Annotated in this window: 56 protein-coding genes (1 of these 56 only partly in view); 23 read left to right on the top strand and 33 right to left on the bottom strand. The window is 59.8% G+C overall.

From position 1 onward, the window contains the following. The 9 genes in view from ABJH13_RS03275 to ABJH13_RS03235 are tightly spaced (at most 27 nt apart) and all read right to left on the bottom strand, a layout consistent with a single transcriptional unit that may run on beyond the window. A protein-coding gene (locus tag ABJH13_RS03275; protein WP_348404787.1) for a ring-opening amidohydrolase crosses the window boundary here: on the bottom strand, positions 1 to 708 show its 5' portion. Its footprint begins 369 nt before the window's first position; the window shows 708 of its 1,077 coding nt (coding positions 1-708); the start codon lies at positions 706 to 708; the stop codon falls past the left edge of the window. After that, complete coding sequence (locus ABJH13_RS03270; RefSeq protein ID WP_348404786.1) at positions 708 to 2,147, bottom strand: amidohydrolase family protein; 1,440 nt, start codon at positions 2,145 to 2,147, stop codon at positions 708 to 710. The genes ABJH13_RS03275 and ABJH13_RS03270 overlap by 1 nt, the downstream gene beginning before the upstream one ends. Before the next feature lie 27 nt (positions 2,148 to 2,174). After that, the gene (locus ABJH13_RS03265) at positions 2,175 to 3,182 is read right to left on the bottom strand and encodes an ABC transporter substrate-binding protein (protein ID WP_348404785.1); all 1,008 of its coding nucleotides are present in this window, start codon (positions 3,180 to 3,182) and stop codon (positions 2,175 to 2,177) included. A gap of 27 nt (positions 3,183 to 3,209) precedes the next feature. Continuing rightward, the gene (locus tag ABJH13_RS03260) at positions 3,210 to 3,971 is read right to left on the bottom strand and encodes an ABC transporter permease (RefSeq protein WP_348404784.1); all 762 of its coding nucleotides are present in this window, start codon (positions 3,969 to 3,971) and stop codon (positions 3,210 to 3,212) included. Beyond that, entirely contained in the window at positions 3,968 to 4,783 is an 816-nt protein-coding gene (locus ABJH13_RS03255) for an ABC transporter ATP-binding protein (RefSeq protein WP_348404783.1), read from the bottom strand. Before ABJH13_RS03255 ends, ABJH13_RS03260 begins: the two co-directional genes overlap by 4 nt. After that, the gene (gene allB / locus ABJH13_RS03250; protein WP_348404782.1) at positions 4,780 to 6,198 is read right to left on the bottom strand and encodes an allantoinase AllB; all 1,419 of its coding nucleotides are present in this window, start codon (positions 6,196 to 6,198) and stop codon (positions 4,780 to 4,782) included. Before allB ends, ABJH13_RS03255 begins: the two co-directional genes overlap by 4 nt. Next, a complete protein-coding gene (locus tag ABJH13_RS03245; protein ID WP_348404781.1) occupies positions 6,195 to 6,983 on the bottom strand; it encodes an SDR family oxidoreductase in 789 nt (262 codons plus the stop codon). The genes allB and ABJH13_RS03245 overlap by 4 nt, the downstream gene beginning before the upstream one ends. A gap of 11 nt (positions 6,984 to 6,994) precedes the next feature. After that, entirely contained in the window at positions 6,995 to 8,032 is a 1,038-nt protein-coding gene (locus ABJH13_RS03240) for an ABC transporter substrate-binding protein (protein ID WP_348404780.1), read from the bottom strand. Next, positions 8,029 to 8,820: an isochorismatase family cysteine hydrolase gene (locus ABJH13_RS03235; RefSeq protein ID WP_348404779.1), complete on the bottom strand. Its 792-nt coding sequence runs from the start codon at positions 8,818 to 8,820 to the stop codon at positions 8,029 to 8,031. Before ABJH13_RS03235 ends, ABJH13_RS03240 begins: the two co-directional genes overlap by 4 nt. 108 nt (positions 8,821 to 8,928) lie before the next feature. Between ABJH13_RS03235 and ABJH13_RS03230 the strand changes: the two genes are divergently transcribed. Continuing rightward, positions 8,929 to 9,840 (top strand): LysR family transcriptional regulator, encoded by a 912-nt coding sequence (locus tag ABJH13_RS03230; RefSeq protein WP_348404778.1) that lies wholly within the window; start codon positions 8,929 to 8,931, stop codon positions 9,838 to 9,840. Between the two features lie 44 nt (positions 9,841 to 9,884). On the opposite strand, the gene ABJH13_RS03225 is transcribed toward ABJH13_RS03230, so the two are convergent. From ABJH13_RS03225 to ABJH13_RS03215, 3 genes are read right to left on the bottom strand one after another with little or no spacing between them, the layout of a single operon-like run. Then, complete coding sequence (locus tag ABJH13_RS03225; protein ID WP_348404777.1) at positions 9,885 to 10,229, bottom strand: hypothetical protein; 345 nt, start codon at positions 10,227 to 10,229, stop codon at positions 9,885 to 9,887. Then, positions 10,192 to 10,341, bottom strand: coding sequence for a hypothetical protein (locus tag ABJH13_RS03220; protein WP_348404776.1), 150 nt, complete (start codon positions 10,339 to 10,341; stop codon positions 10,192 to 10,194). Before ABJH13_RS03220 ends, ABJH13_RS03225 begins: the two co-directional genes overlap by 38 nt. Before the next feature lie 55 nt (positions 10,342 to 10,396). Continuing rightward, positions 10,397 to 11,092, bottom strand: a complete 696-nt coding sequence (locus tag ABJH13_RS03215; protein WP_348404775.1) for a hydantoinase/oxoprolinase N-terminal domain-containing protein — start codon at positions 11,090 to 11,092, stop codon at positions 10,397 to 10,399. 255 nt (positions 11,093 to 11,347) lie between these two features. Between ABJH13_RS03215 and ABJH13_RS03210 the strand changes: the two genes are divergently transcribed. Beyond that, positions 11,348 to 11,719: an ABC transporter substrate-binding protein gene (locus ABJH13_RS03210; RefSeq protein WP_348404799.1), complete on the top strand. Its 372-nt coding sequence runs from the start codon at positions 11,348 to 11,350 to the stop codon at positions 11,717 to 11,719. Between the two features lie 118 nt (positions 11,720 to 11,837). Here ABJH13_RS03210 and ABJH13_RS03205 read toward each other — a convergent pair whose 3' ends face one another. The 9 genes from ABJH13_RS03205 to ABJH13_RS03165 form a co-directional block, all read right to left on the bottom strand. Next, entirely contained in the window at positions 11,838 to 12,170 is a 333-nt protein-coding gene (locus ABJH13_RS03205) for a cupin domain-containing protein (protein WP_348404774.1), read from the bottom strand. Beyond that, positions 12,163 to 12,834 (bottom strand): isochorismatase family cysteine hydrolase, encoded by a 672-nt coding sequence (locus tag ABJH13_RS03200; RefSeq protein ID WP_348404773.1) that lies wholly within the window; start codon positions 12,832 to 12,834, stop codon positions 12,163 to 12,165. The genes ABJH13_RS03205 and ABJH13_RS03200 overlap by 8 nt, the downstream gene beginning before the upstream one ends. Beyond that, entirely contained in the window at positions 12,831 to 14,327 is a 1,497-nt protein-coding gene (locus ABJH13_RS03195; protein ID WP_348404772.1) for an ABC transporter ATP-binding protein, read from the bottom strand. Before ABJH13_RS03195 ends, ABJH13_RS03200 begins: the two co-directional genes overlap by 4 nt. Continuing rightward, entirely contained in the window at positions 14,324 to 14,998 is a 675-nt protein-coding gene (locus ABJH13_RS03190; RefSeq protein ID WP_348404771.1) for an isochorismatase family cysteine hydrolase, read from the bottom strand. Before ABJH13_RS03190 ends, ABJH13_RS03195 begins: the two co-directional genes overlap by 4 nt. Further along, complete coding sequence (locus tag ABJH13_RS03185) at positions 14,995 to 16,008, bottom strand: formamidase (RefSeq protein WP_348404770.1); 1,014 nt, start codon at positions 16,006 to 16,008, stop codon at positions 14,995 to 14,997. The genes ABJH13_RS03190 and ABJH13_RS03185 overlap by 4 nt, the downstream gene beginning before the upstream one ends. A gap of 12 nt (positions 16,009 to 16,020) precedes the next feature. Further along, a complete protein-coding gene (locus tag ABJH13_RS03180; protein WP_348404769.1) occupies positions 16,021 to 16,944 on the bottom strand; it encodes an ABC transporter permease in 924 nt (307 codons plus the stop codon). Next, complete coding sequence (locus tag ABJH13_RS03175; protein WP_348404768.1) at positions 16,944 to 18,080, bottom strand: ABC transporter permease; 1,137 nt, start codon at positions 18,078 to 18,080, stop codon at positions 16,944 to 16,946. The genes ABJH13_RS03180 and ABJH13_RS03175 overlap by 1 nt, the downstream gene beginning before the upstream one ends. After that, positions 18,064 to 19,179 (bottom strand): BMP family ABC transporter substrate-binding protein, encoded by a 1,116-nt coding sequence (locus tag ABJH13_RS03170; protein ID WP_348404767.1) that lies wholly within the window; start codon positions 19,177 to 19,179, stop codon positions 18,064 to 18,066. The genes ABJH13_RS03175 and ABJH13_RS03170 overlap by 17 nt, the downstream gene beginning before the upstream one ends. Before the next feature lie 158 nt (positions 19,180 to 19,337). Continuing rightward, positions 19,338 to 20,240, bottom strand: a complete 903-nt coding sequence (locus tag ABJH13_RS03165) for a LysR family transcriptional regulator (protein WP_348404766.1) — start codon at positions 20,238 to 20,240, stop codon at positions 19,338 to 19,340. Positions 20,241 to 20,376: 136 nt separating this feature from the next. On the opposite strand from ABJH13_RS03165, the gene ABJH13_RS03160 reads away from it, so the two are divergent. Genes ABJH13_RS03160 through ABJH13_RS03135 form a run of 6 tightly spaced genes read left to right on the top strand, consistent with a single transcriptional unit; the run spans position 20,377 to position 27,824 of the window. Further along, a complete protein-coding gene (locus ABJH13_RS03160; RefSeq protein WP_348404765.1) occupies positions 20,377 to 21,984 on the top strand; it encodes an ABC transporter substrate-binding protein in 1,608 nt (535 codons plus the stop codon). 3 nt (positions 21,985 to 21,987) lie between these two features. Then, positions 21,988 to 23,022 (top strand): ABC transporter permease, encoded by a 1,035-nt coding sequence (locus ABJH13_RS03155; RefSeq protein ID WP_348404764.1) that lies wholly within the window; start codon positions 21,988 to 21,990, stop codon positions 23,020 to 23,022. Beyond that, a complete protein-coding gene (locus tag ABJH13_RS03150) occupies positions 23,019 to 23,897 on the top strand; it encodes an ABC transporter permease (RefSeq protein ID WP_348404763.1) in 879 nt (292 codons plus the stop codon). The genes ABJH13_RS03155 and ABJH13_RS03150 overlap by 4 nt, the downstream gene beginning before the upstream one ends. 3 nt (positions 23,898 to 23,900) lie before the next feature. Beyond that, positions 23,901 to 25,589, top strand: a complete 1,689-nt coding sequence (locus ABJH13_RS03145; protein WP_348404762.1) for an ABC transporter ATP-binding protein — start codon at positions 23,901 to 23,903, stop codon at positions 25,587 to 25,589. Beyond that, positions 25,549 to 27,354 carry an allophanate hydrolase gene (gene atzF, locus ABJH13_RS03140; protein ID WP_348404761.1) on the top strand — a complete coding sequence of 602 codons (1,806 nt, stop codon included), beginning with the start codon at positions 25,549 to 25,551 and terminating at the stop codon, positions 27,352 to 27,354. The genes ABJH13_RS03145 and atzF overlap by 41 nt, the downstream gene beginning before the upstream one ends. Continuing rightward, a complete protein-coding gene (locus tag ABJH13_RS03135; protein WP_348404760.1) occupies positions 27,351 to 27,824 on the top strand; it encodes a RidA family protein in 474 nt (157 codons plus the stop codon). Before atzF ends, ABJH13_RS03135 begins: the two co-directional genes overlap by 4 nt. On the opposite strand, the gene ABJH13_RS03130 is transcribed toward ABJH13_RS03135, so the two are convergent. From ABJH13_RS03130 to ABJH13_RS03120, 3 genes are all read right to left on the bottom strand, one after another. Beyond that, positions 27,821 to 28,999 (bottom strand): amidase, encoded by a 1,179-nt coding sequence (locus ABJH13_RS03130; protein ID WP_348404759.1) that lies wholly within the window; start codon positions 28,997 to 28,999, stop codon positions 27,821 to 27,823. The two genes, ABJH13_RS03135 and ABJH13_RS03130, sit on opposite strands and share 4 nt — an antisense overlap. After that, positions 28,992 to 29,189 (bottom strand): hypothetical protein, encoded by a 198-nt coding sequence (locus ABJH13_RS03125; RefSeq protein WP_348404758.1) that lies wholly within the window; start codon positions 29,187 to 29,189, stop codon positions 28,992 to 28,994. Before ABJH13_RS03125 ends, ABJH13_RS03130 begins: the two co-directional genes overlap by 8 nt. Positions 29,190 to 29,302: 113 nt before the next feature. Then, on the bottom strand, positions 29,303 to 30,931 hold the full coding sequence (locus ABJH13_RS03120) for a PLP-dependent aminotransferase family protein (protein ID WP_348404757.1): 1,629 nt from the start codon (positions 30,929 to 30,931) through the stop codon (positions 29,303 to 29,305). Between the two features lie 176 nt (positions 30,932 to 31,107). Here ABJH13_RS03120 and ABJH13_RS03115 point away from each other — a divergent pair, with 176 nt between their 5' ends. The 5 genes from ABJH13_RS03115 (at position 31,108) to ABJH13_RS03095 (ending at position 36,767) form a co-directional block, all read left to right on the top strand. Continuing rightward, entirely contained in the window at positions 31,108 to 33,312 is a 2,205-nt protein-coding gene (locus ABJH13_RS03115; protein ID WP_348404756.1) for a molybdopterin-dependent oxidoreductase, read from the top strand. A gap of 48 nt (positions 33,313 to 33,360) precedes the next feature. Further along, positions 33,361 to 33,696, top strand: a complete 336-nt coding sequence (locus tag ABJH13_RS03110; RefSeq protein ID WP_348404755.1) for a cupin domain-containing protein — start codon at positions 33,361 to 33,363, stop codon at positions 33,694 to 33,696. 14 nt (positions 33,697 to 33,710) lie between these two features. Beyond that, the gene (locus ABJH13_RS03105) at positions 33,711 to 34,022 is read left to right on the top strand and encodes a 4Fe-4S binding protein (protein WP_348404754.1); all 312 of its coding nucleotides are present in this window, start codon (positions 33,711 to 33,713) and stop codon (positions 34,020 to 34,022) included. After that, entirely contained in the window at positions 34,019 to 35,368 is a 1,350-nt protein-coding gene (locus ABJH13_RS03100) for an FAD-dependent oxidoreductase (protein ID WP_348404753.1), read from the top strand. Before ABJH13_RS03105 ends, ABJH13_RS03100 begins: the two co-directional genes overlap by 4 nt. A gap of 145 nt (positions 35,369 to 35,513) precedes the next feature. After that, positions 35,514 to 36,767 carry a molybdopterin molybdotransferase MoeA gene (locus ABJH13_RS03095; protein WP_348404752.1) on the top strand — a complete coding sequence of 418 codons (1,254 nt, stop codon included), beginning with the start codon at positions 35,514 to 35,516 and terminating at the stop codon, positions 36,765 to 36,767. 80 nt (positions 36,768 to 36,847) lie between these two features. Here ABJH13_RS03095 and ABJH13_RS03090 read toward each other — a convergent pair whose 3' ends face one another. Continuing rightward, positions 36,848 to 37,246: a DM13 domain-containing protein gene (locus ABJH13_RS03090; RefSeq protein ID WP_348404751.1), complete on the bottom strand. Its 399-nt coding sequence runs from the start codon at positions 37,244 to 37,246 to the stop codon at positions 36,848 to 36,850. A 151-nt stretch (positions 37,247 to 37,397) separates the two neighbouring features. Here ABJH13_RS03090 and ABJH13_RS03085 point away from each other — a divergent pair, with 151 nt between their 5' ends. The 8 genes from ABJH13_RS03085 (at position 37,398) to ABJH13_RS03050 (ending at position 44,386) form a co-directional block, all read left to right on the top strand. Next, a complete protein-coding gene (locus ABJH13_RS03085; protein WP_348404750.1) occupies positions 37,398 to 37,979 on the top strand; it encodes a TetR/AcrR family transcriptional regulator in 582 nt (193 codons plus the stop codon). Positions 37,980 to 38,113: 134 nt separating this feature from the next. Continuing rightward, entirely contained in the window at positions 38,114 to 38,941 is an 828-nt protein-coding gene (locus tag ABJH13_RS03080; protein ID WP_348404749.1) for a helix-turn-helix domain-containing protein, read from the top strand. Beyond that, the gene (locus ABJH13_RS03075) at positions 38,938 to 39,936 is read left to right on the top strand and encodes an ArsJ-associated glyceraldehyde-3-phosphate dehydrogenase (RefSeq protein WP_348404748.1); all 999 of its coding nucleotides are present in this window, start codon (positions 38,938 to 38,940) and stop codon (positions 39,934 to 39,936) included. The genes ABJH13_RS03080 and ABJH13_RS03075 overlap by 4 nt, the downstream gene beginning before the upstream one ends. Next, positions 39,933 to 41,174, top strand: a complete 1,242-nt coding sequence (gene arsJ / locus ABJH13_RS03070; RefSeq protein WP_348404747.1) for an organoarsenical effux MFS transporter ArsJ — start codon at positions 39,933 to 39,935, stop codon at positions 41,172 to 41,174. Before ABJH13_RS03075 ends, arsJ begins: the two co-directional genes overlap by 4 nt. A 50-nt stretch (positions 41,175 to 41,224) precedes the next feature. After that, on the top strand, positions 41,225 to 42,019 hold the full coding sequence (modA, locus tag ABJH13_RS03065) for a molybdate ABC transporter substrate-binding protein (RefSeq protein WP_348404746.1): 795 nt from the start codon (positions 41,225 to 41,227) through the stop codon (positions 42,017 to 42,019). Then, positions 42,016 to 42,711: a molybdate ABC transporter permease subunit gene (gene modB / locus ABJH13_RS03060; RefSeq protein ID WP_348404745.1), complete on the top strand. Its 696-nt coding sequence runs from the start codon at positions 42,016 to 42,018 to the stop codon at positions 42,709 to 42,711. The genes modA and modB overlap by 4 nt, the downstream gene beginning before the upstream one ends. After that, positions 42,711 to 43,799 carry a molybdenum ABC transporter ATP-binding protein gene (gene modC / locus ABJH13_RS03055; RefSeq protein WP_348404744.1) on the top strand — a complete coding sequence of 363 codons (1,089 nt, stop codon included), beginning with the start codon at positions 42,711 to 42,713 and terminating at the stop codon, positions 43,797 to 43,799. The genes modB and modC overlap by 1 nt, the downstream gene beginning before the upstream one ends. A 200-nt stretch (positions 43,800 to 43,999) precedes the next feature. Further along, on the top strand, positions 44,000 to 44,386 hold the full coding sequence (locus ABJH13_RS03050; RefSeq protein WP_348404743.1) for a hypothetical protein: 387 nt from the start codon (positions 44,000 to 44,002) through the stop codon (positions 44,384 to 44,386). A gap of 64 nt (positions 44,387 to 44,450) precedes the next feature. Here ABJH13_RS03050 and ABJH13_RS03045 read toward each other — a convergent pair whose 3' ends face one another. The 8 genes from ABJH13_RS03045 to ABJH13_RS03010 form a co-directional block, all read right to left on the bottom strand. Then, positions 44,451 to 45,617, bottom strand: a complete 1,167-nt coding sequence (locus ABJH13_RS03045) for a M20 aminoacylase family protein (RefSeq protein ID WP_348404742.1) — start codon at positions 45,615 to 45,617, stop codon at positions 44,451 to 44,453. Beyond that, positions 45,618 to 46,130, bottom strand: coding sequence for an L-2-amino-thiazoline-4-carboxylic acid hydrolase (locus ABJH13_RS03040; RefSeq protein WP_348404741.1), 513 nt, complete (start codon positions 46,128 to 46,130; stop codon positions 45,618 to 45,620). Then, on the bottom strand, positions 46,127 to 47,425 hold the full coding sequence (locus ABJH13_RS03035; protein WP_348404740.1) for an FAD-binding oxidoreductase: 1,299 nt from the start codon (positions 47,423 to 47,425) through the stop codon (positions 46,127 to 46,129). The genes ABJH13_RS03040 and ABJH13_RS03035 overlap by 4 nt, the downstream gene beginning before the upstream one ends. Next, positions 47,422 to 49,050 carry an aminotransferase class V-fold PLP-dependent enzyme gene (locus tag ABJH13_RS03030; protein WP_348404739.1) on the bottom strand — a complete coding sequence of 543 codons (1,629 nt, stop codon included), beginning with the start codon at positions 49,048 to 49,050 and terminating at the stop codon, positions 47,422 to 47,424. The genes ABJH13_RS03035 and ABJH13_RS03030 overlap by 4 nt, the downstream gene beginning before the upstream one ends. A 9-nt stretch (positions 49,051 to 49,059) precedes the next feature. Next, positions 49,060 to 50,703, bottom strand: coding sequence for an ABC transporter ATP-binding protein (locus ABJH13_RS03025; RefSeq protein WP_348404738.1), 1,644 nt, complete (start codon positions 50,701 to 50,703; stop codon positions 49,060 to 49,062). Continuing rightward, positions 50,700 to 51,578: an ABC transporter permease gene (locus ABJH13_RS03020; RefSeq protein ID WP_348404737.1), complete on the bottom strand. Its 879-nt coding sequence runs from the start codon at positions 51,576 to 51,578 to the stop codon at positions 50,700 to 50,702. The genes ABJH13_RS03025 and ABJH13_RS03020 overlap by 4 nt, the downstream gene beginning before the upstream one ends. Next, a complete protein-coding gene (locus ABJH13_RS03015; protein ID WP_348404736.1) occupies positions 51,575 to 52,564 on the bottom strand; it encodes an ABC transporter permease in 990 nt (329 codons plus the stop codon). The genes ABJH13_RS03020 and ABJH13_RS03015 overlap by 4 nt, the downstream gene beginning before the upstream one ends. Before the next feature lie 68 nt (positions 52,565 to 52,632). Continuing rightward, positions 52,633 to 54,228, bottom strand: coding sequence for an ABC transporter substrate-binding protein (locus ABJH13_RS03010; protein WP_348404735.1), 1,596 nt, complete (start codon positions 54,226 to 54,228; stop codon positions 52,633 to 52,635). A 382-nt stretch (positions 54,229 to 54,610) separates the two neighbouring features. Between ABJH13_RS03010 and ABJH13_RS03005 the strand changes: the two genes are divergently transcribed. Beyond that, positions 54,611 to 55,471, top strand: coding sequence for a VOC family protein (locus ABJH13_RS03005; protein WP_348404734.1), 861 nt, complete (start codon positions 54,611 to 54,613; stop codon positions 55,469 to 55,471). Beyond that, a complete protein-coding gene (locus ABJH13_RS03000) occupies positions 55,468 to 55,980 on the top strand; it encodes an Lrp/AsnC family transcriptional regulator (RefSeq protein WP_348404733.1) in 513 nt (170 codons plus the stop codon). Before ABJH13_RS03005 ends, ABJH13_RS03000 begins: the two co-directional genes overlap by 4 nt. Positions 55,981 to 56,709 lie beyond the last annotated feature (729 nt).

The raw sequence follows: 56,709 nt of genomic DNA, 5'->3' as shown, positions 1-56,709 counted from the left end.
CATCCCAAGCACCACAACTTCGCAGCTCATCAGCTCAATGCCGGCCGAAGCAGATGCCCGCGAGGACCATTGCCCCCCATCCGTGCCGATCATCGCATCGGTGACAGTCTGGACCTCGCCCAAGGCCAAGGCCACGCCCAGTGCGGACGCGCCCCGAGACAGGCCCATGGATTTCAGCGTGTCCTGCACTGCAACATCGCCGCTCACTGCCGCGATTCGCTCGCTGGTCAAAAGTGGACATTTGATCTGCACGTAGTGCACATCCTCTGGGGACGCGATGCCTGCCTGCGCCATGGCTCGATGCACCGCATCCCGCACATACCCGGCCTGCGCTTCGCGTCCGATCTCGGTCGGGCTGAGGCCTGGCGTCGCAACCGAGGCCACCGCCAGAGCAGGATCAGGCGTTGCGGGCGCGTCGGTCTCGCTGAACACAATCCAATGGGGCGACAGGCCGCCCTCAGTGCCGCCGGACATCACCATGGACACTCTGTCCAGTTGCGCGGCGTCTAGATACCCGGCCAACAGCGCACGCAGCGATTGCACCGCGTACCCCCGCGTGAAGTCATTGACACAGCCATTGCCCTCGGTCTTGCCAAGTATGGCAACCACGCTGTCCGCCGGAACGTCGCCCGAGCGTAGCAACGCCGCGATCGCCGACACATCCGCCGGGCCGCTCATCGGCAGGCGATCCACCCGCGCGGCCCGCATTAGCAGCAGCCCCGGTAATGCGGGCCAATGGCGCTTTCGATCTGGCCCCACACGGCGCGCAGTGGTTCTGTCGCAGGCAGGCCCGCGCGATAGTCCGCGCGCAGTGATGTCTCGGCGGCGTCAAGGTCGATGCCCAACACCTGGCCCTCGCGCACGATCTGCCGACCGGACGCCCAAACCTCGACCACATGGGCGGCGGTGGCGCGGGCGAACAGCAGGTCTTGGGCGGGCACTGGCATCAGGGCATCGCGGTCAAGACTGTCAAGATCAAGGATTAACAGGTCAGCGGGCATTCCGACCTCAAGCACCCCGCCATCTGGCAGGCCAAGGGCCGTTCGCCCCGTACGACACGCCGCCCGCAGGGCGGCTGCGTGCGTCACACCCCGATCCGACGGAAACCCGGGACGCCGCCCAAGCAGGTGAAACAGGCGCAGCTCTCGCAGCCCGTCATCGTCTTCATCTAGCGCACAGCCATCAAGTCCCATCGCCACTGCGACACCAGCGGCTTGCATATCGGCCAGCGGCGCACGACCGGAATAAAGGTGTAGGTTAGAAGAGTTGTTCACTGCGATCCGTGCGCCAGAGGCGGCGATCTGATCAAGCTCTTGCCCGCGGGCCCAAACGCAATGCGCCAATGTCAGCCGGGGTGAAAGAAAGCCGATGCCGTCCAGAAACGCGACACCTCCCTGCGGGTAGGTCTGGTCAAGCCACTGGCGCTGCGGTTGGGTCTCAAGCAAGTGCATATGAATGCGGCGTCCTGTTCGGGCCGACGCCTCGGCAATCGCGCGCAACATCTCATCACTGCACCATTGCACGCCGGTGGGGCCGTATTGCACATCAACATGCAGTTGGTCCGCCAAGGCAGAGGCGACCTGATCCACAAGCGCAAGTTGCTCGGCCACTGTCGGAAGCGGTTTCAACCATGTTTTTCTCGCCAGTTGCGCGACCTCGGGTGCCAGCCCGTTGAGCAACGCGTCATGGTCGCCGTAAATCAACGGATTACGGTCTCGCATTGAGATGGCAAACCCGATGGAGACGCCAACATCCGCCGCAGCGCGGGCAATCTCGCGCGCCTCCTCGGGCAAAGACTTTTGCCCCATCGCGCGGGTGAGATGGACCATGACGCTCGTTGCGCCACCCCGGACGGACCGCGCCAAGGACGCCGCCGCAGCGGTATATGGATCAACTGGTGGCATCACGGCCAGCTGCGGGAGCCATTGCTCAAGCGGCTTGCCGCCACAGCCAAAAGAGGTCGAGGACAAGGGCCGTGCGTGGTTATGGGCGTCAGCCAAAGCAGGTATCGCCAAACGGGCCGGCCCGTCCGGCTTTGCGGCGGGCGAAATCGCAGCGATCCGCCCATCCTCGATGGAAATCTTGACGGGGCCGGAGGTTTCATATTCCGACCCCAAAAGGGCGGCACTGACGTGAAGTTGGGTCATCGTTGTCCTTTCGCGCCACTGCGCAGCTTAGAATGACCGCATATCCATCGGCGGCAAGAAGGACGCGTCAAAGACGTCCTCAGCCGCAGGCGTTTCGGGCAGGTCATAGAGCTCTTTGATCGTGGTGATCGAGCGGGTCAAACGTTCGGCGTCAATCGCACCGATGCCGTTCGCCTTGCTCTCATCCGAGAAGATCAGATTATCAAGGGCAAATTGCAGCCGCTTCATCTCCAGGTCGCCATTCGACAGTGGTTCGGTTGCTGTGATGATGTCGATGCCTGCCTGTGGATCCGCGAGCACATCCGACATGGCCTTGGCAATGGCATTCACAAGCCCTTGCACCGCTTCGGGGTTCTCTTCCAACAGCTTGGGCGAGACCATCACCCCGTTCGAATAGATATCAAGCCCGGATGCCCCATAGGGATACCATGTGAAATCCTTGTCCGGGTCCATCCCGATCCCGAGGATGTTCAAATAGCTGGTTACATTAAATACCAGGCTGGCAGAGACCTGATCCTGAACCAGCATCTGCTCTTGCAGGTTTGATTTCACAGAGATCAGTTCGACTTTCTCCGCGTCAAACCCTGCCGCCGAGGCCAGCGCCGGGAACAGTTTTGTCGATGCAGACCCCGGAGGTGCGCCGACCTTGAGGCCTTCGAGATTGGGGAGGCTTTCAACGGGGCCGCCCGTCTTGGTCAGCACCGCAAAGGGCGGTTGATTGTAGATCTGATAGACCATCACCGGCGCTTCATCCGGGTTGATCGCGGCGTTCTGAATGATGGCGTTCATATCGCCAAAGCCCGCGTCATAAGCCCCGGACATGATCCGGCTGACTGTCGCGGCAGAGCCTTCGCCCTGATCAATGGTCACGTCCAGACCCTCGTCGTCGAAATACCCTTTTTCTTCCGCCAAATAGAACCAGCCGTGAACCCCTTGAATCTTCCAGTCGAGGGTGAACTTGATCGGAATGCCTTCGGCCAGGGCCGGGCTTGCAAGGCTCAGCGCGAAAGCGGTGAGTGACAGTAGGTTACGCATTGCTTTTCTCCTTGTTAATATGCGTTTTCAGGCGATGTTCTTTCGGGTCGCCCAGCCCGTCATGCGCCGTTCAAGAAAGGCGAAAATTGCATAAAGCGAGATCCCCATCACCGCGAGCACCATCAGCCCCGAGAAGACAAGCGGCACGTTGAACTGCGAGGAAGCGATCAGCATCATGTTCCCTACCCCTTTGTTCGAGGCGACGGTTTCAGCGATGACAGAGCCCACAAAGCTGAGCGTGATGGCCACCTTCAGCGCGGCAAAAAAGTACGGTAGCGACCGGGGCAGACCGACATTCCACAGGATCTCCCACTTGCTGGCCTTGAGGGATCGCATGACATCTTCCAACTCGGGCTCGACCGTTGCGATGCCGGTCGAGACGTTCACCACAATCGGGAAGATACAGATGATCATGGCGGTCAGGATCGCGGGAACGGTGCCGGCCCCGAACCACAGCACAAAGATCGGAACCACGGCCACCTTCGGGATCGACGAGATGCCCACGAGCAGCGGATAGGCCGTATCATAGGCCAGTTTCGACGAGCCTATCAAAACGCCCAGCGACAGCCCGATGAGCACCCCAAAGAAGAAGCCCACCAACGTGGTATAAAGCGTCTGCCACGCATGCGGCGCAATGGCGGGGGCATATTGCAGGAACGCCTCGATGATACGGCTCGGCCGGGGAAGGATCAGTTCTGAAATGCCTGCCACAAGGCAGAACAGTTCCCAGAACACAAAGACCCCGACGATCAGGGCCGACGAGGCCATTTTTTGCGCGCGTGGGGTCATGCGGCATCCGCCTTTGGTCCTGCCGGCGCGTGCACGATCAACTGCCGCAGATCTTGTACCATTTGGGTGAAAGGAGGTTCAAAGGTCACGTCAATCGCTCGCGGGCGTGCAAACGTGACTTGCCTGTCGTCAATGATGCGGCCCGGACGCGCGCTCATCACACAGATGCGGTTCGCCAGATAGGCGGCCTCACGCAGGTCATGGGTGACAAGCAGGACCGTTGATTTCCGGTTCATCCAGAGGTCTTGCATGGTCTGCCAAAGTTCCTCGCGGGTGAATTGGTCAAGCGCGCCGAAAGGTTCGTCGAGAAGCAAAAGATCAGGATCATGGACCAGTGCGCGGCACAGATTGGCCCGCTGCATCATGCCCCCCGAAAGCTGCCATGGGCTCTTGTCGGCAAAGTCGATCAGCCCCACTTGTTCCAACAGAGCATCGACGCGGTCTTTGAATTCGCCGTCTCGTTTGGCGCGGAATTCGGCCTTGAACGGTGGAACGATTTTCAGCGGCAGCATGACATTATCGCGCACGGTCATCCAATGCAGCAAAGACGCGCTTTGAAAGGCCATACCGACCCGCACAGGCTTGGCTCCAAGTTCTCTGCCGCTGAAGAAAATGTTGCCCTCACTGGGTTTGAGAAGTTCGCTAACCAGCTTCAGGATGGTGGACTTGCCGCAGCCTGACGGGCCGACCAAGGCCACAAAATCCCCTTGGGCAATCGACAGGTCCGTGGGGCAAAGCGCCTGCGTTTTGCTGGCCCCTTCCCCGTAGGTGACCCCGACGCCTTCAAGCTTCACGAATTCAGTGCCGCTCATGTCGCAGCCCCCGTTCCAAGCAGATGGGCAAGGCTTTGATCCATGTTCCGCGGGTTCGGCGCAGGCATGGCCTGAATGTCAGTGACCTGGGTGCCATGCCCGGCCATGCCCTCGACCATCTGGCGATCGCGCTGCACAAACGCGCCCCGCACCAGCGTGTGCACCGGAGCGCCCACGGTCTTACGCCCCTCGAACGGCGTGATCTTGCCACGGCTGTGCAGGCGCTCAGCAGCGATCACTTCTTCGCGCGCCATGTCCACAGCGGCGATATCAGCCAAAGCGCCCACGGCAATGCGCCCCTTATGCGGCCACATCCCGAAGGATCGCGCCGGATTGGCCGATGAGATCCGCACGTAATGTTCCAGCGTCATCCGCCCCGCCGCCACTTCGGTCAGCATCAGGGGCATTTGCGTTTCAACACCCGGAAAACCGCAGTCGGCGTTCCAAATAATGTCGTTGGTTTTTTCCTCGGGCGTATGCGGTGCGTGATCGGTGGCGATCATATCCACCACGCCGCTTTGCAGGGCGTCCCAGATGGCAGCGCTGTCGCGGGCCTCGCGCACCGGCGGATTGACCCGGATCACACTGCCCAGCCGGTCGTAGTCGCCAGAGTTCAGGAACAAATAGCAAGGGCAAGTCTCGCCCGTGATCTCGACACCGCGCGCCTTGGCTTCTGCCAGCGGGCGCAACTCTCCCGCCGATGAGATATGCAGCACATGCACACGTGCGCCCGTCCATTCGGCGAGGATCGCTGCGCGCGCAACGGCCTCGATCGCGACAACCTCGGGCCGCGCGGTAATGTGGTAGAGCGGCGCGTTCAGCCCGGCAGCCTCCAGCTTGGCCTGCCGCCACGCCATGATCGAGGCCGTCTCTGCGTGCAGCGAAATCCGCAGCCCGGACCCTGCAATGATCTCGAACCCTTCCAGCATTGCGCCCGTCGACGGCGAAGGCAGATTACCGAAGGTGTTGCCCATAAAGCACTTGAAGGCATTGACCCCGGCCTCAATCAGCTCCGGAAGTTCGTCGATGTTATCCTCGGCCAACAGGCCATAGATCCCGAAATCGACGCAGGCTTTCTTGGCGCAATCCTGCTTTTGCCGGAACTCGGAGACAGAACGCGTCGGCGGATGGGTGTTCGGCATCTCGAACACCGTGGTAACACCGCCCATCGCGGCGGCACGGGTGCCGGTCTCCCAATCTTCTTTATGAGTGTAGCCCGGTTCACGAAAGTGGACATGCATGTCGATGGCGCCGGGGATCAGGTGCAGCCCGCTGACATCGATGACGTCTGCGGCATCGCCTAGCGTGCCTGGCGCACCGATGGCGCTGATCCGCCCACCGGTGATGGCGACATCTGCTATGTCGCGGGCCGTTTCATTGACGACAGTGCCGCCTGTTAAAATCATATCGGTCATAACGCGGCCCATCCTCCATCCACCGGCAGATCGACCCCGGTGATTTGTCTTGCCTGCTCTGAAGCCAAGAACAGGGTCGCGGCGGCCACGTCCTCGTCGGTGCTGACCCGCCCCAGCGCGTAATCAGAGGCGTGTTTGGCGGCCGCTTCATCATACGAAATTCCATGTTGGTCAGCGACTTGCGGCACGACCTTCTCGCGGAAGCGAGGGCCATCGACCATGCCCGGTGCCACGAGATTCACGTTGATGTTGTCCGCGCCCAATTCCAGCGCGAAGCTTTTGGTCATGCCCCGCAGCCCCCATTTAGAACTGGAGTAAGACAAGCGCATCGCACGCCCGCGCATCCCAAACGTGCCGCCCACATTGACGATCTTACCGCCGCCGCTGGCCTTCATGACCGGGGCGGCAGCATGGATTAGATTAAAGGGACCCAGAACATTCAGACGCAGGATATCGTCGAACTCCTCTTGCGTGGTCTCCAACCCGGTCTTGCCAATTGGGCCGGTGCCGCCCGCCACATTGACGAGGATGTCGATCCGACCTCCGAACGCCGCCAACACGCCCGCGATCGCCGCATCTACAGACTTTCTAGAGGTGACATCACATGTGAAAACCTCTGCCTGAACGCCCAACTCTTGCGCCTGTGCGCGGACCGGAGCGATAGCCGCCGTATCGCGGCCAAGCAATGCGAGATGAGCGCCCTCTCGGGCAAAACCCATGGAAATGGCTGCACCCATCCCTTTGGCTGGGCCTGTGATCACGACGACCTTATCTTTCAGTTCCAAGTCCATTTTGATCAGAGCAGCTTGTAGATGCGGTCATCTTCCGCGGGCAGGAAGGCATCCGAGAAAATTTCGGATGGCTCTGGTGTGCGCGGCAGCGCATTCGCTTTCACCACGAGGTCAATGGCCTGTTTGAAACGGTCCGCGTTGACATTTCCCAGCCCGGTTGTCGCCAGTTCCGGATGGTTCATTTCATCCTGCAACGTGGCGATCAGACGCTCTTTCTCGATCTCCTTGTTGATCAACGGCTCGCGCGCCGCGACCGCATCGACCGCCGCATCCAGATCTGTCAGCGTGTCTTTTACGCCCTGATTGATGGCCCAGACCATACCCTTGACCATCTCTGGGCTTTCCTCGGCCATCGCCTTTGGAATGATCAAACCGTTGGAATAGAGATCCATCCCATAATCGCCGTAAGAAATAAACCGGATGTCTTCGTCCGGGTTCATGCCCGACAGCTTGGCCGAAAAACGGATGGTGTTCACATAGCCAAAGACCCCTTCGACTTCTTTATTCTTCAACATCTGCTCACGAAGGTTCGATTTGAAGTTCAGGATTTCAATGTCGCTGGTGTCGAGCCCCGCCACATTCGCAAAGGCCGGGAACAACTTGAGCGCGCCGTCATTTGCGGACCCGCCGAGTAGACGTCCCTGTAGGTCTTCGGCTGTTTGAATGTCTGATTCTGCCAAGACTGCGACGGTGAACGGCGGCTTGTTGTACATCTGATAGACGCAGATCGGCGCTTCGTCCGGCGAGGTTCCGGCCAGCCGGATCAGGGCATTGACATCGCCGAAGCCCACATCGTACGCCCCGCCGGCCACATGGCCGACCGCCGCGCCAGAGCCATTGCCCTGATCCATGGTCAGGTCGATCCCAGCCTCGTCGAAATAGCCTTTGTCCTTGGCCAGGAAAAACCAGGATTGTGGCCCCTGATAGCGCCAGTTCAGGATCATCTTGATCTTGGTTTTGTCCTGAGCAAGAGCTGGCGCTGCCAACAGCGTGGCCGTCGCGGCCCCGGCCAATTTTGTGAAATTCCGTCGTGTAATCGTCATGAATTAGCTCCGATCTGTGGGTGTGTAGAAAGGGCTGCCAAGATGTCTTTGGATTTGGCTGTGAAACCATAAAGCAGCCGGATGAGGTAAAGAATTGCGTCCGTCACATGGGGCGGAGAAACGGTCGTGGTGGCGTCTTCGACAAGCACCGCGTCGAAGCCATTGAAACACCCGTCTGCCAAGGTCGCAAAGACGCAGCGGTCAAGGTTCACGCCTGTGAAAAACAAAGTGGTGACGCCCAAGCGGCGCAGGATGCTGTCCAACTCGTTGTCGCGAAACCCGGTCAGCCTTGTTTTGCCCAGACTGATATCGTTGGGCGCGGTGTCGATGGCCGGCACCGATTGCGCGCCCCAATCACCGTCGACCAGGACCCGCCCCGAGCCGATCTGGTCGCCATAGCTGGCGCGTGCGCCGCAGTCCGACCCTTTGTCGAGCACATTGGCGGGCAAGTTGGCCGCGTCGGGCCGCACCGCCCAGTTGATGTGGATGACGGGTGATCCGATTTGGCGAAAGGCACCGCTGAGGGCGTTGATTTGCCCGACCACGTCAGACAGACAAGAGACATCCGCGTTGCGAGAGGTGGCGAACCAGCCCCTGTCATTGAGAAAATCGTTCTGCATGTCGATGATCATCAAAGCACAACGCGCCATGTCCGCCTCGACCAGCTTCGGCTCGGCGGCAAAACGCACAGGCTGTGGCATGGGCGCAGGCCGCAGCAGCGACACAGCCGCCCCTTCGTCCAGCGGCGTCCAGCGATCCGAATGTGAATGACGTTGTAGCTTTTGCATGCGTACCCCCAGTACGAGATCGAGCCTGCGTCGAAACTGCGTTGCTGTCGTCTGCTATTTTTCCAACATGGTGTTGCCGAAATTCGTACACCCACCTAAGGTGTTGATATGAAACACCTCACCACCTTCCGAGTCATCGATGCCATCGCCAGAACCGGTTCTATTCGAGGGGCCGCAGATCGCTTGGCGCTGACACCTTCGGCGGTTCAGCGGCGGTTGCAATCTTATGAGGAAGAGATCGGCTATGAGATCTTCGACCGGGGACCGCAGGGGGTCGAGCTGAACTCTGCCGGGGAACTGGTGATCATGCACATCCGCGAGACCTTTTCCGAAACCGGAAAGCTGACCTCGCGCCTTGCGGACCTGGCCGGAATGCGCCGGGGCGAGGTGCGGATTGGCTGCTCGCAGGCCCTGGTGCCCTACTTTCTGCCGCGCCACATCAGCAGCTACCAGGCGGCCTATCCCAATGTGACCTTCGAGGTCGTGGTGATGGAGCACCGCGCAGCACAAAGCGCCTTGGCCAGCCATGTCATTGATCTGGCGCTTGTGTTTGGCGCCGAAGAGGTGCCCGAGTTCAAGACGCTACTCGGCGTCCGCCAGCGATTGGCGGCAGTGATGGCTCCGAACCACCCGCTTGCCCATTTTGAACAGCTGCGTTTGCGCCAGTGCTATGAGCATCCTGTGGCAATGCTAGGTGTTGGCTTTGGCAGTCGGGCTATGGTGGATACGGCGCTTCAGGAAAAGTCCTACGCCCGCTCGCCAGAGCTGGAAAGTAACTCGTTTGAGTACCTCAAGGCCCATGTGGCCAAGACCATGGCGGTGACGTTTCAAATTGAAAGTGGCGCCCCGCTTGCCCCGGTCCAAGACACGTATCTCACCGCTCGGCTGATAGATGTACGAGATGTCGCCCCCGGGACGCTCTGGATGGGACAATTGGCCGGGCGCAGCCCGTCGGTCGCCGCGTCCCGATTTTCAGAACAGATCGGACGCGATTTGTCAGAGCGGTACCCGCATATCTAGCTGGATGGCGGGCCGAGACCCTATCCAAAAATCACGGTCGAGGTCTATTCGGAGAGCAAGCCATCCGCGATGTCGTCCGCGACGGCCTTTGCCGGGCGCTGCCACGGGTCGCTGTATCCACCGCCGCTTGAGCCAACCGACACCCGCTTCTCCCCAGCTTTGGCGTTAAAATATATCACCTTGGATGGCAGGCTGGTAGTCGTGCCATCGGAATAGACCAAGGTCAGCTCGGCCTCATACCCGTCAGCGCCGCCATCGCCCCCAAAGGCATGAAGGCATCGCCTTGCCTTGGAGGGAAAACCTCGCCTCATCGAGAAAGGTGAACTCGCAGATAGCACCGATGCCGCCCCGTCATTGCCCCGCAGGCATCGTGTTTTCGCGAAATTCATAGCGATCCACCTGGATCGGGATATAGGACTCGATATCTTCAATCGGGTTGTTGCGGGTGTTGGCATAAAGCGTATCCGCCGATATCAAAGGTGATCGCTTTGTCCCGGCCACAGCGCGGGCCCACCTAAACGCCGCCCAGAACGCTGGGCCAGGCCCGACATCGTCGTCAGTGGCTGGTTCTGGTGACCATCCGGTGCGTCACAACGCCGCCGTAAGAGGCCATGATCCGCAAGTCGCCACTGATCTTTTGATCCTTAAAGGCGGCATCGAGGCTCTTGACGTAGGAACCGACCTTGGGGCCGACAAAGGTGGCAAGGGCGGCTGTCGTGAACCGTTCAAATTCCCGGAACTGGGGCGAGGTATCCGAGGACGTAGTGACAAAAGCATCCGGTATTTCTTTGGCCACGATGGCCCTGGTCCGGTTTTCATGGACCAGGTTGGGGTGGGAAAAAAGAAAGTAAATCGCCACCGCCTCGACCCCATCCGCCTTCAATTCGCACGCCGCCTGTCGAATGGCGGCCTCGTCCAGTGGCTCCAGCTCTTCGTCCGTGGGCGGAAGCAGTCGCCCCAGCACGCTCTTGCGGTACCGACGTTTAATCAGGGGGCGGTTTTGCCATGGAATCTCTTGCATGATGGAATAGTGATCGGGCCGCTGAGGGCGTCCGATATGCAGCACGTCGCAAAACCCCTCATTGGTAATCATCCCGGCCCGGGCGCCCCGCGCCTCGAGAACCGCATTAGTGGCGGTCGTCGTGCCTTGAAAGACTTGGGCAATATCGGTCGGGGCAATCGCGCCTTGTACCATGAGTTCGGTCAGTCCCATGATCGCGCCCTGTGACGGATCGTCTGACATGGTCGACACTTTGTGACCCCCTTACGCCCCGGTCTGACGATCCACATAGTTCAAATCTGTGAACGTCCTGCCCACGTCCCTGCATACCACCCGGACTACGTCTGTATATTGGTCGAGGCTGACAGATTTCTGAACCGCCGCTATTTCCTTGGCGTAGCTGCCGTAAGCGCGGCTGCTGCCTCCCGTCCCTTGCGTGCTAACGCAGCCACACCATTCACCACTCAGGCGGCATGGATCAATGACGCCGAATTCGCCAGCTAGTTCATTGGGATCGACGAAGTTTACCACGCCGAAGAAGGGCTCGACCTAACCTATCTTTCAGGTGGCCCCGGCGTGATCCCGGAAAGTACGATCATCGCAGACCGCGCCGATCTGGCTCTGACCACGCCCGACACCACGAGCACGGCGATTGAAGAACAGGGTGCAGCGTTCACGATCACCGGCGCGTCGTATCAGGCGAACCAGATCCTCGAGCCCAAGGATCTGATCGGCAAGACACTGGCCGTGCCGCCGGTCGACGTAATCACGGTCAACGGAATCGACCTGTCACGGGTCAATATCGTACCTTACCCTCGGCCGATCTTAGGGCATTATAAAATGACGAAAATGGGGATGGCGCCACCAGTCTATCATTAGCGCATCAAAACCCGGTCGGTGTGTTCGTCTCAAACGCGCATAGGCCGCGGTGTATGTGATCGGTCCAAACTGCATGACGCCGGGCCACGGTCCCGCACCATCGGTCGAACACGGCGGATCACTCAAGAATTTCGACGGGTCGTTCCCATTGGATCAAAACCACACAGCCCGTCTGGGACCACACGGAATGCGCGGTTCCTTCAGGGTTCAGAACAAACGCCCCTTGGGGGTATGTGCCCCGCTCGTCTGACTGCTCTCCGCTGAGCACAAGAATGGTTTCTAACCCAGTATGCCGGTGCAACGGGACCCGCGCGCCGGGCGCATAGCGCAACACCGCAACAGCAGGCGCGCCACGTTTTAAATAGTGAATGTCGACGCCCTCTCTGAACCGCTCAAACGGTAAATCCGCAAAACGACCTAACAGGCCAGGGATATGGTGGGGGTCAATCATGCCAAGCCTCCTTCAACTGTGCAAAATCCGCCGTCCAACCGACAATGGCACCTTGCGCGCGGATCATCGCCAAAGTTGCGGCTTTGAACTCGGGGAAATAGCTCTCGGTTGCATCTTCGATCAGCAGGCTGTCATAACCACGGTCATTGGCCTCACGCATGGTGGTTTGTACGCAAACCTCGGTGGTCACGCCCGCAAAGATCAGGTGTGTGACCCCCTTGCGCGCAAGATGATCAGACAGCGCTGTGGCGTAAAATGCACCTTTGCCGGGCTTGTCGATCACTAGCTCGCCCGCGATTGGGGCAAGGTCTGGGATGATATCGGCACCATCCTCGCCCGCCACCAAAATGCGCCCCATCGGGCCGTGATCGCCGATACGCAAACTGGGCGCACCCCGGTCGCGTTTGGCGCGCGGCAAATCGGACAGGTCGGGCCGGTGACATTCGCGGGTATGGATGACCTCAACCCCCTTGGCGCGGCACAACCCAAGCAAAGCGGCCGTCGTCGGCACGATGGCCTGCAACAATGAGACATCATTGCCCAAGGTTTCGCCAAACCCGCCCGGTTCGATGAAATCGCGCTGCATATCAATGACAATCAGCGCCGTCGTCTGCGGATCAAAATCAAACGCAAAAGGCCGCGCCGCGCCGATGTGAACGGTCATGCGTGCCCTCCCATATGGCGCCCGATGGCCGCGATATCAGCTTGCGCGGTAACTGCGTCATAGGTGATGGCACCGCCCGACATCACCACCACGCGGTCGGTCAATTCCATGATTTCATCAAGGTCCTCGGACAGGATCAAAACGGCAGCGCCCGCATTGCGCGCGTCCATAATACGTGTGCGAATTTCAGAAACGGCCGAAAAATCGAGCCCAAAGCACGGATTCGAGATCACCAATAGGTCCACCTGCCCCGACAATTCGCGCGCCAAAACCGCGCGTTGCACGTTGCCACCCGACAGCGCGTTGATCGGGGCGTCTATAGAGGTGGTTTTCACCTTGAACTGGCGCACAAGATCTGCAGCGCGGGCGCGCATTCGCCGCCCCGAAAGCCAGATATCACCATGCGTGTCAAAGCTGCGAAAGGCGATATTCTCACTGACCGACATGCGCGGGGCGCAGGCGTTCTGCAATGGTTCTTCGGGCAGAAACCGGATGTTGTGACGTTGCATCTCGGTGCGGTGCGCGGTGTAAGGCACGCCCTTGACGCGGATCTCACCGCTTTGACAGGGGCGTTGACCGGTCAGGATTTCCATCAGTTCCATCTGGCCGTTGCCCGAGATGCCCGCGACACCGACGATCTCGCCGGCATGGACAGTCAGGGCGTCGACGGTGATGTCTTTTAGCCCGGTCCGGTCGCGTGCGGTGATGCTGTCGAGTTCCAAAACAGGCGCACCGCGCGTGCCCGAACGAGGTGCCGGTTGCGCAAGCTGCGCGTCGCCCATCATAAGCGCGGCCATGTTTTCGTGGCTAAGGTCCGCGACTTTTCCGCCCCCCACCAGTTTGCCGCGCCGCAGGACAGACACCGTATCGGCATAGGCGGTCACCTCGCGAAACTTATGGGTGATCATCAGCACCGAAATCACCCCATCGCGGCACAACGCGCGCACATGGCTCAGCACCTCATCTGCTTCATCTGGCGTTAACACCGACGTTGGTTCATCCAAGATCAAAAATCGTCGTCCCAGATAGAGCTGTTTGAGGATTTCGAGCTTTTGTTTCTCGCCCGCGGCCAATGCGTGCACAGGTTGGTCAAGCGGCACCTGAAACGGCATTTGGTCCATGAAGGCCTGCAATTCGGCGCGTTCTGCCCGCCAGTCGATCACCTGCGGTGCGTCTTCGCGGCTGATGACGAGGTTCTCGGCCACGCTCAATGACGGCACCAAGGTGAAATGTTGATACACCATCCCCAGCCCCAGCGCATGCGCCGCTTTGGGGTCAGTGATGCGCGCCTCGCGCCTGTCCACCAACATCTCGCCAGAGGTCGCGCGGTAAAACCCCATCATGCATTTCACCAACGTCGATTTGCCCGCGCCATTCTCGCCCAAAAGCGCATGGAAACTGCCCGGCGCGATCTTGATCGAACAGTCGTCCAGCGCGGTAAACCCGCCAAACTGCATCGTCATGTGCAAGGTCTCGACGCCGATGGCTTTCATGGCAACTGATCCAACACCGTCGCGCTGTCACTGACCGCACCAAAGACACCGCCCTGCATGGTCACCATTTTCAGCGCCGCGTCATGGTTGCCCTTGTCCGTCGCCCCGCAACAATCAGACAGCACCAGACATTCAAAGCCCCGGTCGTTGCCTTCGCGCATGGTGGTCGACACGCAAACATCGGTGGTGATGCCCGTCAGGATGATGTTTTCAATGCCGCGCGTCCGCAGGATCATCTCCAGATCGGTGGCGTAAAAGCTGCCCTTGCCCGGTTTGTCGATGATCGGCTCACCTGCGATGGGGGAAAGGTCTGGGATGATGTCCCACCCCGGCTCGCCGCGCACCAAAATCTTGCCGCACGGGCCCGCATCACCAATGCCCGCCCCGATTTGTTGGCTACGCCAGCGTTTGTTGGCAGGCAAATCTGCCAGATCAGCGCGGTGCCCTTCGCGGGTGTGGATGATGTGGTAACCCTTGGCGCGCATCACCGCCAGCACCGATTTGATCGGTTCAATCGGGGCCTGCGTCATCGACAGATCATACCCCATTTTGTCGACATACCCGCCGACACCGCAGAAATCTGTCTGCATGTCGATGATCATCAACGCGGTGTTTTCAGGGCGCAAATCACCGTTATAGGGCCACGCGTAGGGGTCGGCTTGCAGGGTCATTCGGCGGCGTCCTTTTGCGGGGAGAACAGACGTGTGGGTTCGGGAAACCCGAAATCGGTGCCGTCGGTTGTCTTGACGTCGTCCTCCCACGGCAGGCGGTATTGCCCCGCCGCCAAATCGGTCATGTAGGTATAGGGGCAATCCTGCGCGCCGCCCTTGACGGCCACATACCCGCGGTGCCCGAACTGATAGATATTGTTTTCCACCCCCCAATGCGCACGCGCCTCGCGCACCAGATCAGGGCGCACCTCGGCGGTGATGATCTCATCGACACGGCCCGACGTACCATGGGCGATGATCGAGCCATCAAAGTTGCACACCATGCCTTCGCCCATGCTGTCGAACGTGCCGTCACTGCCACACATGCACACATTGGCGGTGACCATCAGATTACAGAACGCGTTGGATTGGTTGGTAAATTTCCAACTGTCGCGGATGGGCGCGGTGTAGCCTGCCGTGCGCAGCATGATCTCTGCACCCTTATAGGCGGCCTCGCGTGACATTTCAGGGAACATGCCGTCATGGCAGATGATCAACGACAGTTTGCAGCCCTTCGGCCCATCGATCACAGGGATACCCCCGTCGCCCGGCTCCCAGGGTTCGACCGGGACCCACGGGTGCATTTTGCGGTAGTACAATTGTACCTCGCCCAGGTTGTCGATGATCAGACCAACGTTATAAGGCATGCCACCGGGGTTGGCCTCCATGATGGAAAAACAGCCCCAGATGTCATTGTCGATACAGGCCTGCTTAAAGGCGGCAACCTCGGGGCCATCCATCGTGCACATGATGTCAGGGTTGATATCCATCGACAGCCCATGCAGCGCGTATTCGGGAAACACGACCAGATCCATCGTGCCCATATTGCGCCGCGCCTTTGCGGTCATATCCACAATACGTGCGGTTTGGGCGGCCAGATCGGTGGGCGTTACGACCACCGGCAATTTCAGTTGCACCAACCCAATCACCACGCCGTTTGGCGATTTGTTCAGACCTCCAAGTCCGTTCATAGCTGCGTCTCCTTATTTGGTTATGCTCAACTCGCCCGGCGCGCCGGTCATGGCGCGGTTGGGCGAGGAGGTTGCGATCAAAACACCCAGCGTCAGCATGTAGGGTGCCGCGAAAAACAAGTAGTAGCCCTCGGATATCCCGACCGACTGCAACACCGGACCAAGCGCCCCCGCCCCCCCAAAAAGCAACGCCGCGCCAAAACACGCCAGCGGGTTCCACCGGGCAAAAATGACCAAAGCGACAGCCATCAAGCCCTGGCCCGATGAGATGCCTTCGTTCCAGCTGCCGGGATAATAAAGCGACAGATAGGCGCCGCCCACGCCAGCAAAGGCGCCACCCACCGCCGTGGCACAGGTGCGAATGACCGCCGGATGCAGCCCCATCGCGCGGGCCGCATCGGTGCTGTCGCCGACAACACGCAGGGTCAGGCCGATCTTGGTTGCGCGCAACATCCACCATAACACCACCGCCAAGGCCGCGCCGATCAGAAACAGCACGTTCACCTCTAGCGCGGCGCGGATTTGCGGCACGTCAGACCACCAGCCAAAGGGGATCGCGGGCAAATCGGGGGCAACGGGTTGTACGTAAGGTTTGCCGAAGTAGAACGCCAACCCCATGCCAAGGATCATCATCGCGATGCCCACCGCGATGTCATTCACTTTTGGCAAAGAACAAATCAGCCCGTGCACGCATCCAAACACAGCGCCGCATATGGCCGCCGCCAACACCCCAAGCCAGGGCGAACCGGTCAGATATGCCAGCGCGTACCCCGACATCGCCCCAAAGACGAGCGTCCCTTCCAACCCCAGATTGATCCGGCCGGAGCGTTCTGTCAGCGCCTCGCCGAGGCTGACAAACAAAAACGGGGTCGATACCCGGATCGCACCGCCAAGGATGGCCAGCGGGATGATCCAATAGCCCAGATCAGTGTCCATCAGGCGGATCTCCAGCGTTCAGGGGTGAATATTTTGAACCGCCCATACAGGGTTTCTGACATCAAGATCGCCATGAAAACAAAACCCTGCAAGACCAATACCGTTGCATCCGGCAAATCCATACGGCGTTGCACCAGCCCCGACGAGGCCTCAAACCCCGCCAGTAAGATCGCCACGGGGATGATCGCCAGGGGATTATGCCGGGCAAGAAATGCGATCAGGATGCCGGTGTAACCATACCCCGTCGCGAGGCTGGCATTGGCAGATCCATGCACCGCGGCGACCTCAAAGAACCCCGCCAGCCCGGCAAACGCGCCCCCCAGCGCGGTGAACCCCAAGATCAGTTTGCCCACAGGCAAACCCTGCACTTGCGCCGCGCGCAGATTGCCGCCTGCAATGCGCGCGGCAAACCCCCATGTGGTTTTGTCAATCAACACCCACGCCAAGACACATGCGACGACGCCAAACACCAGCCCCCAATGCACGTCCCAGCCGGGGATAGTGCCGACCTTGAACGCGTCTATCAAAGGCGCGGTTGAGGGTTTGTTCAGGCTGGCCGGGTCGCGCAGCGGCCCTTCGACGAGGTGGTTCATCACTGCAATCGCGATATACGCCATGAGCAGGCTCGCGATGGTCTCGTTGACACCGCGGTAGTACCGCAGCGCCCCGACCATCCCGATCCAAAGCGCGCCAATCGCCATCGCAACACCCAGCATGACAGGCAGTGCGATCAACGCAGGCGCGCCGCCAAGCACCGCGCCGGTAAACCCCGCGCCGACGCCGCCCAACACAATCGCGCCTTCGCCCCCGATCACCACCAGACCCAACCTTGCGGGCAAAGCCACGCACAGGGCCGCCAGCAACAAGGGTGCTGCGCGCGACAGAGTGTTTTCCCATGAAAACACGGTGCCGAACCCCGCCCGGTAAACCAGCGCATAGAAATCCGACGGGGATTTGCCCTGCACGAGCAAAAACAGGCTGAACACCGCAAACCCCGCCAGCAACGCGCCGACAGGCAGCACGATCATCTCGGCTCGGCGCGCCACCCCCGCCGGGCCAAACGGCAACCCGGCGTAAGTGGGAGTTTCAGAGGGTGAAGACACCGACATCAAACGACGATCAAGAGGTCGATCCAATCACGCCTTCGACCAGATAGTCCATGCTTTCCAAGGCGATATCGTCTTCGGCAAAGCCCTCGCCAGCGGCGGCAATAACCTTGCCGGTGTTGTCCTTCAACGGGCCCTTGATGGCGGCAAACCCGCCTGCCATGATCTCGGCCTTTGTGGCCTCGAACTGGGCGCGGGCGGCGTCTGACACGGCCGTCCCAAGTGGTGACATCTTGATGAACCCATCCGCCAAACCACCACGCACAAAGTTATCGATTGTGCCGCCGTCCAGCACGGTTTGCACCATGCCTGTGTAAACGCCCGCCCAGTTCCATTCGGCACCGGTCAGGTATTTTTCGGGGGCCAGTGGCGACTGGTTGGCATGGTAGCCACACACAAAACAGTCGCGCCCGGCGGCTGTTTCCATCACCACCTTGGGCCCATCCACGTGGCAGGTGATCACATCGCACCCGGCATCAGCCAGCGCGTTGGTGGCTTCGGCCTCTTTGACCGCAAGCGACCATTCGCCGGTGAAGATAACCTGACAGGTGATTTCAGGGTCGACCTGACGCGCACCCAGCAAGAACGAGTTGATATTGAGCAATACCTGCGGGATCGGCTTGGCCGCGACGAACCCGATTTTCTTGGTTTTGGTCGCGTGGCCTGCGGTGATGCCGTTCAGGTACTGGCCCATGCCGATGTAGCCAAAGTAAGATCCAACATTGGTGGGCATCCCAGCCGTCCAAAGCCCCGCTGCGTGTTGGAACCGGACATCGGGGTGTTTCGGTGCGACCTCAAGCACATGCGGGTCGAAATACCCAAAAGACGTGGGGAACAGCAGCTTGGCTTCGTCGAAGTTGATCATCGATTCCATCGACTTTTGCACGTCGATTGTTTCGGCAACATTCTCTTCTTCGACAACAACAACGCCCTCCATCGCTTTCACCGCGGCGGCACCTTCTGCATGAGCCTGATTATAGCCAAAATCATCCTTTGGTCCGACATAGATGAACCCAACCGTCAAAGGGCCACCCGTGCTTGCATAGCCAAACTGCGGCAAGGTTGCTGCACTGGCGACGGCTGCGGTGCCTTTGAGAAATCCGCGACGAGATAGGGATGAAAACGACATGGGTGATGCTCCTTGATAGCACGATAGATGTTGCCCACGTGCGCAGGGATTGCATGCGCGGGCTTGGTCAACGAGTAGAAGTGACGCAAAGCAGCGATGTTGTCTTCTGCTAATAATTCACCGTTGCGATGCAAAAAACGCATCACTATCCCCGCTACCTATTGCGCGGCAAGCGTCTCAAGCGCTGCAACCAACTGCTGACCGAACTTCGCAGAGGCAACCGGCAAGGCCCGCCCTTTCATCTGCCCCAACAAAAGCTGACCGGGGCGGACATCGCGTTCGGCCAAAGGTCTGTGCCCAAAACCGGCGTCTGCGGCGGGTTTAAGGCCAATGGGAATTTGGAAACCCACCGCGTTTTCCTGCGTCACGTAGTGGCGGATCAGATCAAAGGATTCCGTTTCGATGGTCGGTGTCAGTGTGCGCCCGATCGCCGTGGCCGCGTGTTCCAGCAAGTTGCGTACACCGTAAGCGGCGGTGGGCAAAACCAAGCGGTGGTTCAGACAATCCCGTAGGCGCAGGGTCAGGGTATCACCCAGCGGGCTGCCGGCTGGGTAGACCGCATGCACCCGCTGCGGCAGCGCATAAAGCACGTCGAATTCGACCAGATGCACAGGCTCAAGCACCAATGCCAAGTCACTGCTATACGACGCCAAATCCCGTTCTGCTTGCGCGCGATCCCGCACATTGATCGAAAACGTAACACCGGGGTGACTGGCCCGGTAGATCGCGATTTGTTCGGGCAGAAAATAGGGCAGCAGAGCCTGGGAGCACGCAATAGAAATATGCCCGCGCCGTTCACCTGATAGATCAGCCACTTGGCTTTGCACGCGCGCCAGATCGGTGCGTTGCAACCGGATGTGCTGCATCAGCAACTCGCCCGCCGGGTTCAGCCGCATGCCGCGCGGCAAGCGTTCAAAGATTGGCCAGCCGAATTCCTGTTCGAACCCTTGTATGCGCCGGTTCAACGCAGAGGCTGTCAAATTCGTGTCCTCCGCAGCTTTGCGGATCGATCCCGCGCGCACAACGGCCTCGATCAGCTCAAAGGTCCGTAAGTATCTCATGTGTATCCCATTCAGCCGAGTGATGCGTTTTTTGCACCGATTGTATTCTTTTATAGCATTAGAAGTGAACGCTGTTCCATCGCATCATCTGCCCGAATGCGAGTCGCTCGACGCGCCAATAACAGTGAGGGGTCACATGGCTGATCAAACTACCAGACGTAATTTCATAAAAATGGGCGCTGCCGGTGCCTCAATGTTGCCCTTTTTGCGTGCGCTTCCCGCATCAGCCCAAAGTAACGACACGCTTGTGGTCGTAACCGGTGCCACGATCAACAGCCTAGATTTGCACCGCACCGGCACCAGCCGCGCGTCTTATCAAGTGGGGATCAACTGCTATGACCGCCTGCTGACATTCGGGACCAAAGAGGTGCCGGGCAACGGGCTGTCCTACGACTACACGTCCGTAGAACCCGAACTGGCCGAAAGCTGGGACGTCTCTGACGATGGCATGACCCTGACCTTCAAGCTCAAACCCAACGCGACCTTCTGGGATGGCCGCAAGGTGACAGCGGCAGATGTGAAATGGTCCTTTGACCGCGCCGTGTCTGTGGGCGGGTTCCCAACGGTGCAAATGAAAGCGGGCGGGTTAGAGCGGCCCGAGCAATTTGTGGCCGTCGATGATGAGACATTTGTAATTAACCTAGACCGCCCATCGAAATTGACCATCCCCGATTTGGCTGTGCCCATCCCCTACATCATCAACGCGGTTGAGGCACAGGCGCATGCGACCGAAGACGACCCTTGGGCGTTGGAATACCTGCACACCACGCCTGCGGGGTCAGGGGCCTACAAAGTGGCGCGCTGGAACCCCGGCGAACAGCTGGTCTATGAGCGCAACGACGATTGGGTCGGCGGCCCCCTGCCCGCCGCCAAACGCGTGGTGATCCGCGAAGTGCCCAGCCCCGCCACACGGCGCGCATTGATTGAGCGCGGCGACGTGCAAGTGGCGTTCAACATCCCCGACAAAGATGCGGCCGAACTGGCAGACAAGGTCGATGTGTTCTCGACCCCGGTGGAAAACTGCATTCATTGCCTGTGCCCGAACTTCTCGTTCGAGCCTTTCCAAGACCCCGATGTGCGCAAGGCGATCGCCTATGCGGTCCCATACGAAGACATCTTTCAGGCCGCAGCCTTTGGGCGGGGTCTGCCCCTGTGGGGCGGGTCCGAAGAGATCACCGACACCGCGTGGCCGCGCAAGACCCAATATAGCACCGATCTGGAAAAGGCCAAAGAACACATGGCCAAATCCGCCCACGCAGACGGTTTCGATGTGCCGCTGTCCATCAGTCTCGATCTGGCGTCGTGGATGGAACCGACAGCGTTGCTGGTGCAAGAAGCACTGGGTAAAATCGGCATCAACGTCACCATCGAAAAGATCCCAGGGGCCAATTGGCGCACGGCTGTGTTGGTCGAAAAACGTCTGCCGTTGCACCTTGAAAACTTTGGCGGTTGGCTGAACACACCAGATTATTACTTTTTCTGGGCCTACAAGGACGGGCACCTGTTCAACTCCTCGAACTACCGCAACGAAGAGATCGAAACACTGGTGGATGACACGCTGCATATGCCTATCGACGACCCCGCATACGCGCCTAAAATCCAGCGCATGTTCGAGATCGCACTAAACGAATTGCCACGTATTCCATTGTATCAACCGGCGCTGAACGTGGCGGCCAATGGGGCGGAGGGCTACGAATTCTGGTTCCACCGCCAGCTGGACGCCCGCGTCTTGAGCGCCGTCTAAGCCATGCGGCACAGCTCCCCCCGGCTGCGCGCGACGATGTTGCGTCTGGCACAGGCCCTTCCAGTGGTCATCGGCGTCGTGGTGATCAGCTTTTTGCTGACCCGCGCGCTGCCGGGGGACCCTGCGGTGTATTTCGCAGGCGTCGCCGCCGATGCCACATCCATTGAAGAAACGCGCGTGGCGATGGGGTTGGACAAACCCCTGCCCGTGCAGTTCATTCAGTACGTTGGCGATCTCATGCGCGGCGATCTGGGGCAATCATTGTCGAGCGGGCGGCCTGTGGCCGTTGATTTGGCAAACCGCCTGCCCGCCTCGTTGGAATTGACGCTGACGGCGCTGGTCCTTGCGGTGGGCATTGCCGTCCCATTGGGCGTTTTAGCGGCCACGCGACCGGGCACATGGGTCGATCACCTGTGCCGTATCGTCGTGACGGCGGGGGTGTCATTGCCCACATTCTTTACCGGCATCTTATTGATCTACATCTTCTATTACCTCCTGGGCATCGCGCCCTCGCCACTCGGGCGGCTCGATTTTATCTATCTGTCACCAGACCATGTGACGGGGTTTTACCTGATTGATGCGGCCCTCATGGGCGATTGGGAAACATGGCGCGGCGCGGCCAAACAACTTGTGTTGCCCGCCACCACATTGGCCTTATTCACGCTGGCCCCGATCGCACGTATGACCCGCGCCGCGATGCTGATCGCGCTGTCGTCAGATTTTATCCGCACCGCCAAAGCTGCGGGACTTTCCAACAGCGCGGTGCTTTACCGATACGCATTGCGCAATGCGCTGCTGCCGGTGGTGACGACACTGGGCATGGTGTTTTCCTTCGCTCTTGGCGCCAATGTTCTGGTAGAAAAGGTCTTTGCCTGGCCCGGCATCGGGTCTTATGCCGTCGAAGCATTGGTGGTGTCGGACTATGCAGCGGTACAGGGGTTTGTGTTGGCCATGGCGCTGCTTTTTGTGGCGCTCAACCTCGTGATCGACCTGCTGTATACGGCCATCGACCCGCGCATCGGGTTTGACGCACAATGACCGATACCCCCCCCGCCACCCTGCCACATCAAAAGGGCACCTTAGACCACGTGATCTATGTGCTGCGCGCCAATCCCGTTACGTTGATTGCCTTTACGATGTTCGCCCTTCTCATCGTGTCGGCGATCATTGGCCCCGCGCTGGTCCCTTATGACCCGCTGGCCACAAATGCCAGCAACGCCCTGCAACCCCCGTCATGGGCCCATTGGTTCGGCACCGATCAAGTCGGGCGCGACGTGTTCAGCCGGGTGATCGTGGCGACACGGCTCGATCTGACGATCTCTGTGGCGGCGGTCGCGATTTCGTTTGTGATAGGCTCGGTGCTGGGCTGCATCGCCGGGTATTGGGGCGGCTGGCCCGATATCATCCTCAACCGGTTTCTCGACACCATCATGGCGTTTCCCCTGTTTGTATTGGCAATGGGCATCGTTGCGGCCTTGGGCAACACGGTCGAAAACATCATCTACGCCACAGCCATCATCAATATGCCGTTTTACGCGCGCCTTGTGCGGGCCGAAGTCAATATCCGCCGCGATGCGGGTTTTGTGCGCGCGGCGAAACTTGCAGGCAGCTCTGACATCCGGGTGCTGGCGACGCAGATTTTCCCCAACGCGCTACCGCCCATGATGGTGCAGGTGTCGCTGAACCTGGGCTGGGCGATCCTGAACGCCGCTGGTTTGTCGTTTATCGGGCTAGGGGTCAGCCCACCCACTGCCGAATGGGGCATTATGGTGGCTGAAGGCGCGAATTTTATCGTCTCGGGCGAATGGTGGCTGGCGGTTTTTCCGGGCCTGTGGCTGATGTTTGCGGTCTTTACGTTTAATCTGCTGGGCGACGGTCTACGTGACATTGTCGACCCGCGCAAAAGGACCTGAGCAATGCTAAGTGTCAAAGACCTAAGCGTCGCGTTTCAGACCAGACGCGGTGCCGTTGAGGCGGTGCGTGGCATCAGTTTTGACGTCGCCAAGGGCGAAATTCTGGGCATCGTGGGCGAAAGCGGCTCGGGCAAATCGGTCACATCCTACGCGTTGATGCGCATTCTGGATGCGGGCGGCGTGATCAAGGCGGGCGCGGCCACCTATTCCGGCATTGATCTGCGACATGTCGCAGAACGCGACATGCGTGACATCCGGGGCCGAGAGATTTCGATGATCTTTCAAAACCCGCGCGCGGCGTTGAACCCAATCCGCAAGGTCGGTCACCAGATCGAAGACGTACTGCGCCAACACGCCCGCGCCACCCGCTATGACGCCCGCGAGAAGGCCATTTTGGCCATGCAGGCCGTCAAGATCAACGACGCCGAGGCCCGCTATGACGCCTACCCGTTTGAGCTGTCAGGTGGCATGTGTCAGCGCATCGTCTGTGCGATCGCGCTGGCCTGTGACCCGCGGTTGCTGATTGCGGACGAACCCACCACCGGCCTTGATATTACCACGCAAAAGGCGGTCATGGATCTGGTGCGCGACCTGATCCGTGAACGCAATATGAGCAGTATCCTGATCACCCATGATCTGGGCTTGGCCGCGCAATATTGCGACCGGTTGCTGGTGATGAAGGACGGGCAGATCATCGAACAAGGCGACCCTGTCCAGATTTTCAAACACCCCACGCACCCTTATAGCCGCAAGTTGGTCGATGCGACCCCGCGCGCAGGCGCATCTGTGCGCGACCTGCTGCCAGCCGAAACCCGCGCGCCGGCGCCGCAGATCGTGGCCTCTGATGTGCCGTTGGTTCAGGTGCGCGATCTGGTGAAAACATACGCGGGCAAATCCGGGCCAGTGCATGCGGTCAAAGGTATTTCTTTCACGGTGAACAAGGGCCAATGCGTCGGGTTGGTCGGCGAAAGCGGCTGCGGCAAATCCACGACCTCGGAAATGCTGGTGCGGTTGATGGATGCAACCTCCGGGCAGATCATATTCGACGGCAAAGACATCGCCAAAACGCCAGCGCGCGGGTTTGCCACTGACCCAAGGCGCGCTGACATTCAGATGGTTTTTCAGGACGCCACCGACAGTCTCAACCCGCGTCACACGTCACGGCAAGCCATCGCAGAACCCCTGCGGCGTCTAGGCAAAATGCATGGGGCGGCGTTGCAGACGCGCATCGAAGAATTGGCCGGGCTGGTCGGGTTGCCGCTGTCCTTGCTGGACCGGTTTCCGCACCAACTGTCGGGCGGGCAAAAGGCACGGGTCGGCATTGCGCGTGCCGTTGCATTGAACCCAAAGTTTCTGATCCTCGATGAACCCACCGCCGCGTTGGACGTATCCATTCAGGCGGTTGTGTTGAATTTGCTGGTGGACCTGCGCGCCAAACTTGGCCTGAGCTATCTGTTTGTCAGCCACGACCTGCATGTTGTGCGACTGCTGTGCGACCACGTGATCGTCATGAAAGACGGCGAGATCGTCGAAGAAGGCCCCGCCCCTGCGGTGATGTCCGCCCCCCAAAACCCCTACACACAATCGCTGCTTGCCGCCGCGCCAAAACCACCGGACCGGCTCATATCTACAGATCAATTGGAGACACCCGATGCTCAGCACCCTGCCCTTCACGATAAACGCGCTTCGTGAGGCCTATGCCGCAGGCACCCGCCCCGAGGATATCATAAACGAGATATTCACCCGGCTTGATGCTGTGGGTGACCCCGGAATTTTCATTCACCTGCGCGGGCACGAAGACCTGCTGGCCGAAGCACGCGCCCTAGGCCCCTACGACCCCGCGCTGCCGCTGTGGGGCATACCCTTTGCCGCCAAGGACAACATTGATGTGGCAGGGGTCGAAACAACCGCGGGCTGCCCGGCATATGCCTACACCCCAGACACAGACGCCTTTGTGATCGCGCAATTGCGGGCGGCGGGCGCTTTGATGATCGGCAAGGCAAACCTCGACCAATTCGCAACGGGCCTTGTGGGCATCCGTACCCCCTATGGTGCACCGCTCAATGCAGTCGATCCAACGATCGTGCCGGGGGGGTCGTCCGGCGGGTCGGCGGTGATTGTGGGGCACGGGATCGTGTCGTTTTCGCTGGGCACAGACACTGCGGGGTCCGGGCGCGTCCCGGCGGCGTTAAACAATATCGTGGGGCTAAAACCAACGTTGGGCGCGCTGTCAGCCAGCGGGGTCGTGCCCGCCTGCCGCACATTAGACACCGTGTCTATCTTTGCTCTGACGGTCGATGACGCCTATGCCGCCTTTGCCGTGGCGCGCGGGTATGATGCGGCAGATGCATATTCCAAACCGCTCGCGCATCAAAACATGACCCAACCGGCGGCGTCGTTGCGCATAGGGATCCCCGATGCAAAATCCATCGAGTTCTTTGGCGACACCGTGCAACAGGCCGCGTTTGAGCGTGATGTTGCGGCGCTACAGGCACGCGGTGCGGTGATCGAACCCATTGATTTCGAACCGCTCTACGCCATTGCGCGCATGCTGTACGAAGGTGCATGGGTGGCCGAACGTTACACCGTGATCGCAGACCTGCTGGCCCGCACCCCAGACGCCCTGCACCCCGTCACCCGCCAGATCATCACCCACGCCGAAAGCATGTCTGCCGCAGATGCCTTCACCGGTATCTACCGGTTGGCCGAACTGAAACGCGCAGCAGAACCGATGTTGGCCGGCCTCGATATGCTGTGCGTCCCCACAGTGCCGACATTTTATTCTGTGGCCGACCTAGAGGCCGACCCGGTCACACCGAATTCCAACAACGGCACCTATACCAATTTCGTCAACCTGTTGGATATGTGCGGCATTGCGGTGCCAACAGCGCCACGCACCGACGGACGGCCCGGCAGTGTCACCGTGCTGGCCTGCGCGGGCCAAGACGCGTTGGTGGCGAGTGTTGCACGCGGGTTTGAACACGATTGTCAGCGTATGATGGGCGCCACGTCCCATCCCATTGCCCCCCCCGCGCCTTTGCCTACAGCCCAGCCTGACACCATCGAAATCGCTGTGTGCGGCGCGCATATGGCGGGCCTGCCACTCAATTGGCAGCTCACTGATTTGGGCGGGGTGTTTGCGCGCAAGACGCAGACGACGTCCGATTATAGGTTTTACGCCCTCGCGGGTGGCCCACCTGCGCGCCCCGGTCTGGTCAAAGCCCCCGGCGCGCAGGCCGGGTCGGTCGCGCTCGAAATCTGGCGCCTGCCCAAAGCGGCCTTTGGGCATTTCGTGGCGGGCATTCCTGCGCCGCTGGGGATCGGCACGGTTGATCTGTCGGACGGCACAGGTGTCAAAGGGTTTGTGTGCGAACACGCCGGGCTGGACGGTGCAACAGACATCACACCGCTTGCGGACTGGCGCGCGTTTTTGGCGCAGCAAAGTGTGCAGGCATGACCTCGCAGGTTGAACAACGCCTGACCGCCATGGGCCTTGTGCTACCCCCCGATTGGACCCCGCGCGGGCAGTTTTTGCCGTACCGCCGGGATGCGCAGACCGTCTATCTGTCAGGCCAGATTTGCGAATGGGACGGCTCGGTCACCCACACCGGACCCGTCGCAGACACGCCCGAAGGCCTCAAGGCCGCGCATAAAGCCGCCCAGATCTGCGCGCTGAACCTGCTCTACCGATTGCGCACGGCCTGCGACGGTGATCTCGACCAGGTCGATGTAATTTTGCGCCTCGGAGGCTTTGTGAATTGTACGTCTGGCTTTGGCCAAAGCCCGGCAGTGATCAATGGCGCAACCGAGCTGTTTGTCGCGCTGTTTGGCGAAAACGGATGGCATGCGCGCACCGCTGTGGGCGTGTCTGGCCTGCCGGGAAATGCCTCTGTCGAGGTCGATGCAGTTGTCAGGTTAAAGGCCTAGCGGGGCGTTTGTGGCGCAGGGACCAAAGGGGCGTGTTGCTCTAGGTACGCCGCAGCCGAAAGCACCCGCGCATCTTGCCCCGGATGCGCTGCCAACATGACCGACCGGGGTCGCGACAACGCATCGACGCCCCAAGGCACGCACACCAAAGGCCCGCCAAATACTGTCCATGAGGTCAGCCAATCTTGAAATCCGGTTGTGTCATCTAACAATGGCGCGCCCTCGGGGACCGGCAAGGTCAAGATCAAATCGGTGTCTGCCATGTTGTCCCAAAACGCGGCGCATGCGCCCGTCAAAAGACCCCGTGCCTGACGCAACGCGGCGGGTGAAACGGCGCGACCGGCCTCTAGCCCCATGCGGAATTTCGGTTTCAACATCTGGGCGGTGTCGCCGTCCAACATGGCATGATGGGTTGCAAATGCCTCGGCGCACATGACGGTACGGTGGGCGTCGACGACCCGCCCTACATCTGCCACAAGATCGCATACCGTTAGAGACACTACACAGCTTAGGCTGTCTTGTGCAGCTCTCATTGCCTGCATCCAATCTGGTGCGACCTCAACCTGTGTGTCCCAGAGCCCGCAAACGACGTTTGCCCCCCGTAAATCGCCCGTTTGGGCGGGCGGCGCGATCACGTCGAACGCGCGCCGGGCCAAGCCGACAGTGCGCGCGATGATCCCCACCGTGTCAAAGCTGCGCGCCAGCGGCGTCACACCATCTAACGGCAACAGGCCCGCACTTGGTTTGAAACCAACCGCCCCGCAATACGCCGCCGGGCGAATCAACGACCCCGCAGTTTGTGTCCCCAGTGCGATGTCCACGATGCCCGCCCCAACCGCCGCACCAGAGCCGCTGCTGGATCCGCCGGGGGAGCGCGCCAAAACATGCGGATTGCGGCAAGGCGTTGGGTCGGTGAAGGCGAATTCCGTCGTGGTGGTTTTGCCCACAATCCGCGCGCCCGCATCGCGCAGACGCCGAACAACGGTCGCGTCACAGTCAGCGGCCAACGCATCAGCGTAGGTCAAGCTGCCGTTCTTTGTGGGCAAACCGGCAACATCTATGATGTCTTTGACGCCCACCGAAACGTCCCCCAAAGGGCCCGCCTGCGCGGGTGCGTCAGACACTGCGACAAAGGCATGAATGTGCCTGTCCCAGACCTCAAACATGTCAGTCATTGAGCGACACGCAGGGGTCTGGCGCGTGACACCGTAAAGTCAAACAACAAAGGCGGCTGGCCCAAAACGGCGCGCAGAGGGTTTGGACCTGCTGTTCCCGGCGCAGCCAGGGCTGTTCAATCTTGGGGGTGCCTGCAACCGCGGCCCGCACCACGTCGCGATCCCCCCGTGGCCCTTTGCCGTCCGTCATATACCGCTCCTTTTTGTGTAGGATGATATGGCGCACCGGTCTGGGCAAATGCTATTTTTACCGCGAAGCGGTGCAAAAACCGAACCACGCAAAGCGCGGACGCCCCTGCCCCCCTATTGCACGATCTCTGAGATGATCTCGACAGCATGGGCAATCTGTTTTTCATCCAGCGAAGAATACCCCAAAACCAACGTGCGGTCCGGCGCGGATTCGTCGAAATCATACGCGGCACCGCTTGAGAGCGCGTAAACGCCCACGCCTTTTGCACGGGCGCGCTTTTGGATTTCGCGCGCGGGGGGCAAATCTGGTGGAAGGTGCCAGACAAGATGCAACCCGCCTTCATGGCCCGACACATCGACCCGGCCAAAACGGGCTGTCAATTCGGCAATCAGACAATCCCTACGAGCACGGTAGACCTTGGTTAATTTCCTGAGATGGCGGTCAAAATGACCATCCATCAAAAATTCCGACAGGGCGCGTTGTTCCAACCACGATTGCCCGTTGCTCAACCGCGCCTTTAACAGACGCGCCTCGCTCCAATAGCGGCGCGGCACAACAGCAAAGCCAATCCGCAACCCCGCCCCCACTGATTTGGAAAACGTGCCCACATAAAAAACGCGCCGCCCCTCATCAAGGCCAGCAAGCGCCATCAACGGCGGGCCATCATAGTGAAAATCGCTGTCGTAGTCGTCTTCTATGATGTAGCTGTCCGTTTCCTCGGCCCACCGAAGCAAGGCAAGTCTGCGGTTCAACGGCAGTGTCGCACCGGTTGGAAACTGATGCGAGGGGGTTACGTAAATCAGGTTATGTCTAGAATTGGGCAGCTGGTCCGTTCTGAGCCCTTCGCTATCCAGCGGCACCGGGTCGATTTCCAGATCCCCCGCCCGGAACACCATCGAGGCCCCCACATAGCAAGGTGTTTCGATGCATAGCCTTTCGGATCGCGACCCCAATAATTCGGTCACCAGATTGAGCGCCTCTTGCCCCCCGGATGTGACAATAATCTGGTCGGCGCTGACCACGACCCCACGGCTGCGCCCAAGATATTCGGCGATAGCGCGGCGCAACGCGGGCAACCCGGCGGGGTCGCAGTAATCCGTGAGAAATTGAGATTCGCGGTCCAGCAACCGTCCGACAATGCGCCGCCAGATCGACAGTGGGAAACTGCTGGTGGCCGAACGGCCGACCCAGAAATCAAGGGCGGGCCTGTCGCTTTCGCCGCCCGGTTCCCCGGCAAAACACAACACCGCTTCGGGGGATTCGTCCGGTCTGGGTCCGTTGTCGGGCGGCACCCTGCTTCTGATCAACAACAGATCATCGGGCGGGATCTCGGCCACGAAAAACCCCTTGGTGCTGCGGGGTTCGACATAGCCCTCAGCAACCAGCCGGTCGTAGGTCAAACTGATTGTATTTCGCGACACACTATAGCGTTGCGCCAGGTTTCGGGTTGGCGGCAAGGCGACCCCAGCCGCCAGACGCCCATCGAGTATCATCGCGCGAATCTGATCGAAAAACTGTATTTGCAGCGGTTTTGTTGCGTCGATATTAAAGATAAATTCCAGATCTAGGCCCCCCTTTTCCCATGGTTCGTGTCGGATGCAGCACCAACACCCCGATACCGGTGCCGCGGCGAGGCTCTTTGGACAACAATATCCATTTTGGATGTACAGCGGCCAAACCCCGGCCGCCCACCCAGACCGGATATTGGTAAAATCACGGCACTTTAAACGTGGTATGCTCAATAAATATACACGGTTTGAACGCAAAGTCGGCAATTTTCTGGTGGTTCGGTTGGCACCATCACTTTTGGACCACTTGGACCTTTTGGCGACCAAATACCTGCACCTATGATCCTAAAACAGTCGAAACGACCGACAAAAATATAATCCAAAGCCACCAACAGCCCGGAGGGCCTTTTATGAATCTCCCAGTCAACAAGAAGAAATTTTTAGGCGCATGTCCGCAGGACTGCCCTGACACATGTGCAATGGTTTATGATGTTGAAGATGGTAAATTGACGAAAGTCACCGGCAATAAGGATCACCCGATCACCCGTGGTGGCCTGTGCGTGAAACTGAAAGATTTCGCTGAACACCACTATAACCCTGACCGTATTTTGTACCCCATGCGGCGCACCGGGCCCAAAGGTAGCGGCCAATTTGAACGCATCACCTGGGACGAAGCCCTCGCCGAAATCCGCGACCGTTGGACCGGGATCATTGATGAGTTTGGGTCTGAGGCGATCATGCCCTACAACTATTTGGGCCATGAGGGCACGATCAACGGTCTGTTTGTGGGTGATGCGTTTTTCAACAAACTTGGCTCGACCGTTGCCGAGAAAACGTTTTGCGCCTCTGGGTCGTCGACCGCGTGGTTGATGACGGTTGGCCCAAGCGGCGGTGTGGATCCCGAGAGTTTTGCCCATTCCAAATACATCGTGTTGTGGGGCGTGAACACGATGACCACCAACCTGCACCACTGGCCCATCATTCAGGAAGCCCGCGAAAAGGGCGCGAAGGTTGTGGTCATTGACCCGGTATCGACGCGCACGGCCAAGGCGGCAGATCTGCACATCCGGCCAAGACCGGGGACCGACGCGGCCCTTGCCCTGGGGATGATGCATGTGATCATCACCGAAGGTCTGGCCGATGAAGATTGGATCGCAGAACACACCCACGGCTACGAAGAACTAAAGGCGCGCGTGCTGGACGAATACGCGGTTGACCGCTGCGCCGACATCACCGGCGTGCCCGCAGATGTCATTCGTGAATTTGCCCGTGAATATGCCACGACAAAGGGTCAGGCCATCCGGTTGGGTGTGGCGCTCGAACGCAATCGCAACGGCGGTCAGGCGATCCGCGCGATCACGTCGCTTTCAGGTTTGGTTGGGGCGTGGCGCTATCCCGGTGGTGGCGTGCTGGAAATGCCGCTGTGGGAATTCCCGCTGAACTATGACCACATCTGCCGACCCGATTACATCAAACCGGGCACGCGGGTGGTAAACCTGACACGCATTGGCGAGGCGTTGACCGAACCCAAAGATGGCCGGCCGCTAAAGTCGTTGATGGTGTATAATGCCAACCCGATGTCGCAAGCACCCGAGCAAAACAAGATCCGTGAAGGGTTGATGCGCGAAGATCTGTTTGTCGTATGCAGCGAGCTTTTCGTGACAGATACAGCCAAATACGCCGATATTCTGCTGCCCGCCTGTATGCAGGCAGAACAAGAAGAGCTGATGTTCTCGTGGGGACATTTCTATTTTACCTATAACCACAAGGCCATCGAGGCACCGGGTGAGACCGTACCCAACACCGAACTCTTCCGCCGTTTGGCGAAGGTCATGGAATTTGACGGTGACGATTGGCAGCGCCCAGACGATCAGATGATCAAGGATTACGTCAACTGGGACTCGCCCTTGATGGACGGCATCACCTACGACCTGCTGCGCGAGGAAGGGTATGCGCGGCTCAAGATCGGCGATGTTGCGACCCGCACACCTCACGCCGAAGGTAATTTCCCCACGCCCACCGGCAAGTTGGAATTCCTGACGACACAGGCCGATGACGGGAACTTTGTCGCGCCGCCATGGCGTTCGATGTACACCGAAATGCAGCCCGGCGAAGAGGTCGACAAGCTGCCCGGTCATGCCGAACCCTATGAAAGCGTCTCGTCTACGCCTGATTTGGCTGGCAAATACCCGTTCAGCATTATTTCGCCGAAATCCCACGGGTTCTTGAACTCGCAATACGCCAACGAGACGACGCAGCAACTGCGTCAGGGCGAACAGATTGTGATCATGAACGAAGAGGATGCGCGTGAACTGGGCATTGTCGAAGGCCAGATGGTGCGTGTTGGCAATGATCGCGGCGAATTTGTGGGCCGGGCGCGGGTCGGCACGGATGTGATCCGCGGTGTTGTTTCGGCGTCGCTGGGGTACTGGCCGGGACTGTCGTTGACCGGCACTGCCGTGAACTGCGTCAGCTCGGACCGCAATGCCAACCTTGGGATGGCGCCGACCTATTCGGACAATCTTGTGGAGGTCGTTCCCGCGAACCTCGACAATATTAAACCAGGAACGGATGCCAAGCAGGCAACATCTCCCAAAATTGCAGTGCGCGCTTAAGGCGCGCACCGCCCCCACGACCGACGACCTAAACTTAAGGAAAATAACATGACTATCCAAAAATACGCCGATATCGTTCCTGCCGATCTGCCTGCGATTGACATGCCGGGCGTTGATGCGCTGATGAAAGATTTTGCGACCAAAAGCAGCAGCGGCGCGCCCGTCACCTTTGGCATGTTCCGGATGAGCAAAGGCGAGCCTTTGGCCTATGATTACGAATTCGATGAATACAAGCTGGTGCTTGAAGGCGAACTGGCCGTCAAAGACGAAAGCGGCAATACAACCACCTTCACCGCCGGTGACGTGATCGAATTTGCCAAAGGCACCAAGGCGGTATTTTCATCGCCTTCAACGGCGTTGACGTTTTACGTCGCCCAACGCTGAGCCAGAGCACATCGATGACACATATCGTTACCGAAAACTGCTCCAGCTGCCGTTTTACTGATTGTGTGTCTGTATGCCCCGTGAATTGTTTTCACGGGGACGCAGACCGCCTTTATATTGACCCTGATCTTTGTATCGATTGTGGCGCGTGCATTCCCAAATGCCCCGTTGGCGCAATTGTCGAAGACATCGACATATTGGGGTCGCCCTTGATCGAACTGAACGCCGAACAAGCCGCGTTGCTGCCCGTGATCAAGGCCAAACAATCCCCGCTTCCGGGGGCAGACGCGCGTCGTGATACGCTTATTTCGGAGGGGCTGGTGTGACCCAAACAGTCGCAATTGTCGGCAGTGGTCCTGCGGGGTTTTACGCCGCCGAAGCGCTGTTAAACGCTGATGCCACGGTGCAAGTTGACATGTACGAACGCCTGCCTGTGCCCTTTGGTTTGGTGCGGTATGGAGTGGCGCCTGACCACCAAAAGTTAAAAAGCGTCACGGCTGTGTTTGAGACCACTGCCGCCCATTCTGATTTTCAGTTTATGGGCAATGTCACGGTCGGAGAAGACGTGACGGTCCATGAATTAACCGCCGCCTACGATGCTGTCATCATCGCCACTGGCGCCATATCTGACCGCAAGCTGAAGATCCCCGGCGAAGATCTGCCCGGCAGTGTGTCTGCCACTGAATTTGTGAGTTGGTACAATGGCCACCCGGACTTCCGGGACCACAGTTTTGATCTGTCGCACCCCAACGTTGTGGTCGTTGGCAATGGCAATGTCGCCTTGGATGTGAGCCGTATTCTGGCGAAAACCCCACAGGAGCTTGCCGTCAGTGACATCTGCGAACACGCGCTAGAGGCCCTGTCTGCCAGCCAAGTCACTGATATTATTGTGGTTGGTCGGCGCGGCCCGTTGCAGGCCAGCTTTTCCATTCGGGAGCTGCGTGAATTTAGTATGTTGTCGGATGTGGAACCCGTCTTTGACCCCGCCGAGATTGATGCCGCAGGGGCAACCCCCGAAGAGCTAAAAGATGCGGCACGGATGATTGGCATCTTGAAGGGGTTTGCCCATCCCGATGCCCCGCGCACCGCGTCAAGGCGCGTTCATTTTCGGTTCTTGCTTTCGCCTGTGGAAATCCAAGGGAAAGACGCGACCGAAGCGGTTGTTTTGTCGCGCTGCACGCTCGAAGGACCCGCGTTTGAGCGGCGTGCGCGGTCGACGCAAGACCGCGAAACAATTCCCGCAGGGCTGGTTTTGCGCAGTGTTGGCTACCGTGGGCGCCCCCTGTGTGGTGTCCCGTTTGACGATGCTGCGGGTGTGGTTCCGTCCCAGCAGGGCCGTGTGACCGGCACCCAAGGGCAACCCATCGACAAGCTATATACCGCAGGCTGGATCAGACGTGGCCCGAGCGGCATTATTGGCACCAACCGCGAATGTGCGAGCGAAACAGCAGAAGCTGTGTTGGCAGATCTTGCCGCATCTGAGGCGCCCTGCGACCCAGCGTTGCGGTCAAAATTGCTTGTGCGGCTGGATGCAGGGACGTCGGCCAAGATTGATCTGGCGGGTTGGCACCGTATTGATCAAATCGAACGCATGGCGGGTGAAGCCCGTGGAAAACCGCGGGAGAAACTCACATCGGTGCCCGAAATGCTGACTGCGGCGGCCGCACTCTGACGCCCGTCTTAAAGGCATGGGACATCAATGCGCAGGCACTTTTTACCTGAATTTTTACTCGCAACGTATTGTTTTTAAATCCATGTTCGCCGGTCGGTAAAACCTTTAAACCCCATTGAAAATCTGCGCAGAAAGACCTGAACGGATGACCCTACATTCCCCCCCGCCCACAATTTGTGACCTCACTGGGCGCCATAACATCCGCTTCAAAGATGCGCTTGGGCTGGCCCGCACGTTCGCGCCCAACCAACCAACGCCACAGCAAGTTCCGCTCTCATCGAGCACTGGCCGCGTCTTGTCCGCGCCGCTTTTTGCCGCGCATTCTGTCCCCCCTTTTGCGAATGCCGCGATGGATGGGTATGCCATAGCGCAACGCGATCTGGACCGCGCCGCATACGGCCTGCCCTTGGGCCCTGCTATCTTGGCTGGGCACGCCCCCAAAGACCGACCGCCCGGTGCCGCCAGCCCCATCACCACAGGGGCCCCCATGCCGGTGGGCGCCGATATCGTGATTGAACAAGAACGATGCAGCCTGCGTGGCGGGCGCATGTTTTTGACCACCCCGCCATCGGACAAACCACATGTCAGAGCCGCCGGCGAGGATGTCAAATGCGATGCGCAACTTGCGCCTGCTGGCACGATCATGTCCCCCAGATTGGCGGCATTGGCCTCGGCAACCGGGTTGAAAACAATAGCGGTTCAAGCGCCTTTGCGTATCGCACTTGTCTCAACCGGGGATGAGCTTGTCGCAGCAGGAGAGCCGTTAAGCCCCGGGCAAATACACGATTCCACGCGCATGTTTCTGTCCGCAGAATTGCAAAAACCCGCGCTCCGGTTGATAGACTTTGGCGTGCAGCCAGACCACCCCCAGCCGGTGGCCGAGGCATTGCGCGCGGCTGTCGCCACGGCAGATCTAGTGGTGACCACCGGCGGGGCGTCAGCCGGGCGCGCCGATCCGATCAGGGCCGCCCTGACCGAAACGGGCGCGACAGAGCTCTTTCACGGGGTCAAAATGCGCCCCGGAAAACCGCTTGGGCTGCACCATCTTGACGGCGTGCCGATCGTGACCTTGCCGGGCAATCCCTTTGCCGCGATCGTCGGGTATTATTTCGTGGTGCGTGCCATGATCGAGACGTCTCTTGGCGCCAATATCTTTGATACGGCGCAGGTCGACGCGCGTTTATCGGCTGATTTTGTGCGAAGACGTGAGGTCTTGGAATTCGCCCCTGTACGACTTCGTACCGACCAAGGCAGTGCACGGCCGACGGCTACGATCATTGCGCGGGGCAGTTCTGCATGTCTGTCGCCTTTGGTCGCGGCAGACGGCCTTGCGGTCCTGGGTGGGCGCGGCAAACTGCTGTCAGCCGGAACGCACGTATCTGTGCTGAAACTACATTAAGCCACCCGCGTTTACCTACCTTGGTATACGGATCGAGCCGCGCACATAAAGGGCGCGCGGCTCGTCAGAGCAAAAGCCCCTTAGCTCAGGGATGCAACACCCAATGGCACGCCAAACTGCAAGCACCAGATGTAGACTTCGTTGAAATCATCAACGTTGATCGTGGGCGGCACCACGTAGATCTGCAGACCGCTGATGTTTTGCAACGCACCCAAATCGCTGGCCTCAACGAATTTGCCATCAGAGCCGAACCCAACCCGTGGGTCAGGCGCGCCATCAAGGCTGAAATCAGTGTCGAGGATAACAATCGCGCCGCCGTCCGCGGTTTTGACGATCTGAACACCACCAGTTGTGATGTGATCGCTTGCCCCGGTGAAGGTGCCGTGTGTGGCCGGTGCTTCTGCGGATGCAGAGATCGGTGCGAATGTGATGACTGCTGCTGCAACAACGCTCAATGATTTTGCGACGATATTTTTCATGTGTTTTCCTTTGGTGTGGTGGGCGGCGATATGCCGTTTCGTGTTTCGGTGATTGATCATCTAGCATTAGGAACCGAATAGTTCCAAACACGTTTTCGTGATTGGGTACTGATCAGTTCCAAACTTGGAAAACCCGTGCTATACCACCCCCATGGCAAGACCACGCGAATTTGACACCGACGAAGCCCTCGCGAAAGCGATGGATGTATTTTGGGAGCACGGCTATGCCGATGCCACCCTGCCGGACCTTCTGGCGGGGATGAACCTGACACGTGGCAGTCTGTATAAAGCGTTCAATGACAAAAAGGCGCTCTATATGCGCGTTCTGAGCAGATATGACGCACAGGTCGTGAGCGGCGCGGTCGCGTTGCTTGTGGACGATGATCAAGAGGGATGGGCGCGGATCTTTCAGGTGTTCGATTCTATCGAAGAAGCGGTGCGTTCGGGCGACCAGCGCGGGTGTCTTTTGTGCTCGGCCATTGCCGGGCCCGCCGCCTACGACAGCGACATCGAAACCATGGCAACAAAGTCGCTGGAGCGGATGTTGGTTGGCTTCGAAACCGCGCTCGCGGATGTGGTACCCCCGACGATGTCAAACGCGCTGGCGCATCACCTGGTCGCGCAATACGTCGGCATGCGCGTTATCGCGCGAAAGGACGGGGCGCTGGACACCCTCGGCAAGAGCACCGCCGCCTTAAAGCACATCGCAACGCGGTTGAGCCCCAACGACTGAAACCACACGGCATTGATACCGCCCCCAGTTTGTTACCTATTGGTCGTCGAGCCGTTGGGTATGGCCGCGCCCTGACAACAACCGCCTTGTCGGATACCTATTGCGCCCATCAATATTTCATATATTCATGAAATATGGAAAAAGAAGCACTCTTACGCCTGTCGACCCTTAGCCACCCGCAACGGTTGGGCATTTTTCGTCTGCTCATGCGGCGCTACCCAGATCAGGTTCCCGCAGGGGAAATCGCATCGGCCTTGACGCTCAAGGCCTCGACGACTTCGGTGTATCTGGCCGCATTGACGGACGCAGGATTGATCCGGCAACGCAGACAAGGCACGTCGCTGCGCTACAGCGCCAACACGCAGGCCGCAGGCGCGCTGATCAATTTTCTGGTCGTTGATTGTTGCCGAGGGCGGCCCGAATTATGCGCACCCGTCGCCACCGCCACGCTGCGCTCACAATACAACGTGTTGTTTCTGTGCACCGGCAATTCAGCCAGATCGATCTGCGCCCAAACCATCTTGCGCGATCTCGACCCAACCCGGTTCGCCGTCTATTCTGCGGGGACGCAGCCCAACGATCAAATCAACCCGCTGGCGGTCGATATCCTCACATGTAAAGGCCACGATACCGCGCGCCTACGACCCCAACCCATGTCGGACTTTCAAACCCCCGACAGCCCGCGCATGGATTTCGTCTTTACGGTGTGCAACAGCGCCGCAAATGAGGATTGCCCAACCTGGGAAGGCCAGCCGATCAGCGGCCATTGGGGCCTGCCCGACCCCGCCAGCGCCAAAGGCCCCCTCGCAGAGCGCCGCCGCGCCTTTGAACACACCTACACCGCGTTGCACGCCCGGATCGCGGCGTTTGCCGCCCTTCCGCTGGCCACGCTGGATGCCACATCGTTGCAAAACGCCATTGATGCCATTGGCATCGCCCCCCCAAAAGGACACTCCGCATGACAACCTACGCCCTTAACGGATTAGGCCGCATTGGCAAACTGGCCCTGCGCCCCTTGCTGGAACATGGCGCGCGTATCGCCTGGATCAACGACGCCGTGGGCGACCCCGCCATGCACGCGCATTTGCTGGAATTTGACACCGTGCATGGGCGTTGGCCCGCGACCTTCACCGCCGATGATGACAGCATCGCAATAGACGGCACGCGCCTGCCGGTACACCGTGAAACCGATTTGGCCAACCTGCCGTTGGATGGCGTCGATGTGGTGATAGACTGCACCGGCGTCTTCAAAACCCAAGCCGCCCTTGCCCCGTATTTTGCCGCGGGCGTCAAAAAGGTGGTGGTTTCGGCCCCGGTAAAGGACGGGCCCACCGCGAATATCGTCTATGGTGTGAATTCAGACACCTACGACCCCAACCAACACGACATTATCACCGCCGCCAGTTGCACCACCAACTGCATCGCCCCGGTGGTCAAGGTGGTGCACGAAAACCTTGGCATCAAACACGGGTCCATCACCACGATCCACGACGTGACCAACACCCAAACCATCGTGGACCGCCCCGCCAAAGACCTGCGGCGCGCGCGGTCGGCGTTAAATTCGCTGATCCCCACCACCACCGGCAGCGCCACGGCGATCACGTTGATTTACCCCGAACTGGCGGGCCGGTTGAACGGCCATGCGGTGCGGGTGCCGTTGCTGAACGCGTCGCTGACCGATTGTGTGTTTGAGCTGGAACGCCCCACCACCGCCCAAGAGGTGAACGCCCTGTTTGCCGCCGCCGCCGAGGGCCCGTTAAAGGGGATTTTGGGGTATGAAACCCGGCCGTTGGTCAGCGCCGATTACACCAACGACCCGCGATCAGGCATCGTGGATGGGCCATCAACGATGGTGGTCAATGGCACGCAGCTAAAGGTCTATGTGTGGTACGACAATGAATGGGGCTATGCCAACCGACTGGTGGATGTGGCCCGGATGGTGGGCGCTGCGTTATGACACCCCCTCGCGCCGGGGCGGCCTATGCGGCGGTCACTGCGGCCTATTGGGCGTTCATGCTGACCGATGGCGCGTTGCGCATGTTGGTGTTGCTGCACTTTCACACGCTTGGGTTTTCGCCGGTGCAACTGGCCTACCTGTTTGTCCTCTATGAGATCGCGGGCGTGGTCACCAACCTCAGCGCCGGGTGGATCGCCGCACGCTTTGGCCTGACCACGACGTTATATGCGGGCTTGGCGCTACAAGTGGCCGCGTTGGTCGCGCTGGCGCAGTTAAACCCCAGTTGGGCCGTCACCACATCGGTCATTTTTGTGATGGCGGTGCAAGGTGCATCGGGCGTGGCCAAAGACCTGTCAAAGATGAGCGCGAAATCAGCCGTCAAGGTGCTGGCCCCTGCGCAGGACGGGGGGTTGTTTCGGTGGGTCGCGGTGCTGACCGGGTCCAAGAACGCGGTAAAGGGCTTGGGCTTTTTGCTGGGGGCGGTGTTGCTGGGTTCCGTTGGGTTAAAACCGGCGGTTTTGGGCATGGCGGCGGTTTTGGCGGTGATCTTGGTGGTGATCGCCCGAACCATGCCACCGGGCCTGCCGCAGGGCCGCAAAGATGCCAAATTCCGCGAGGTATTGTCCAAAGACCGCAACATCAACTGGCTCAGCTTTGCGCGGGTGTTTTTGTTTGCCGCGCGCGATGTGTGGTTTGTTGTGGGCATCCCGGTCTATTTCTACGCGGTGCTGTCAGATGGCACAGACGCCGGCAACCGTGCCGCGTTTTTCACCATTGGCAGTTTTATGGCCCTGTGGATCATCCTTTACGGCGGTGTTCAGGCTGCGGCCCCCGCCCTGCTGCGCGCCAAACACCGCCCCTTGGGTGCGCTGGTGCGGGATGCGCGGCGCGGGGCGGTGGCCCTATGCACCGTGCCCGCAGCCCTCGCCGTTGCCAGCGCCCTGCCCATGGGTCCAGCCCCGTGGCTGACGGTCTGTCTGGTAGGCGGGTTGTTGGCGTTTGGCGCATTATTTGCGATCAATTCAGCGTTGCATTCATATTTGATCCTCGCCTTTTCGACCAAAGACCGAGTCACCATGGATGTGGGATTTTACTATATGGCCAACGCCGCCGGGCGGTTGGTGGGCACGGTCTTGTCGGGGGTGACCTACCAACTGGGCGGCCTGCCGCTTTGTCTGGGCACGGCGGCAGGTTTGATCGCGCTGAGCGCTTTTGGCGCGTCGCGATTACGCAGCTGACGGCCTGCGCCCCCCTTGCAACCGGGCCCCGGGTAGCAGAATGTGCGGCTATGAAATCGCCCGCCAAAACCCACCGTTTTTCAACCCGCCTGTACCGATGGGTCGTGATTGGCATGACGTTTGTTGCGACCACCGCTCAGGCCGACACGGTGACGGTATTCGCCGCTGCCAGCCTGCGCACCGCGCTCGACGATATCGCCGCTGCATTTTCTGCCAGCACAGACCACGAGGTGGTTATTTCATACGCAGGCACCTCTGTCTTGGCGCGGCAAATCGCGCAGGGGGCACCGGCAGATGTGGTGATTTCCGCCAGCACCGACTGGATGGATTGGTTGGCCGCGCAAAACGCGATCGTTGCCGACAGCCGCATCAACATTGCGGGCAATCGCATGGTGCTCATCGGCCACGGAGCCGCTGGCGCACCCGTGGCGCCCACCGCCACGGCGCTTGCGGAACGGTTGGGGCAAGACCGTATCGCGATGGCCTTGGTCGAGGCCGTCCCCGCCGGCATCTACGGCAAACACGCGTTTGAACACTTTGGCATCTGGGCGCAGATCGCCCCGCAGGTGGCACAAACCGACAATGTGCGCGCAGCACTTGCGTTGGTGGCAGTGGGTGCGGCGCCCTTTGGGGTCGTCTATGCCACCGATGCCGAAGCAGACCCACGCGTCACGGTGCTGGCCCAGTTTCCTGCAAATAGTCACGCAGCCATCACCTACCCCGCCGCGCGCGTGACAGGCCACGACACCCCGCCCGCACGCGCCTTTCTGCACCACCTTCAGACCAACGCCACCCAAGCCACCCTGCACCGCCACGGGTTTCGCCACCCCGCCGACACCCCATGACCGATTGGTTGGGCCCAGACGAATGGCGCGCCGTCGCACTGTCGCTCAAGGTGTCGCTTTGGGCCACGTTGATCAGCCTGCCATTGGGGGTGGGCGTGGCCTACGCCTTGGCCCGCGCAGAATTCCCCGGCAAACACCTGCTGAACGGGCTGGTGCATCTGCCGCTGATCTTGCCACCGGTCGTGACGGGGTATTTGCTGTTGGCCAGCTTTGGCCCGCAAACCGCAGTGGGCAGCGCGCTGCACAGCATAGGCTTAGACGTGGCATTTCGCTGGACGGGGGCGGCATTGGCGGCCGGTGTCATGGCGTTTCCGTTGATGGTGCGCGCAATCCGGTTGTCCATCGAGGCGGTCGACCCCAAGCTGGAACAGGCCGCCGCGACGCTGGGCGCATCCCGGATATGGGTGTTTGCGACCATCACCCTGCCGCTGATCTTGCCGGGCGTGATTGCGGGCGCGATCTTGGCGTTTGCCAAGGCCATGGGCGAATTCGGCGCGACCATCACGTTTGTGTCCAACATCCCCGGTCGAACGCAAACCGTGCCATCAGCGATCTACGCGTTCTTGCAAGTGCCGGGAGGCGAAACGGCGGCATGGCGGTTGGTCATTGTCTCTATCGTCGTCGCCATGAGCGCGCTGCTGCTGTCGGAATGGGTCGCACGGCGGGCCGCAGATAAAGTGCGTGGCGCGTGATGCTGTCGGTTTCTGTGCAGCACCGGTTTCGCGGGTTTGACCTAGACGTCGCGTTCGACGCCCCCGCCGGGGTGACGGTGCTGTTTGGTCGGTCGGGGGCCGGAAAATCAACGCTGATCAATGCGGTGGCGGGGCTGCTGCGCCCGGACGCGGGCCGTATTTCCAGCGACGACACCGTGCTATTGGACACCCAAACCGGGACCAACCTGCCCCCACACGCCCGCCGCGTTGGGTATATTTTCCAAGACGCGCGGCTGTTTCCACATATGACCGTACGGCAAAATCTGGCCTATGGCCGTTGGTTTGCGCCGAAATCCGCGCATCCTGCCGATATGGGCAAGATCGTCGAAATGTTGGGCATCGGGCCATTGTTGGGGCGGCGCCCCGATGGGCTTTCGGGCGGGGAAAAGCAACGCGTGGCCATCGGTCGGGCGTTGCTGTCACGGCCGCAGATTATTTTAGCCGACGAACCGCTGGCCGCCTTGGACGCACAACGTAAAGCCGACATCCTGCCCTATTTCGAACGGCTGCGCGATGACCTTGCGGTGCCGATGTTGTACGTCAGCCACGCCACCGCCGAAGTAGCGCGCATTGCCACGACCGTCGTCGCCCTGGAGGCAGGGCGCGTGGTGCGGCAAGGCGCAGCCCGCGATGTCCTGAGCGACCCTGCCGTGACCCCGTTGGGCGCACGCGCGGCGGGCGCATTGCTAGAGGCCCGCGTGCACGCGCACCATGATGACGGCCTTAGCACGTTGATATCGCAAGGTGTTCCATTGGTATTGCCCCGCGTCACCCAAACACCCGGCAGCCCGCTGCGGGTCTGGATCGAAGCGCAGGATGTGATGCTCGCGACCCAACGTCCCCACGCTATTTCAGCGTTGAATGTGTTGAAGGTCACGGTCAAAGATCTGCGGTTTGGGGCGGGGCCCGGTGTGTTGGTTCAGCTTGCCTTTGGCGATGCGGTGTTGCTGGCCCGTATCACGCGCCGGTCCGCGCAGGCGCTTGGGTTGGCGGCAGGCGCGCCTGTCTATGCGATCCTCAAGGCAGTGTCTGTGGCCCCGGATGCGATCGGCGATCATCCCCTTTAGCCCGCGCAGGCACCACCAAGACCGGGTGCCCGCACGATAGTTGCGCGCCCGGCGAAAGGTTCAAACAACCATAACGCGATCTCTTTGCAACTATTGCGTTATAATCTTGGCCTGCGCATAAACCGTTAACCACTTTTTATTGTCATTTCAGGCAGATCGCCTTAATTGCCACGTCATCTAGGGAAAAAAAGGGGGACTGCATGTCCGTGATCGAAGAAATCAAACAACTCGAAGCTCAAAAACAAAAGCTGCTCAGCCAAGCAAAATCCGAAGCGATGGCCAGCGCAACCAAAGCCGTGGCTGACCTGAAAACCCTTGGGTTTGAATACCACCTCGCCGAAGGCCCAAAGCCCAAAGCCAAGGCCGCTGCAGCCCCGAAAAAAGGCCCCAAGACACGGCGCGGCGGCATGCGCGATCTCGTTCTCAAGGCGGTTGCGGCCTCGGACGCTGGCATGGTGCGCAAGGAAATTTTCACCGCGCTCAACGTCACTGAAAAATCCGAAAAACAAGCGACGGCCAACGCGCTGGCTGCTTTGAAAAAATCGGGCGAATTGATCGCTGAGGGCCGGGTTTACAAAGCCACCTGACCCAACCGTCCCGAGGCTGGCAAGATCGGGGGTGCCCCGCTCGCGCCAGCCCGGTCTGTGCGCCTCAAAGAGGCAGGCGTTGGCGCACCAAGGTCGTCCAATATGACCCGCCCCATGCGATGACATCATCGTTGAAATCATATTCCGGGTGATGCAGCGCCGCAGAGGGGCCGTTGCCGACGTTGATCATCGCACCGGGCACTTCGTTGAGCATAAACGAAAAATCCTCACCACCCAAGGTCTGAGGCATATCCAGATGCACGTTTTCAACGCCCGCGACCTCTTGTGCGGCTTTGGCCGCCAGGCCGGTTTCGATCTCGTGATTGACGGTAACCGGGTAGTGGCGAATGTACTCTAACTGACCCGTCCCACCAAATGCCGCTGCGATGTGCGACACCATCCCGGTCAACCGGTCTTCGATCATATTGCGCGCATCTTCGTTCAGGGTGCGCACCGTGCCCGTCATCCGAACGTCCTGCGGAATAACGTTAAACGCATTGCCCGCTTCGATGGTGCACAACGATACCACCGCGGCATCTATCGGATCCAAGTTGCGCGACGTGATCGACTGCACGGCCTGCAACAATGCACCTGCCACAGGCAGCGGGTCGATCGTCTGATCGGGGCGCGCCGCGTGCCCGCCACGGCCGGTGATGGTGATCTTGATCTCATCGACCGACCCCATGATTGGGCCAGAATTGATGGTGAATTGCCCGACAGGCAGGTTGGGCCGGTTGTGCATGCCGTAAACTTCATCGCAGGGCCAGCGTTGAAACAGACCGTCTTGGATCATCGCGCGCGCGCCCGCACCGCCCTCTTCGGCGGGTTGGAAAATCACGATCACCGTCCCGTCAAACGCCCGACTGTCGGCCAAATGCCGCGCGGCCCCCAGCAACATCGCCGTATGCCCGTCGTGCCCACATGCGTGCATTTTACCCGGCACCTGCGAGGCCCACGGCTTGCCGGTTTCTTCTTCAATCGGCAAGGCATCCATGTCAGACCGCAACCCGATCATCCGACCAGACGCGGTGCTTTGGCCCCGGATCACGCCCACCACACCTGTGCGCCCGATGCCCTCGTGCACCTCATCAACGCCAGCGGCACGCAGCGCGTCCGCCACGTTTTGCGCCGTACGCTGCACGTCATATAAAAGTTCGGGGTTCATGTGCAGATCACGGCGAAACGCGGTGAGATCATCAACCAGTTTGGCGACCCAGTTTTCAACGGCCATTCAGACGTCCTTCTTCATACGGTAGCGAAAATCACAATGGCTCGCGCCTTTCATGATCGTCTGTGTGCGGGTCATTTCGATGTTTGGGTTATAGCCGATGCAAAAATCACCGTCCCGGTTACACGACAACAAATGCCCAATATCGCCCAGCCCCATGTCCCGGTACATTTCCGCATAGCGGCATTTGACGACGTTGAAATCCATCTTTTCCTCGGACATCTCTACCGGTTCGATCCGCAGCGCGTCTTCGCGGGTCCAGTTGGGTTGGATCGCGGCGAAATCCGTCAGATCGGGCGGGCGGCCAAGGTCTTGCGCCAACATCTGGCCCTGTTCAATCGCGGATTTTGAACAGGTCGTCCCGATCACGGCTTCGGCCTCTTCGCGGCCAGATCGTTCGGTGATGACATCCAACACATGCTTAAGCAACATCGCCTCGATCCGCCGCCGCAACAGGATCGGAATATCGTTGATCTCCATGCTGGCTGGGGTGTCGTCCTTTGGGGGCTGCGTCACGGGGTGTACTCCTTTTTGTCTTGTCGTTTTAACCACGCCAGATACGTCGGCGCGACCCGTTGTACGAGACCATGCGCCACAAAGGGCTGCGGGTCACTGATCGGCAGGGCAAGCTCTGCCTCTGGTTGGCCTGTCGCCGCGCGCGCCAATTCGCGCCCAAGCGACGTGCCAAGCGCCACGCCGCGCCCGTTGCACGCCACCCACGCCCAGCCATCCGGGCCGATCTTGTGCACACGGGGAAACCGGTCCCAGTTCATGCCGACATACCCCGACCAGACATGCGTCATCTGGGGCACGCCAAGCGCGGGAAATGCCTCTGCGAGGGTCCGGGCCGCCTTTTTGCGCACCCGGTTTTGCATGTCATACGACCCCATCACCGCGCCGCCCGTGATCAGCCGGTTGCGCGCGTCATACCGGAAAAACCGAAGATCGCCGCGCGTGTCAGACACCGCCTGACGGCCCGGTACGGTCTGGGCGCGCAGCGCGTCATCAATGGGCGGGGTCGCCATTTGCCAGCTGAGCACGGGCACAACAGATCGGGCGATGCGCCGAGCGAGGTGCCGCGTCAATTCACCAGTGTAGGCGTTTGTCGCCAAGATCAGCGCGCGCGCTTTTACCGTGCCGCCGCGTGTCTTGATCACCCATGTGCTGCCGACCCGATCATAAGATAGCACCGGGCTGTCTTCGTAGATCTGCGCGCCCAGATCTTGGGCCACCCGCGCCATTTCGCGGGCCAACGCCAGCGGGTTGATATGCCCCCCAGTGGGGTTGAACATACCGCCATGCCAAAACTGGGTGCCCAGAAGGTCAGCGGCCTGTGCGGCGGTTTTCAACTCCGCCGGGAACCCAAACCGCTGCCACGCCGCGACGCGTTTTTGCGACAGCGCAACGCGCCCCGGACTATGCGCAGGTTGGAACCAGCCGGCTTGTTCGGCCTCGGCCTGCATGTTGTAGCTGCGGACCAAATCAAACAACACCTGCGCCGAATTGCCGATCAGATCAACCATCCGGCGGCCCGCATCACCGTGGCGCGCGACCCAAGCGTCTGGTTCTGCCGATGTCAAAACAGGGATAACCTGGCCGTTGTTGCGCCCGGACGCGCCCCACCCTGCGGCTTTTGCCTCGATCACCGTGACGGCATGACCCCGGCGGCGTGTTTCGATGGCCGCAGACAGGCCGGTGAACCCCGCGCCAATCACCGCGACGTCGGTTTCCACCACACCAGACACCGGTGCCGTGGCCTGCCGCGCAGGCGCAGTTTCCGCCCATAGAGAGGGTGGAAACTGCGTGCTCATGACCCCGGTTGCCCCCCACAGGCAGCCGCCACTTCGGAAGGTAACCAGAACCAACGCAGGTCTTCTTCTGCCGCCGATAACGATGGGCAAGGCGTGGGTGTGAGCCGTGCCGCAGACTGCGCCAATTGTTGTGCCTCTGTCAGGCAGGTCGCGAAATCGGGCGCTGTTTCATCCGCAACTGTGCGGTTGTGCCAAAGGTCAGACAGGCTTGCGGGCCGCGCCGCCTGATAGCTGCGCGTCGCGCGCCAAACACCGTGCCCCGCGTCCAATTCATAAAGCGGCAACAGATCGAGCCCATAGACACCGATGAACGCAATCGCTTGGGCGATCTTATCCACGTCGTCTTCGTCGAAAAACCAATTCACCCCAAACCGCACCCAACCGGGGCGAAACACCGAATGCCCCGCCCGCACGACGGCCTCGTGGCGCGCGCTGGTTTGTGCGTCAATCCCAAGCAAGCTATGACCATACGGACCCGCACAGGAACACCCACCCCGCGCCTGTATCCCAAAGAGATCATTCAGCAACGCCACCACATAGTTATGGTGCAGAAATTTGCCCTTAACCCGCAGATTAAACGAAAAGATACCCAAACGCGGCACGTTGCTGGGGCCTAGCAGTTCAACCCCATCAATCGCGCGCAACGCCTCTTCCATGCGGCGCGTTAGCACGGTTTCGCGGGCCTCCACGCGGGCATCGTCCATGTCACGCTTGAGCTGCATCACCATACCTGCACGTATGTTGTCGACAATAGCAGGCGTGCCACCTTCTTCGCGGTCTTCAGGGTTCGGGATATACCGATGGCTGTCTTCGGTGACATAGCTGACGGTGCCGCCGCCAATCACGGTGGGGCGGTCAATATCCAACACGCCACGGTCCACGACCAAAACACCCGACGCCCCCGGCCCGCCCGCATATTTGTGTGGCGACAACACAGCCGCATCTATCCTATCGCCCGCGCCCGGTTGCGTTTCGGCCAGTCGGATCGGAATATACGGTGCGGCAGCGGCAAAATCGGCCACACACAGGCCGCCATACGCATGCATCAATTGCGCGATCCCGCGCAGATCCGTAAGCACCCCCGTCACATTGGACGCCGCTGAAAACGCACCGACCTTGACCGTGGCATCTGCGTGATGCGCAAGTTGGGTCTTGAGGGTTTCAAGACAAATGGCCCCCGCCGCGTTCAGCGGAATACGCACCAAGGTCGCGCCGCTTTCACGCCAAGGTAGATCGTTAGAATGGTGCTCGTACGGGCCCACAAACACAACGCCATCCGCCAGCCCCTGCACCGCCAACGCGCGCACCAATTTGTCGACGCCACCTGTCGCCCCGGCCCCGGCAAAGATCACCGCATGACCGTCATCGGCCCCCACCGCCGCGCGCACAGCTTCGCGCGCCATCTCTCGTAATTCGGTGGTGCGGCGCCCGACAAAGGACGTTTCGGTGTGGGTATTGCCGTAATATGGCAGCACATGCGTGCGGATCGCGTCTTCGATAAAGGCCAACGCGCGCCCCGAGGCTACATAGTCGGCATAGATCAACGCGCGCGGCCCAAACGGGCCCGGAATAGCCGCCCCTTCTCCGATCAAGGCGCCACGAATATCTTGGAATTCCAGTAACATATCTAGTCCTCAAGCCGCATCAATTTGCAGCGGTGGTGGGGTCCAATCGCGGCCCGGAATGGACGCAAGAAGGTTTTGCGTGTAGGGGTGTTGCGGGTTGGCAAAGACCTCGGACGTGGGGCCGGTTTCGACGATTTCGCCGGTTTGCATGACAATGATCCGGTCGCACAGCTGCGCCGCCACCCGCAGGTCATGGGTGACAAACAGCACCGCTAGGTTCAGCCGGTCGCGCAGCTGCGCCAGTAGTTTCAACACCTGCGCCTGCACCGACACATCCAACGCCGATACAGGTTCATCCGCGACAATGATCTTGGGCTCCATCGCCAGCGCCCGCGCGATGCCGATGCGTTGCCGTTGACCGCCCGAAAATTCATGCGGGAACCGATTGGCGGCGGCTGGCGACAGTTCCACCAGTTCGAGCAGTTTTTTGGCGTTTTCGCGCGCCAATGCCGGGTCTGTGCCATGCACAATCGGCCCCTGCGCAATCAGATCCATCACGCGTTTGCGCGGGTTCAACGAGGCCATCGGGTCTTGAAACACCATCTGAATGTTCTTGCGCATCGCACGTAGTTCTTTGGGCGAACAGGCCAGCAAATCTGTGCCGTCGACGTCCACGCGGCCCGCGTCGCATTCCAACAACCGCGTCACAATCCGCGATACGGTCGTCTTGCCCGACCCGCTTTCACCGACCACACCCAGCGTTTCGCCCTGATGCAGCTGAAACGTCAGATCCTTGACCGCCGTGACCGCGTTGCGCTTGCCACTCAGCAACCCACCGCGCGCGGCAAAGGTCTTTTTCAGCCCCGTCCCGCGCAACACAACCGGCGCCGTCGAGGCCGGTTTGAACGGTGGCGGCGTCAGCGATGGGACGGCCGCGATCAGCGCGCGGGTATAGGGGTGTTGCGGGTGGTTCAGCACCGCGTCTGTGCTGCCACTTTCGACCAGTTCACCACGGCACAGCACCGCGACTTTATCCGCAATTTCGGCCACGACACCAAAGTCATGGGTGATAAACAAAATGCCCGCGTCTTCTTGGTGCTGCAACTCGCGGATCAGCTTGAGGATCTGCATTTGCGTGGTCACATCCAGCGCTGTGGTGGGCTCATCCGCGATAATCAATTTGGGCGACAGCGCCAACGCCATGGCGATCATCACACGTTGCCGTTGCCCCCCAGAAATCTGGTGCGGGTAGGCATGGTAGGCCGACGCTGGGTCAGGGATATGCACACGTTCCAACATCTCGAGCGCGCGGGCTTTGCGGCCCGAACGCGACAGGTTGGTGTGCAGACGAAACACTTCATCCAGTTGCCAACCCACTGTTTTTTGCGGGTTCAGCGCGGTCATTGGTTCTTGGAAAATCATCGCAACGCCGACGCCGCGCAGCTTGCGCATCGTGCTTTCGGAGGCGCCGCGCAGCTCTTGCCCCATGAACCGGATCGTACCGCCAGTGACCCGCACATGTGGTTCCGGCAACAGCCCCATGACCGCCCCCGCACACAGCGACTTGCCCGACCCGCTTTCGCCCACAAGGCAGACGATCTCGCCGGGGGCTACGGTCAGATCCAAACCCGCGAGGGCCAGCGGGCGGTCCGCCCCTTTGGGAAGCGATATTTGCAAATCGCGCAGTTCAAGAACCGGATCAGGGTGTGTCATGACTTTTTCTGCCTTGGGTTTAACGCGTCATTCAGCCCCTCGCCCAACAGCGAAAACGACAAAACGGTCAGGATAATCGCAATGCCGGGGATGACGGCGCAGGACGGCGCCGTGCGCAACACGGCCCGCCCCTGCCCGATCATATTGCCCCAGCTTGCGTAATTGGGATCGCCGAGCGCCAAAAAGGCCAATGCGCTTTCCATCAGGATCGCCAAGGCCATGATCACCGAGGCATAAACCACAATGGGCGGCATCGCATTGGGCAAGATTTCACGAAAGATAATCGCGCGGTTGGACACCCCCAGATTGCGTGCCGCATCCACAAATTCGCGCTGTCTGAGCGACATGAATTCGGCACGCACCATACGCGCCGGTGCTGTCCAGCTGACGATGCCAATGGCGACGGTGATCCACTCGATCTTGGAGCCCATGATCGCCACCAACGCCAGCAGCAACACAAAATTAGGGATGGTCTGGAACGCTTCGGTAATACGCATCAGGACGTCATCGATCCACCCGCCGAAATACCCAGCAACGGCACCGATCACCACGCCAATGCTGATCGCGACCAGCGTAGCGACCACCCCGATCATCAACGATATGCGCGCGCCGTAAAACACCCCCGACAGCACATCGCGCCCCAATTGGTCTGTGCCCAGTGGCGTCTGCCAATCGGTGAACGGTGGGGTCAATGGCGTCCCGGCCCGGCGCAACGGGTCGTCGGGGTCCACCCACCCGGCCGTGAGCGCCATGATCACTACAATGGCAAACAGCACCAACCCCAAAACGGCAGCGCGGTTGCGCCGGTAGCGACGCCAAAACACCACATAACGGGGCGGTTCTGGCGGTGCGATATGTGTATCAGACAGGGTCATAGCAATTCGATCCGGCTATCGAGACGTGCATAAAGCAGGTCAGTCAGGAAATTCACCACGACAACAATGATCGAGCATAGGAATATAATGCCCATCAAGGTGTTCATGTCGCGTTGCACGACGGATTGATAGGCAAGCTGCCCCAACCCCGGCAGGGTAAAGATGGTTTCAACCACAATAGACCCACCCAACACGGTCGAGAATTGTAGGCCCAGCAACGTCACCACCGGCAACAAAGCGTTGCGCATAATGTGGTGCACCATCAGCCGCGTCTCGCGCGCGCCTTTGGCCCGTGCGGTGCGGACATAATCAAGGTCGGCGACTTCGATCACGGCGGCCCGCATCAGGCGCAGGTAGAACGCCAGATAGATCAGCGACAGCGCCGCAGTGGGCATCACCAAATGCCGCGCCAGGTCCCAGACGTGGTCCCAGCCGGTGTGAAAGGCCGCGATCGTTTTGATACCCCCCACCGGCAACCACCCAAGATGCACCGAAAAGATCAACATCAACATCAGTGACAAGAAAAAGGATGGGGTCGCATAAAACACCAGCCCCAGCACCGATATCAGGTTATCGGTAAGCGAATAGGCCCGCCGTGCGGCGATGGCCCCCAGCACGATCCCCAGACAAAAAGCGATGCTCAGCGATGTGGCCATCAACAGCAATGTGGTGCCCAGCCGGTCCATCAGGACCTCGGCAACGGGCTGTTCATAAACGAACGACCAGCCAAAATCGAAGGACGCCAGTTTTACCATATAGCGCCACAGCTGCACCAAAACTGGCTGGTCCAGGCCATATTCTATGCGCAAACGTTCGATAAAGGCGGCGTCGGCCCCGCCCATGTCACCCACCAACGCATCGACGGTGTCACCCGGCGCCAGTTTGAGCAGCAAAAACGTGGCGACCATGATCAACACCACCACCGGCACGGCCTGTAACAGCCGGCGCAGCGCGTAGATCACAATCGGGGGGAAAGTCAGTGCCATAGGTCGCGGATCCTTCGGGATCTGTACATTGGCGGGCGCGAAGGGTCCGCGCCCGCCGAAACGTTAGATTACTGTTCGAGCCACAGGTCATACCAGCTGGAGGAATTCCAACGTGGTGTGTTGTGGTGGTTTCGCAGCTTCTTTGACGTGATCGAGATAAACGGATGTTCGATCGCGAATATCACCGGCAGCTCGGCCATCGCGCGGGTTTGCAGCGTGTGGTACATCTGCGCACGGGCGTCGACATCAAGCTCGGATGCGGCATCGTCGATCATCTGGTCGATCTCATCGCTTTGCCAGCCAAATTGGTTGGTCCACGGCGTGCCGTTGGGCTGACCCGAACGCAACCAAACCATCGTCGACACAGCCGGGTCTGACCGGAACTGGTGCCAGCCATTGGCGGTATCAAAATCATGGTCGCGGTACACGCCCGTCAGGAACCCCGGTGCGTCATTGGTCAGGATCTCGACATCAATATCGATCTCCTTCATCGCCTGTGCGAAATACAGCGCCCAAAGTTGGGTATATTCGCCCCATGGCGCCGGACGGTGCCGCAGTTTAAACCGGGTCCCGTCGTCTTTGACGGGGTAGCCCGCCGCGTCCAACATCTGTTTGGCCAGCTCGGGATCATAGGCATAGGTGGGCACGTCATCGGTGTAGTTGACCCCACCCGCCGTCGGAACCGGGCCGCGGCCGGGCTTGGCGAACCCGCGCATGATGGTATCAATCGCATAGTCGATATCAAGCCCATGATACATCGCCTGCCGGACCTTCAGATCCGCCATGATCGGGTTGCGGTGGTTGAATTCCACGGTCGAATGGGCGACGTTATTTTCGTACCCTTGGGTGCCCACATCAAACCGGTCGTCTTGGCTCAGACGTTCGACGTCGGCCATCGATACACCGATAAAACCGGATTCGTGGATTTCGCCCGCCTCAAGTGCGGCCGCCGCTGCCGATTTATCCTTGATGAACCGCCACACAACCCTGTCCAGATAAGGGAACCCCTCGCGCCAATAGTCGTCGTTCTTGACGGCCATCACGTATTGCCCGCGCTCATATTCCGCGAACTTGAAGGGCCCCGTGCCCACTGGCGCCGTGTTGTGTTTGTTCTTGAGGATATCAGTACCCTCATACAGGTGCTTGGGCACCGGGTGGCCGAGGTCGGGCATCGCCGCGACAAACAGACCCAAAGGCATCGGTTTGGAATAGTTAAACACAGCCGTATGCGCATCCGTACACTCAACGCTTTCCAGATTGGCCTGAAGCGCGGATGAATAGTTCAGGTAGGCCTTCCACAGTTCCATCGCAGAAAACGCCACATCGTCACAGGTAAACGGCATGCCATCATGCCAATTCACACCCTCGCGCAGGGTAACTGTGATCTGGCTGCCATCCGCAGACCCGGACCAATCGGTGGCCAACACCGGTTCATAGCCGTCATAGCTTTTGTCGATCAGGGGCTCCATGATCTTGCCCGAAATGTTATAAACCCCGGTGGATGCCCGCAGCGCGGGGTTCAGGGTGCGCTGTTCTGAAATCATGTGCACGATGGCGGTTCCGCCGCGCTGGATCTCATCTTGGGCGCTGACGGACACCGCAGTGGCCCCAAACGCCCCCGCAGCGGCAATCATCAACCCCGCCTGTTTTAATGTGGTTTTCATTGTTGTTGTCTCCCGGTTGAAGTGTTGGGCCAGCCTGTCGCAGCCGGTGTCGCACCTGCCAGTCCGTCTCTAAGGTGCGGTTGTTCGTTGCGCTTGGTCAACATGAAATTCCATTTTTTATCACATAAACGAGAAAATTATCTACAATACCATCAATATTTAGTGTTACGATTTGAAAAATGGGCATTTCGCAAAGGAAAATGTATGCGCAGGTTGGCGTGTGTCACAGGTAACGTACGGGGAATCGGTGCGGCGGCACGCGGTTTTGCCGAACTAGGGCACCAAACCGCACGCGTCCAATGGCTCGTACCGCCATCACAGTCCGGTACAAAACCCGCCGTCTTTGCCCCACAGATGCCACCGCTTATCAAAGGAACACTCTATGCAGCATCCTGTTAAAGGTATTGATCATTGTTTTGCGCTGGTCGATGATCTCGACAGTGCCGCCGCGCAATATCGCGCGCTGGGGTTCACCGTGTCACCGCGCGGCCTGCATTCTGCATCCAAAGGGACCGCCAACCACACCATTATGTTCCCGGACGACTATTTCGAATTGCTGGGCGTTTTGGTGCCCACCGCAGCCAACGCTGCCCGCCGTGCCACATTGCAGACTATGAAACAGGGGTTGCATGCCATCGCCTGCCGGATCGCATCCGCGCCAGATGCGGCTGCTGCATTGGGCGCGATGGGCATCGCAACCCAAGGGCTGGGCAGTTTCTCGCGGCCCGTCGATTTGTCCGACGGCAGCACCGGGGTCGCTGCGTTTTCCACTGTGGCGTTCACCCCCGATGACACCCCACGGGGGATCGTGTTCATGTGCGCGCATGACACCCCCGAAACCGTATGGGTGCCCGATTTGCTATCGCATGAAAACACCGCCGCCGGGTTGGGTGCGGTTGTTGCCCTGTCCGATGACCCGGCCACTGATGCGGCTGGGTTTGCACGGCTGTGGGCCGATGGGTCTGTCACCGCGCAAGACGGCACCTACACCGTGCACACTGGCGTGCGTTCTGCGCCTTTGGTGCTGGCAGACGCAGATCACCTTGGCGCATATTACGCAGGGATAGATCTATCCGGCACCACCCGCGGCGCATTCACCGCATTGCGGATCAAGGTGCACGACCTCAGCGCTGTGGCCGCCTGTCTGACCCGCGCAGAAATCACCGCCACCGCCACACCCGCGGGCCTTGCCATAAGCCCCGAACACGCCGCCGGCGTTTTGATGGAGTTCATCCCGACATGACAGACCAACGCCCCCGCAAAACCGGCACCAAGCCGATCGAGAGCATCACATTTGACGCAACCGACCGCCGGATCCTTGAGATCTTGCAGCACGACAGCGACACCCCCATGCAGGTGATCTCCAAGACTGTTGGCCTGTCGACCAACCCCTGCTGGCGCCGGATCAAACGCATGGAAGAGGCCGGCGTCATCAAAAAGCGCGTGGCCTTGGTCGATCAGGACCGCGTGAACGTGCCCCTGACGGTGTTTATCGGTGTCAGCACCACACGCCATGGTATCGACTGGCTCGACCAGTTTCGCGCGCTGATCGACGAAATCCCCGAAATAATTGAGGCCTACAGGCTGACCGGTACAGTCGACTACATCCTCAAGGTCGTGGTGCCAGACATGCTATCCTACGACGCGGTTTATAAGACCATGATCCGCCGATTGGAGTTCAGTCAGGTCAATTCGATGATCGCCATGGAAGAGTTGAAATTCACGACAGCCATCCCCACAAACCACCTGTGACCAATACCGCGGCGCCATCATGCCGGTTTGGGGCTCCTATCGCGGACATATCAGAGCCCTGATGGTCAAGCGGGTCCGTGATCTAACGGCGTTTGTGAGGAGAATCAGTGCAGTTCACAAACGCCTTTGAGTAGCGCCTACGGCGGTGATAAGTGAGGCGATGCCCTGCCGGCGCGTTTAATCGAGACAGATGACAAAGCAGCTATTGTCGCCTATGAAAAAAGGGCCTCAGAGATAGAGCACTAAAGACTTTACCGTAGCCGAAAGTGCGGCCGACGCAACCACTCAGCCATACGTTCACGCGTGCTTCTTGCGCGCTTTCAGTGGCACGTCCGTGGGTTTCTTCGACAGATTTCCTGATGACGCGCCGTCCGAGGTTCCCTCATTCATAAGGGGAATCTGCGGTTTTGGAGTTCATAGTCTTCGTCGTCGGTTTGGACAAGCGCGTCGGGCGCGGAACCCTCAAATTGTTCAAGCGCAAGACCCTTGCCGGAAGTGGTTTGCAAAGCAAACTGTGGGAGGGCGCTTCAACGGGTATTTGGTTCTCCAGTGATGAGTGCGGTCGGACGTTGTTGTAGTCGTGGATAATTGGACCTGTCGCGGTTTGATACCGCTCTTTTGATAGCATTTACTGCACCAAAGGAGATTTACTATGGGACTGAAACGGACGGACGAATTCCGCCAGGATGCGGTGCGGATCGCGCTAACCAGTGGGCTTAGGCGCAAGCA

It is taken from the genome of Roseobacter sp. (assembly GCF_039970775.1).
Lineage (GTDB): Bacteria > Pseudomonadota > Alphaproteobacteria > Rhodobacterales > Rhodobacteraceae > Roseobacter.
Note: the sequence above shows the minus strand (reverse complement) of the source record. Positions and strands in the feature narration are given on the sequence as shown.

Bases quoted from the DNA above. Each gene is read 5' to 3' on its own strand.
- ABJH13_RS03230 (WP_348404778.1), top strand. From the start codon at position 8,929: ATGAAACACCTCACCACCTTCCGAGTCATCGATGCCATCGCCAGAACC.
- modB (WP_348404745.1), top strand. From the start codon at position 42,016: ATGACCGATTGGTTGGGCCCAGACGAATGGCGCGCCGTCGCACTGTCG.
- ABJH13_RS03265 (WP_348404785.1), bottom strand. From the start codon at position 3,182: ATGCGTAACCTACTGTCACTCACCGCTTTCGCGCTGAGCCTTGCAAGC.
- ABJH13_RS03205 (WP_348404774.1), bottom strand. From the start codon at position 12,170: ATGATTGACCCCCACCATATCCCTGGCCTGTTAGGTCGTTTTGCGGAT.
- ABJH13_RS03155 (WP_348404764.1), top strand. From the start codon at position 21,988: ATGCGGCACAGCTCCCCCCGGCTGCGCGCGACGATGTTGCGTCTGGCA.
- ABJH13_RS03020 (WP_348404737.1), bottom strand. From the start codon at position 51,578: ATGACCCTGTCTGATACACATATCGCACCGCCAGAACCGCCCCGTTAT.
- ABJH13_RS03150 (WP_348404763.1), top strand. From the start codon at position 23,019: ATGACCGATACCCCCCCCGCCACCCTGCCACATCAAAAGGGCACCTTA.
- ABJH13_RS03160 (WP_348404765.1), top strand. From the start codon at position 20,377: ATGGCTGATCAAACTACCAGACGTAATTTCATAAAAATGGGCGCTGCC.
- ABJH13_RS03180 (WP_348404769.1), bottom strand. From the start codon at position 16,944: ATGGACACTGATCTGGGCTATTGGATCATCCCGCTGGCCATCCTTGGC.
- ABJH13_RS03125 (WP_348404758.1), bottom strand. From the start codon at position 29,189: ATGACGGACGGCAAAGGGCCACGGGGGGATCGCGACGTGGTGCGGGCC.
- ABJH13_RS03225 (WP_348404777.1), bottom strand. From the start codon at position 10,229: ATGAATTTCGCGAAAACACGATGCCTGCGGGGCAATGACGGGGCGGCA.
- ABJH13_RS03185 (WP_348404770.1), bottom strand. From the start codon at position 16,008: ATGAACGGACTTGGAGGTCTGAACAAATCGCCAAACGGCGTGGTGATT.
- ABJH13_RS03110 (WP_348404755.1), top strand. From the start codon at position 33,361: ATGACTATCCAAAAATACGCCGATATCGTTCCTGCCGATCTGCCTGCG.
- ABJH13_RS03085 (WP_348404750.1), top strand. From the start codon at position 37,398: ATGGCAAGACCACGCGAATTTGACACCGACGAAGCCCTCGCGAAAGCG.
- modC (WP_348404744.1), top strand. From the start codon at position 42,711: ATGCTGTCGGTTTCTGTGCAGCACCGGTTTCGCGGGTTTGACCTAGAC.
- atzF (WP_348404761.1), top strand. From the start codon at position 25,549: ATGCTCAGCACCCTGCCCTTCACGATAAACGCGCTTCGTGAGGCCTAT.
- ABJH13_RS03145 (WP_348404762.1), top strand. From the start codon at position 23,901: ATGCTAAGTGTCAAAGACCTAAGCGTCGCGTTTCAGACCAGACGCGGT.
- ABJH13_RS03270 (WP_348404786.1), bottom strand. From the start codon at position 2,147: ATGACCCAACTTCACGTCAGTGCCGCCCTTTTGGGGTCGGAATATGAA.
- ABJH13_RS03045 (WP_348404742.1), bottom strand. From the start codon at position 45,617: ATGGCCGTTGAAAACTGGGTCGCCAAACTGGTTGATGATCTCACCGCG.
- ABJH13_RS03190 (WP_348404771.1), bottom strand. From the start codon at position 14,998: ATGACCCTGCAAGCCGACCCCTACGCGTGGCCCTATAACGGTGATTTG.
- allB (WP_348404782.1), bottom strand. From the start codon at position 6,198: ATGACCGATATGATTTTAACAGGCGGCACTGTCGTCAATGAAACGGCC.
- ABJH13_RS03195 (WP_348404772.1), bottom strand. From the start codon at position 14,327: ATGAAAGCCATCGGCGTCGAGACCTTGCACATGACGATGCAGTTTGGC.
- ABJH13_RS03170 (WP_348404767.1), bottom strand. From the start codon at position 19,179: ATGTCGTTTTCATCCCTATCTCGTCGCGGATTTCTCAAAGGCACCGCA.
- ABJH13_RS03010 (WP_348404735.1), bottom strand. From the start codon at position 54,228: ATGAAAACCACATTAAAACAGGCGGGGTTGATGATTGCCGCTGCGGGG.
- ABJH13_RS03015 (WP_348404736.1), bottom strand. From the start codon at position 52,564: ATGGCACTGACTTTCCCCCCGATTGTGATCTACGCGCTGCGCCGGCTG.
- ABJH13_RS03135 (WP_348404760.1), top strand. From the start codon at position 27,351: ATGACCTCGCAGGTTGAACAACGCCTGACCGCCATGGGCCTTGTGCTA.
- ABJH13_RS03105 (WP_348404754.1), top strand. From the start codon at position 33,711: ATGACACATATCGTTACCGAAAACTGCTCCAGCTGCCGTTTTACTGAT.
- ABJH13_RS03050 (WP_348404743.1), top strand. From the start codon at position 44,000: ATGTCCGTGATCGAAGAAATCAAACAACTCGAAGCTCAAAAACAAAAG.
- modA (WP_348404746.1), top strand. From the start codon at position 41,225: ATGAAATCGCCCGCCAAAACCCACCGTTTTTCAACCCGCCTGTACCGA.
- ABJH13_RS03235 (WP_348404779.1), bottom strand. From the start codon at position 8,820: ATGCAAAAGCTACAACGTCATTCACATTCGGATCGCTGGACGCCGCTG.
- ABJH13_RS03260 (WP_348404784.1), bottom strand. From the start codon at position 3,971: ATGACCCCACGCGCGCAAAAAATGGCCTCGTCGGCCCTGATCGTCGGG.
- ABJH13_RS03165 (WP_348404766.1), bottom strand. From the start codon at position 20,240: ATGAGATACTTACGGACCTTTGAGCTGATCGAGGCCGTTGTGCGCGCG.
- ABJH13_RS03200 (WP_348404773.1), bottom strand. From the start codon at position 12,834: ATGACCGTTCACATCGGCGCGGCGCGGCCTTTTGCGTTTGATTTTGAT.
- ABJH13_RS03025 (WP_348404738.1), bottom strand. From the start codon at position 50,703: ATGACACACCCTGATCCGGTTCTTGAACTGCGCGATTTGCAAATATCG.
- ABJH13_RS03075 (WP_348404748.1), top strand. From the start codon at position 38,938: ATGACAACCTACGCCCTTAACGGATTAGGCCGCATTGGCAAACTGGCC.
- ABJH13_RS03005 (WP_348404734.1), top strand. From the start codon at position 54,611: ATGCAGCATCCTGTTAAAGGTATTGATCATTGTTTTGCGCTGGTCGAT.
- arsJ (WP_348404747.1), top strand. From the start codon at position 39,933: ATGACACCCCCTCGCGCCGGGGCGGCCTATGCGGCGGTCACTGCGGCC.
- ABJH13_RS03090 (WP_348404751.1), bottom strand. From the start codon at position 37,246: ATGAAAAATATCGTCGCAAAATCATTGAGCGTTGTTGCAGCAGCAGTC.
- ABJH13_RS03095 (WP_348404752.1), top strand. From the start codon at position 35,514: ATGACCCTACATTCCCCCCCGCCCACAATTTGTGACCTCACTGGGCGC.
- ABJH13_RS03030 (WP_348404739.1), bottom strand. From the start codon at position 49,050: ATGTTACTGGAATTCCAAGATATTCGTGGCGCCTTGATCGGAGAAGGG.
- ABJH13_RS03115 (WP_348404756.1), top strand. From the start codon at position 31,108: ATGAATCTCCCAGTCAACAAGAAGAAATTTTTAGGCGCATGTCCGCAG.
- ABJH13_RS03130 (WP_348404759.1), bottom strand. From the start codon at position 28,999: ATGACTGACATGTTTGAGGTCTGGGACAGGCACATTCATGCCTTTGTC.
- ABJH13_RS03035 (WP_348404740.1), bottom strand. From the start codon at position 47,425: ATGAGCACGCAGTTTCCACCCTCTCTATGGGCGGAAACTGCGCCTGCG.
- ABJH13_RS03240 (WP_348404780.1), bottom strand. From the start codon at position 8,032: ATGACGATTACACGACGGAATTTCACAAAATTGGCCGGGGCCGCGACG.
- ABJH13_RS03000 (WP_348404733.1), top strand. From the start codon at position 55,468: ATGACAGACCAACGCCCCCGCAAAACCGGCACCAAGCCGATCGAGAGC.
- ABJH13_RS03255 (WP_348404783.1), bottom strand. From the start codon at position 4,783: ATGAGCGGCACTGAATTCGTGAAGCTTGAAGGCGTCGGGGTCACCTAC.
- ABJH13_RS03080 (WP_348404749.1), top strand. From the start codon at position 38,114: ATGGAAAAAGAAGCACTCTTACGCCTGTCGACCCTTAGCCACCCGCAA.